At 62.8% G+C, this 50,981-nt stretch carries 30 protein-coding genes; 14 read left to right on the top strand and 16 right to left on the bottom strand.

The window, feature by feature from the left end; translation table 11 throughout:
* Window positions 1-1,335: 1,335 nt before the first annotated feature.
* Complete coding sequence (locus ACFMO7_RS01795) at window positions 1,336-2,172, bottom strand: SGNH/GDSL hydrolase family protein (protein ID WP_376793829.1); 837 nt, start codon at window positions 2,170-2,172, stop codon at window positions 1,336-1,338.
* Between the two features lie 406 nt (window positions 2,173-2,578).
* On the opposite strand from ACFMO7_RS01795, the gene ACFMO7_RS01790 reads away from it, so the two are divergent.
* The 3 genes from ACFMO7_RS01790 (at window position 2,579) to ACFMO7_RS01780 (ending at window position 5,612) form a co-directional block, all read left to right on the top strand.
* Window positions 2,579-3,319, top strand: a complete 741-nt coding sequence (locus ACFMO7_RS01790; RefSeq protein WP_376793828.1) for a type 1 glutamine amidotransferase — start codon at window positions 2,579-2,581, stop codon at window positions 3,317-3,319.
* A 481-nt stretch (window positions 3,320-3,800) separates the two neighbouring features.
* Window positions 3,801-4,730, top strand: coding sequence for a PP2C family protein-serine/threonine phosphatase (locus ACFMO7_RS01785; protein ID WP_376793827.1), 930 nt, complete (start codon window positions 3,801-3,803; stop codon window positions 4,728-4,730).
* A 162-nt stretch (window positions 4,731-4,892) separates the two neighbouring features.
* Complete coding sequence (locus tag ACFMO7_RS01780) at window positions 4,893-5,612, top strand: CAP domain-containing protein (RefSeq protein ID WP_376793826.1); 720 nt, start codon at window positions 4,893-4,895, stop codon at window positions 5,610-5,612.
* Between the two features lie 137 nt (window positions 5,613-5,749).
* Here the strand turns inward: ACFMO7_RS01780 and ACFMO7_RS01775 are convergent, their stop codons facing one another.
* Window positions 5,750-6,322, bottom strand: a complete 573-nt coding sequence (locus ACFMO7_RS01775) for a YceI family protein (RefSeq protein ID WP_376793825.1) — start codon at window positions 6,320-6,322, stop codon at window positions 5,750-5,752.
* Window positions 6,323-6,583: 261 nt separating this feature from the next.
* Between ACFMO7_RS01775 and ACFMO7_RS01770 the strand changes: the two genes are divergently transcribed.
* Complete coding sequence (locus ACFMO7_RS01770) at window positions 6,584-8,929, top strand: hypothetical protein (protein ID WP_376793824.1); 2,346 nt, start codon at window positions 6,584-6,586, stop codon at window positions 8,927-8,929.
* Window positions 8,930-9,144: 215 nt separating this feature from the next.
* Here ACFMO7_RS01770 and ftsH read toward each other — a convergent pair whose 3' ends face one another.
* Entirely contained in the window at window positions 9,145-11,475 is a 2,331-nt protein-coding gene (gene ftsH, locus ACFMO7_RS01765) for an ATP-dependent zinc metalloprotease FtsH (protein ID WP_376793823.1), read from the bottom strand.
* 711 nt (window positions 11,476-12,186) lie between these two features.
* On the opposite strand from ftsH, the gene ACFMO7_RS01760 reads away from it, so the two are divergent.
* Both ACFMO7_RS01760 and ACFMO7_RS01755 read left to right on the top strand, forming a co-directional pair.
* Window positions 12,187-13,167, top strand: a complete 981-nt coding sequence (locus ACFMO7_RS01760; RefSeq protein ID WP_376793822.1) for a zinc-binding alcohol dehydrogenase family protein — start codon at window positions 12,187-12,189, stop codon at window positions 13,165-13,167.
* 381 nt (window positions 13,168-13,548) lie between these two features.
* Complete coding sequence (locus ACFMO7_RS01755) at window positions 13,549-16,086, top strand: AAA family ATPase (RefSeq protein WP_376793821.1); 2,538 nt, start codon at window positions 13,549-13,551, stop codon at window positions 16,084-16,086.
* A gap of 330 nt (window positions 16,087-16,416) precedes the next feature.
* On the opposite strand, the gene ACFMO7_RS01750 is transcribed toward ACFMO7_RS01755, so the two are convergent.
* A complete protein-coding gene (locus ACFMO7_RS01750; RefSeq protein WP_376793820.1) occupies window positions 16,417-18,732 on the bottom strand; it encodes a Tex family protein in 2,316 nt (771 codons plus the stop codon).
* A 268-nt stretch (window positions 18,733-19,000) separates the two neighbouring features.
* Window positions 19,001-20,587 carry a serine/threonine protein kinase gene (locus tag ACFMO7_RS01745; protein ID WP_376793819.1) on the bottom strand — a complete coding sequence of 529 codons (1,587 nt, stop codon included), beginning with the start codon at window positions 20,585-20,587 and terminating at the stop codon, window positions 19,001-19,003.
* Window positions 20,588-21,439: 852 nt separating this feature from the next.
* On the opposite strand from ACFMO7_RS01745, the gene ACFMO7_RS01740 reads away from it, so the two are divergent.
* The 3 genes from ACFMO7_RS01740 to ACFMO7_RS01730 all read left to right on the top strand — a co-directional run bounded on the left by ACFMO7_RS01740 (window position 21,440) and on the right by ACFMO7_RS01730 (window position 25,213).
* Window positions 21,440-22,393 (top strand): RNA polymerase sigma factor RpoD/SigA, encoded by a 954-nt coding sequence (locus ACFMO7_RS01740; RefSeq protein WP_376793818.1) that lies wholly within the window; start codon window positions 21,440-21,442, stop codon window positions 22,391-22,393.
* A gap of 672 nt (window positions 22,394-23,065) precedes the next feature.
* Window positions 23,066-24,346 carry a protein kinase gene (locus tag ACFMO7_RS01735; RefSeq protein WP_376793817.1) on the top strand — a complete coding sequence of 427 codons (1,281 nt, stop codon included), beginning with the start codon at window positions 23,066-23,068 and terminating at the stop codon, window positions 24,344-24,346.
* A 144-nt stretch (window positions 24,347-24,490) separates the two neighbouring features.
* Window positions 24,491-25,213: a cytochrome c biogenesis CcdA family protein gene (locus ACFMO7_RS01730; protein ID WP_376793816.1), complete on the top strand. Its 723-nt coding sequence runs from the start codon at window positions 24,491-24,493 to the stop codon at window positions 25,211-25,213.
* A 361-nt stretch (window positions 25,214-25,574) separates the two neighbouring features.
* On the opposite strand, the gene ACFMO7_RS01725 is transcribed toward ACFMO7_RS01730, so the two are convergent.
* Entirely contained in the window at window positions 25,575-25,877 is a 303-nt protein-coding gene (locus ACFMO7_RS01725) for an anti-sigma factor family protein (RefSeq protein ID WP_376793815.1), read from the bottom strand.
* 793 nt (window positions 25,878-26,670) lie between these two features.
* On the opposite strand from ACFMO7_RS01725, the gene ACFMO7_RS01720 reads away from it, so the two are divergent.
* The gene (locus tag ACFMO7_RS01720; protein WP_376793814.1) at window positions 26,671-27,450 is read left to right on the top strand and encodes a sigma-70 family RNA polymerase sigma factor; all 780 of its coding nucleotides are present in this window, start codon (window positions 26,671-26,673) and stop codon (window positions 27,448-27,450) included.
* Here ACFMO7_RS01720 and ACFMO7_RS01715 read toward each other — a convergent pair.
* The 4 genes from ACFMO7_RS01715 to ACFMO7_RS01700 all read right to left on the bottom strand — a co-directional run bounded on the left by ACFMO7_RS01715 (window position 27,431) and on the right by ACFMO7_RS01700 (window position 32,189).
* Window positions 27,431-27,706 carry a MarR family transcriptional regulator gene (locus ACFMO7_RS01715; RefSeq protein WP_376793813.1) on the bottom strand — a complete coding sequence of 92 codons (276 nt, stop codon included), beginning with the start codon at window positions 27,704-27,706 and terminating at the stop codon, window positions 27,431-27,433. The two genes, ACFMO7_RS01720 and ACFMO7_RS01715, sit on opposite strands and share 20 nt — an antisense overlap.
* A gap of 201 nt (window positions 27,707-27,907) precedes the next feature.
* Complete coding sequence (locus tag ACFMO7_RS01710) at window positions 27,908-30,832, bottom strand: ATP-binding protein (protein ID WP_376793812.1); 2,925 nt, start codon at window positions 30,830-30,832, stop codon at window positions 27,908-27,910.
* A gap of 33 nt (window positions 30,833-30,865) precedes the next feature.
* Window positions 30,866-31,912, bottom strand: a complete 1,047-nt coding sequence (locus ACFMO7_RS01705) for a polyprenyl synthetase family protein (protein ID WP_376793811.1) — start codon at window positions 31,910-31,912, stop codon at window positions 30,866-30,868.
* Window positions 31,913-31,988: 76 nt separating this feature from the next.
* The gene (locus tag ACFMO7_RS01700; RefSeq protein WP_376793810.1) at window positions 31,989-32,189 is read right to left on the bottom strand and encodes a hypothetical protein; all 201 of its coding nucleotides are present in this window, start codon (window positions 32,187-32,189) and stop codon (window positions 31,989-31,991) included.
* Window positions 32,190-32,473: 284 nt separating this feature from the next.
* On the opposite strand from ACFMO7_RS01700, the gene ACFMO7_RS01695 reads away from it, so the two are divergent.
* The 3 genes from ACFMO7_RS01695 to ACFMO7_RS01685 all read left to right on the top strand — a co-directional run bounded on the left by ACFMO7_RS01695 (window position 32,474) and on the right by ACFMO7_RS01685 (window position 37,479).
* Window positions 32,474-33,520: a queuosine salvage family protein gene (locus tag ACFMO7_RS01695; protein WP_376793809.1), complete on the top strand. Its 1,047-nt coding sequence runs from the start codon at window positions 32,474-32,476 to the stop codon at window positions 33,518-33,520.
* A gap of 55 nt (window positions 33,521-33,575) precedes the next feature.
* A complete protein-coding gene (locus tag ACFMO7_RS01690; protein ID WP_376793808.1) occupies window positions 33,576-35,147 on the top strand; it encodes a UDP-N-acetylmuramoyl-L-alanyl-D-glutamate--2,6-diaminopimelate ligase in 1,572 nt (523 codons plus the stop codon).
* Window positions 35,148-35,385: 238 nt separating this feature from the next.
* Window positions 35,386-37,479, top strand: a complete 2,094-nt coding sequence (locus ACFMO7_RS01685) for a hypothetical protein (protein WP_376793807.1) — start codon at window positions 35,386-35,388, stop codon at window positions 37,477-37,479.
* 81 nt (window positions 37,480-37,560) lie between these two features.
* On the opposite strand, the gene ACFMO7_RS01680 is transcribed toward ACFMO7_RS01685, so the two are convergent.
* The 6 genes from ACFMO7_RS01680 to ACFMO7_RS01655 form a co-directional block, all read right to left on the bottom strand.
* Window positions 37,561-41,535, bottom strand: coding sequence for a tetratricopeptide repeat protein (locus ACFMO7_RS01680; protein ID WP_376793806.1), 3,975 nt, complete (start codon window positions 41,533-41,535; stop codon window positions 37,561-37,563).
* Window positions 41,536-41,948: 413 nt separating this feature from the next.
* Window positions 41,949-43,250, bottom strand: coding sequence for a GTPase ObgE (gene obgE / locus ACFMO7_RS01675; protein ID WP_376793805.1), 1,302 nt, complete (start codon window positions 43,248-43,250; stop codon window positions 41,949-41,951).
* A gap of 255 nt (window positions 43,251-43,505) precedes the next feature.
* A complete protein-coding gene (locus ACFMO7_RS01670; protein WP_376793804.1) occupies window positions 43,506-44,108 on the bottom strand; it encodes a Dps family protein in 603 nt (200 codons plus the stop codon).
* Window positions 44,109-44,408: 300 nt separating this feature from the next.
* Window positions 44,409-45,785 carry an NAD(P)/FAD-dependent oxidoreductase gene (locus tag ACFMO7_RS01665; protein WP_376793803.1) on the bottom strand — a complete coding sequence of 459 codons (1,377 nt, stop codon included), beginning with the start codon at window positions 45,783-45,785 and terminating at the stop codon, window positions 44,409-44,411.
* Window positions 45,786-46,041: 256 nt separating this feature from the next.
* Entirely contained in the window at window positions 46,042-47,739 is a 1,698-nt protein-coding gene (locus ACFMO7_RS01660; RefSeq protein ID WP_376793802.1) for a family 20 glycosylhydrolase, read from the bottom strand.
* Between the two features lie 319 nt (window positions 47,740-48,058).
* Window positions 48,059-48,691 carry a DsbA family protein gene (locus ACFMO7_RS01655; protein WP_376793801.1) on the bottom strand — a complete coding sequence of 211 codons (633 nt, stop codon included), beginning with the start codon at window positions 48,689-48,691 and terminating at the stop codon, window positions 48,059-48,061.
* A gap of 328 nt (window positions 48,692-49,019) precedes the next feature.
* On the opposite strand from ACFMO7_RS01655, the gene ACFMO7_RS01650 reads away from it, so the two are divergent.
* Window positions 49,020-50,234, top strand: coding sequence for a 6-phosphofructokinase (locus tag ACFMO7_RS01650; protein WP_376793800.1), 1,215 nt, complete (start codon window positions 49,020-49,022; stop codon window positions 50,232-50,234).
* Window positions 50,235-50,981 lie beyond the last annotated feature (747 nt).

The following is a 50,981-nucleotide window of genomic DNA, read 5'->3' as shown; positions in this document are numbered from 1 at the left end:
CAGTATCCTCAAACGGATCGAGGCCGCTGCAACCGACCCCCTGGAAACCCACCCCGGGATACATCTTTCATATCTTCTAACGATTCAGGCCCCGTTTTTGGCAGCTGAGCGGCTCACTCTTTCCCACGTCCCCCTTCATTTCCCCCTCGTGCCACGGCCCGCGTCGAAACTCGTCGGCTGCAGCGCTGAAGGGGCGAGTTTCGAGAAAGCACCAGCCTCCTTTGGCGTACTCCAGCGGCAAGAGCTGCAGCTTTTCGACCACTCGGGACCACTTGAGCCCCCGGCGACGAACGAGTTTCGAAGCAGGCCCTCACATGGGCCATGTTCGAGGGGGGGAAGTCTCCCCAGCTCGTTTTCTTCTCCCCCTCCTCGCCTTCGACAGCGAGGCCCCCGCGACCCCATCGCCGGAGCATGTGGCAACGGGCCAGCAACGCCCCCGAGCTGCGAGTCCGGCGGCTGGGCCGCACGAGAGACAGACACCCACCAGCCTCCCTCGCTCCTGGCCAGCGTGCGATCGCTGGGGGGAAGCCAGAGCAGCGCAGAGCACCTGGCCCGCTGCCCTGCCGCAGGAGCTTGTGGGATGTCATCCTCCTCAGCGCGTCAGCAAGGGGTTCCACTCGGCGTCCCTGCCTGCAGCGTCGCACCGCATCTTCTCCGGGTCCGCCAGGGCAGCAAGCCAGGAGCCAGGCGGTCCCCCGCCCCGGGGCGATGTTCCCACCTTGGAGGAACAAGCTGCTCATCAGCAGGCCCACGACGGTGGTGGCACCCGTCGAAGTCTCAATCCAGGCAGGAAGGGTCCATGGTCGTCAGCCTGCTGCCCTACGGCCCACAGGGCGGCCCTGTGGGCGCTCGCCCCTCGCTGTGCCCCCTCATCCGAGGGTGTCGGCCTCTGGAAAGATCGTCCTCAAGCGGGTTGCTCGCCCAGGAGCCGGGGATCAGACGCGGGCAGGGCCGCCATCACTCTCCGGGTCCTGTCCTGGCTGGGAGCAGTTCGATCGAACGAACGTTCCCCGGACGGAGAGCAAGGGAGCAGGCCAGGGAGGAATCATCCTCTAATCTCGACGTTGAGAGAAGGCAGACAAGCGGAGGGGCGGACAGACAGGCAGACAGCCGGGGTTGCCTTTCCTCGAGGTTGCGTCAAACGGGCTGCCAACCTGTCCGCCGCCGAAAGGAAGGACGGTGAGGCTCTTCAGTTAGCTCGCCAGACTGCTCATCGCCGGGGCCAGGACCTCAAGGGAGAAGTAGTCGGCGGAGTCAGAAGAGAGCAGCGGAAAGAAGGCGATAAAATCACCTCCCCAGCTCGTCGGCCAGCGAGCTGGGAGCCACCCGGCTCGCCTAGTAGCCGACGGTCTGTTCGAAGGACTGAGCGATGACCTGGTAGCCTTTGTCAGTAGCGTGAATGTCGTGGAAAACGCTACACATCCAGGTATAGCTGCAGATGTTATTGTTGGGAACGGTCGCCCCGCCAAAGGCAGAGAAGACATCGACGAGGACGCCGAACCCCTGGACATCGCTCGCCAGATGCTCATTAAGCTGCTGGGTATAGGGGACCGTATTGGGGCACTTGTTCTGGTATGGATCGTAGTAATTCATCACGAGCAGGTCACCCGTTACCTGGCCGTTGACAGTAAGAGCAGCACGCAGCTGAGGAAGGATCACCTGGCGCAGATTATAGTCCAGGGTCTGGAGGGCGCTGGTGCTGGCAGTGGTATCGATGGCGCAGGTCTGAGAATTCAGATAGGGCAGGACATCATTGGCCCCAATATCCAGAGTCACCGGGCTGACCTGGCCCGCGTGGGCCCGCAAGAAGTTGAGGGCGGCGTTCAGCTGTGACCCGAGGTAGGGGTACTTACGCAAGAAGGGGAAGGGACACTTACCATTAAGGAAGGTCACGCTGGTCTCGCCTGGACAGGCCAGGTTGACCATCGAGGTCGTGCCGTGAGCCTTCAGGTCCTGGAAAAAGTAGTTACTATACCCATGCGCGAAGTCCAGGTCCGGCTGGAAGCCGAAGGCCAGGGAATTGCCCAGGACCAGGTAGTACTTCTTTGGACCCACCAGTTTCAGGCCCTGAGCATGAGCTGCACGCACATCAGGGGCAAGTACAAAGAGGAGCAGCACAGTCAGGACGAAGGGTAGCACCAGGCGGCAACAGGCAGGTATGCGTTTACCCATACATGACCCCCTTTGGTATCAGGGCTAACGTTGCAGCAAGCAGTGAGGAAAAGCACACACCCCTGTTACATAGTATACATTCTGAAACAAAATAATACAAGACATTACATAGCAAAACAACTGTTTGGACCCTTGCAGGCAGCGGCGGCGTCAGGTGAGGAGAAGGCGGCGGTCCCTCGTTGGGCGGCGGCACGGCGAGCGCAGTTCCACCTTGACCGTGGGCCGTCTTCTCAGCTATAGTCTTGAGAGAAGCAGCCGGGCGTCTTGTGGCAGACCTGGCCAGGCCGAGCAGGGCCTGGCCGGAGCCAGTCGCACGCACGCTCGCTCTGTTTTTTTCTTTCGTTCAAGCAAGAGAGCCAACTAGCTAGCTAGAGGCACAGAGGCAGGTAATGCGGGCATGGAGCAGATGAAGCAGCAACCTCGATCGCGGCGCGTTCTAGCCATTCAACAGATTTGGGATGATCCTCCCGGCTATCTCGGAGAGATCCTGGCGGAGCATGGCCTGGCCTGCCAGACCCTGCAGGCCGAGCAGGGACCTCTCCCGGACAACCTGGATGACTACGGCGCCCTGCTGGTCCTGGGAGGGCCGCAGCACGTGGGCGAGGAGGAGCGCTATCCTTATCTCCGCCAGGAGCAGGCCCTGATTCGCCAGGCCATCGAGCAAGACATTCCGTTTCTGGGAATCTGCCTGGGTGGACAATTGCTTGCAAATGTATTGGGAGCGGAGGTCAGGCGACACGATTTTGTCGAGTTGGGCTTCTACCAGGTGCAATTGACCGAGGCCGGGCAGAGAGATCCCCTCTTCCAGGGGCTGCCGGGTTACCAGCAGGTCATTCACTGGCATGAGGATGTCTTCGAGCTACCTGAGGGCGCCGTGCTGCTGGCCACCAGCCCGGGTACGCCTCATCAAGCTTTCCGCTACGGGCGTCGCGCCTATGGGCTGCAGTATCACATCGAGCTGACGCCCGCCATGCTGGACATGTGGCTCTACACGCCTGGCTACCGCGAGGAAATCGTTTCGCTGCTTGGGCCAGATGCCATCGAGCGCCTGGAGCAGGAACGCGCGCGCTTCTACCCGCTCTACCAGCAGCACACGCGCCTGGTCTTTGAAAACTTCCTGCGCCTGGCCGGGCTACTGTCGGGGTGATCGAGGCAAGGCTGAGCCTGGTTCCAGCTGGTTCTACCCTTGTTTCTGCCAGCCTATGAGGGGGGCGGGAGTGTTCCTGGCAGGCCCTGCCGATCTGGTCTGGTCTTGACAGTGCTTCTGTCTCGTATTTGCGTAAGCAGTTGACCAGACAGGGATAGCATACTATAATTAGCGTAAGTGCGATCAAGGGACAATTGCCCTCGTTGTCCCTGGCCTGGCAGGGTGCGACGCTCCCCTCGCCCACTGCAAGGGATGGGTCGCTGCCGATCGGCAGAGGCAGGTCCCGCGCAGGACCGGCCCAGCTCAGCCTGTCGTACGGCACTTCAGCCAGGTCCAGCAGAGCTGGTGGCAAATGGCGCCTCCAGGGCGCGGCCAGGCGTCAGTCAGGCCACCACACCTGCACCAGATTCGTCTTACCCTGGTCTGTACCGCCATGTCGAGACCAAGCCGTGGAGTGGAGCTGAAGGAGTCATTGATTACTATGCCGCACGCGAGAGGCCGCCGGCGTCAAGCCAGCGTTGCCTCTGAGCCGACTCGCTTTGTTTTCTCCGCCTGTAGCATTCCCTGTGAGAGGCATCCCGAACACAACGAGGACAGCTTTATCGCCGATGCTTCGACTGGATTGGCCGCCGTTTTCGATGGCGTCGGGGGCAGTGCCGCCGGCGAAATCGCCGCCCGCATCGCGGCCCGCTGCACGCATCAGGGCTGGAAGACGGTCATGCGCCGCCTCCAACAGCGCTACCCCGGCGGCCTGCTGCTGGATCAACAGGGAGACCATCATCAGGAGCTTGGCCGTTACCTGCGTGAGGTGCTGGAGGAGGCCGATGAGCAGATCCGCACGGAAGGGGCCCAGCTTGCTGGCACCGACGATCTGGCCACGACGGTCGCCCTCGGCGTGTTTTGCCCCCTCTCTAATGCCCCCGGAGCCTTGCTTTTCTACGCCCACGTTGGCGATAGCCGCATCTACCTGCTCCGCTCGGGGGAGCCGCTGCGCCGCCTGACCGCCGACGATGGCTTGCTGGGCAAGCTGGTGGAAAATAAGGTGCTTAAGGATAGCGATGCGCTCCGTATCGATCAGGCAATGCGCTTCGAGGATCTCTCGGATCTGGAGCTGAACTACTTCCGCTGGCGCGGCGGCATCACCCAGGCCCTCGGTGGCCCCCTCTCCCCTACTATCCATGTGAACCAGACGATGATCTCTCCGGGTGACCGCGTCCTCTTCTGCACCGACGGCATCCACGATAATCTGACCGATGAGGAGATCGGCACCCTCTTAAAAGCCGGCCCCCGCTCCTCGGTGGCCCGCCTCCTGGCCGAACGCTCGCTTCAGCGCTCGCGCGAGGAGCGCCATCTGACGATCCGCGCCAAGCCCGATGATATCACCGCCGTTGTTGTGACCTGCCGCTTCTAGAGCTTCTCTCGCAGGGACAGCCCTCTCTTCTCCGGCTGAGCAGAAGCCTCCTTCCCCCAAAAGTACCAGATATATCTGTCAATGTGTCTATGAATGGTGACGCTATGCTACACTGTTCCCTGCTCAAAGGCTTTCCAGTAGAGTAGAGAGCTGTTGCTCAGCATGAGAAGAGATCGGCTGACTCACAAGATTGTCTGCCTCTTCGCGCTGCTCTTATTGCTTCCCGCCTGCACCAGCGCTGGGAACGGCAGCAGCCGCTCTCAGCCGGGACGAGACGCGGCGCAAGCCCCTCCCGGCAGCGGGGCTTTAACTCATCTGGAGCGACTGGCGACGCCTACACCGACAGTGCTGATCCCCAGCCAGCAGACCACTCCCACCCCTACCCCCCAGGCCAGTTCCGCAGGTCGCGCTCGGGCCACAACCCCGGTGAGCGCCTCAGCCCCCTACGGCCCTCCACCTCCTTTGACCAGTCTGGAGCAGTACTTAACGCAAAAGCTCTTTGCTCAGATCAATAGCGATCGGGCAGCTCAGGGCCTCTATCCCTATACCTGGAACGCAACGCTGGCGGCTGGCGCTCGCCTGCATAGCTGGAATATGTACCATTGCGGCTTCAGTCACACCTGTCCCGACGGCCTGCCGCAGTGTACGCGCATCGCCAACGAGGGGTTCAGCTTTACCGACTGCGGCGAGAATATCGGCCTGGCCGGCCCATCGAACCCAGCCTGGACCAACGTTTATCAGGTTCAGGAGAGTATGGCAAATGAGCCGGCCACGGGCTGGCACCACATCCATCTTTTTAGCACGACGCTGCACCAGGTGGGCATTGGGGTCTACGTCGACCCTTCCGGCTGGGTCTGGTTTACAGAGGACTTTATTAGCTAGCCGACGCGCTTTCTCCTACCTCTGTCCGGGACCTGCCGCGCTGAGGCTATCAGACGATCAGTCCTCCCAGCCTGGCTGGGTGGCCGCTTCGGTAGCTGTCGGGCCTGTTGGCTTTCTCTCCCGTGTATCTCTTATCCCTATCCCTGGGTGCCTGCAGTCTGGGCCTGGCTTTCCTGACCGGCTGCGCTCGCTTCCTCGACAAGCTCGGCTTCAATGCGGACGTCGACACGCTCGCTGACAAGCCAGCCACCAGCTTCCAGGGCCACGTTCCAGTTCAGCCCCCAGTCTGTGCGATTGAGCGAGGTGGTCGCGGTGAAGCCCAGACGCCTCTGGCCCTGCCAGTCGCGCGAACGGCCTTCCAGGCTGACGTCAAGGACCACAGGTCTGGTGACACCGCGAATGGTGAGGTCTCCATAGAGCTTGCCCGTGGTCTCGCTGAGCGGCTCTACGCGCGTGCTGGTGAAGGTGATCGTGGGGTAGTGCTCAACGTCAAGGAAGTCGGCAGATTTGAGATGGGCATCACGTTGTGGCTGGTTGCTATCAAGACTGGCAGCATCGATCTGGACCGAGATTCGCGTCGCTTCGGGATGGGCTTCGTCGAGTTCGATGGTCCCCGACCATTGCTTGAAGCGCCCCCGCACGGTGGTGATCATCATGTGCCTGGCACTGAATTCAATGCTGGTGTGCGCCAGGTCGAAGCGCCACGGCATGGCTGGCCTTCCTTTCTCCAGCAAGAAGCCCGAATAACACAAATATAGTTACTAACATTAGGATAGTAACAACAAAAAGTATAGAATGAAGGTGGGCGTTTGTCAAGGGGAGGAGCCGCCAGAGAGGGGGCTTGTCGCCGGAGGCGCGGCGGGCTATCATTGGGGAGCAGAAGAGAAGAGGTGGAGCGGGCTGATTGCTTCAGCCGCTCAGTATGAGTTCGGCCGGTATAAGTCAGTGAGAAGGAAAGGGCAGGGTACCAGATGGTTCCCCGCGATGACTTTACGCCGCATGGCTATCTCGACAATCCTTTCCACAGTTGGAAGCTGAATCCGAGCGGCGTGCTTCGCAGCCGCCCACCGCTTGGCATGGGCTGGCACGTTCCGAACCTGGGTAGCTATGTACGCAACCAGTTTCAATACAGCGCTCATCTCAATATCGGGCTGGGCTGCGAAGATGGCCTGCTGCTGATTCTGCCGGAGGATTTTCAGCGCCAGGGTTGTGCCCTCAACAGTCCCCTCCATACAAAGAATCGCTTCGCCTACAATTGTGTTGTTCCCTCACACAATCTGCTCTTCCATGCCCTCTACTTCCTGGTCGAAGAAAACGTACTTGGCTGTCTGCTCTCGCTCACGGCCACGGGCGAGCAGAAAGGGCGAGTGACTTGTTATTTCCAGCACGAGCACACGCACAATCCGTACACCAGCCGTCTGTGGGAGCATGGTCTCTACGGGCGCCGCCTCCCCGGTGGGAGCCTGGGCCAGCCAGGGCAGCTAGCAATGCTGGGCGTGGCCAGCGAAGGAGACGTCTTCATTCACGGCTGGCTGGCCATCGATGGGGGTCCTGCGCCGCAGCCGGAAGAGCCAATCTACACCTGCACCCAGGCCGAGCTGGTCGCCCACCTGCGCGGGGTCGCCGTGGCTCCTCCGACCGTCACGCAGGCCGATCCCGCGACCGGCTGGCAGGTGCGCACCTTGACCCTGCCCTGCACTGTGGAGCTGGGCGGTGAGGGCGAAGAGCGCCGTCTCTTGCTCCTGCTGGCGCGGGGCGTCTCTCTTGACGAGAGCTACCATCGCTGGCGCGAAGCTCAGGCGAATTTCCAGAGGGCTTTGGAGGAGCGCGAGCAGGAGGATGAGGCTTTTTGGAGGCGCGCCCCGCAGCTCTCGGGCGACTGGCCAGCGACCTGGCGCCGTGGCTTTGTCTACGATCAGGAGACGCTGCGCATGGTGATTCGCCGCCCCTGTGGCCTCCTGAAGGGTCCGTGGGACGGCATGCAGATCCAGGCGCCGCGCCTGGTGCTGGCGGAGGCGGCCCTGGATACCCTGGCGCTCAGCTATGCCGCGCCCGAGCTGGCAGAGGAGGTACTCCTGACCCACTTTACGCAGGCTCCTCACCCTAATCTTCCCTGCATGCGTGAGGATGGCAGCTACAATATGGTGGCCGACGATGGGCAGATCTGCGGCACAGCTCCCGAGTGGGGCTATCCACTCTACTGCTGTGATCTGCTTTTCCGGCGCAGCGGCAATCGGTCCTGGCTGCGCCGCCTCTATCCCGCCGCCGCCGCATACCTGCGCTGGTGGCTTGAGCATCGCCGCGACAGCGAGGGCTGGCTGGTCTACGCCTGCTCGTGGGAGAGCGGCCAGGACGTTTCGAGCCGCTTCGGGCCACAGCAGACCGGGGGGACGCTGATCCAGCATCTGCGCCCGGTGGACCTCCAGGCCAGTATGGCTCAGGGAGCAGCAATTATGGCTCGCTGGGCTACGATTCTGGCCCAGGCGGAAGCAGAGGACGCGGAGACCGCCCGGCTCGCCGCGACCAGCCCGGACCATACCAGCCACCTGGACTGGCAGGCCGAGGCCGCCTGGTGGCAGCGTGTCGCCGATGAGTTCACGGTCAAAACGCGGCGTATGTGGCAGTATGGTTGGTTTCGAGACTACGATTCACAGCGCCAGCAATGGTCGAGCGAGCGAGATGCCATGCATCTGGCGCCGGTCTTTTGTGGGGTAGCCGGCTGGGGCCAGAGCGAGCAGCTCCAGGAAGCGCTGCGCCAGCCTCCTACCCACAGTGGAGGCTGGGCCCCGCTGTGCTGGCCGCCAGTGGCCTTAACGGTCATCGGAGCCGCCGATCTTGCCGGCCTGCCGGAGGTGGCCGCCGAACTGGCCTGCCAGTTTATCGCCGATGGCTATCGTCACCTCGACCGTCGCCTCCTCTCGGCCGAAGAAGGGCTACCGGGGGTGACCCGCGAGTATCGCCAGGCGCGCTGGCACGGCGCCACCCCGGAGTATGTCAACGCCGGGATCGAAGGCTACGGCTGGGGTGCCTTGGGCCTGCACCTGTTCCTGCGCTACTTGCTCGGGCTGCGCGAAGAGGAAGCGGGCAGGCTAACTGTCCAGCCCATGCTACCCCAAGCCCTGCGCCGAAACGGCAGCCGTTATCACGTAGGACCAATCCAGTGGGGTCCTTTCAGCCTGCAGGCCACCTGCTCCGTACGTGCCGGTGACCAGTACCACTTTCAGCTGACGGCCAGCCAGGACGGCGCTTCAGCCAAGAGCTGGGAGTGGGAAGGGCGCTGGGGAGAGGCGCGCCTTATCCAGCTCAGTTCTTCTTGACTCTCCCCATTTCCGGCCTGGCGGGGAAGAGCGAGGTCGCCTGCGGGCTGGGCCGCTTTCCCTGTCGCCAGACAAGGCGAGGAATCGACCGCGAGCAGCGCTGCTCAGCCCAGCCAGGCGCTCTCGGCTTTTCGCCCCTTCCGCCAGGCGAATTCGGTGCGGGCCGGTCGGCCTGCCTGCGAAGACAGAGAGGGAGAAGGGCGAATGTCCCTTCCCTAGACCTCTCCCTCTTGCAAGAGGGCCTCGAATTCGGCGCGATTGAGATGCTCCCGCTCCAGCAGGGCCGTCGCCAAGCGGTGCAGCTGATCACAATGCGTGCTCAGGATCGAGCGAGCCAGCTCTCGGCCTTCGCTCAGAATCCGCTGCACCTCGGCGTCGATGAGGGCCGCCAGAGAAGTACTGACCATCCCAAAGCCGCGACCGAAGCCCGTCCCAGCCCGCAGGGCAGCCGTCGGAGACTGAGCCGGCAGCAGGTGAGTGCCGGTCGGGACAGGTCCCAGCGGCGGAGCTTTCAGGGCCAGGGCAGCTCCCGCCGCTCTCGAGGAGGCGGTTGAGAGCGCCGGACTGACCTCCTCAGGGCCATAATCGGCGAAGATCACCCCTACCTGCTCGCTCATCCCCCAGCGGGTCACCATGCGGCGCGCCAGATCGGTCACAACCTGCAGATCGTTCTCAGCGCCGGTCGTCACGCGCTGGGGACCGAAGATTAACTCCTCAGCCACCCTGCCACCAAGGCCGACAGCGATGCGCGCCATCAGGCGCTCGCGGCTATAGTTATAGCGATCTTCTTCGGCCACAAACTGCGTTACTCCCAGGCTCTGGCCCCGCGGCAGAATGGTCACGCAGTTGACACGGTCCGCCTCAGGCAAATGGTAGGCAACCAGGGCATGGCCGCCCTCGTGATAGGCGATTATCCGCCGCTCATGCTCGCTCAGCACCAGGGGGCGAAGAATACCAAGCTGGACCCGCGCCAGGGCCTCCTCAAAGCAGGCCTGGGTCACTGTCTCCAGATCACGCCGAGCGGCGATCAGGGCCGCCTCGTTCACCAAATTGGCCAGATCGGCCCCGCTCATACCCGTCGTCAGCCGGGCCAGTCGCTCCAGATCGACATCCTCATGCAGCGGAGTCTGACGAGTATGGACCGCCAGAATGGCCTGCCGGCCCGCCCGATCGGGCAGAGAGACAGCAATCGTACGATCAAAGCGCCCAGGGCGCAGCAAGGCCCGATCCAGGATATCGACGCGATTGGTCGCCGCCAAGACAATCACCGCTTCGCGCTCGTTGAAGCCGTCCAGCTCCACCAGCAGCTGATTGAGGGTCTGATCGCGCTCCTCGTTGCTGAAGACGCGCGCTCCGCGCTTGCGACCGACCGCATCGATCTCATCGATAAAGATCACGCACGGGGCCGCTTTGCGGGCCTCAGCGAAGAGGTCGCGCACACGACTGGCCCCAACGCCGACGAACATCTCAACGAATTCCGAGGCGCTGATGCTGAAGAAGGGGACACCAGCCTCGCCGGCAACCGCCTTTGCCAGCAGAGTCTTGCCCGTGCCCGGCGGCCCCACCAGCAAGGCACCTCGCGGAATACGCGCCCCCAGGCGCTTGAAGCGCTCCGGCGAGCGCAGGAACTCGACGATCTCCTCCAGCTCGGAACGCACCTCATCGATGCCAGCCACGTCGGCGAAGGTCACAGGCGGAGCCGTCTTTACCCGCGCCTGCCCCATCCGTCCCGCGAGGCCGCCGCTCCCTCCACCGCCGACTTCGGCCGGCGAGCCGCCGCTTTTGGCGGGGGCCTCCGTCCTGCGCTCCGAGGCGCCCGGCTGCTTCTCGAAGCGACGGGCCCGGCTTCTTCCCATGCGAGCAATCCGCTCGTCAAGAGCGCGCAGCGGGCGCGGGTTGCGCAGGGAAAAGGCCGTCAGGGTCAGGATGAGGCCAATCACCACGACAGGGAGCAGGTGCCAGAGCAGCTGCAGCCACAGAGGATTCGAGGCCGGGGGTAACGTTGTCACAAAAACATGTTTTTCACTCAAAAGAGGCATAAGCTGCGGATCTCCCTCGGCGGGCAGGCGCGTATAGATCTGGCGGGCCGGATCGAAGGTCTGCGCCTGCGACTGTGAGCTGGCCCAGCCCGAATAGCTGGCATTGGCGCTGATGGAGCGACTCCAGGCTCTGATCTCGGTGGCCAGCGTCTGCGAGGAAGGTGGCTGCCCGGCGGGCGTTGAAGAAGAGGCCAGCAGGCCGTACATCGAGCGATCCTGCAGCACCACCGCCAGAACTCTGCCCGCCCTGACCTGGTTGACAAAGGCGCTGTAGCTGAGCGCTGTCACGCCGCTCGGTGCCGTGCTTGTCGGCGGCGGCTGCAGCTGACTGACCAGCCCAAAGAGTAGCCCGATCAAGGTCAACACGAGGATGCCTGTCACCAGCCCGCTACGCCGCGCCTGTATCCATGACAGCCATTTGAGCCGATTGCTTTTCCTACTCCTCACACCATTGCGTCGCCATGCCCGTTGCCACCAGCGTGCATGGCGACCACCCTTTTCTTCCATTCCTTCACCTCACCTGAGAAAGGCCCGCAAGCAATCCAAAAAAGGAATTTCTTGCATAAGATGCTCGCAGCCTCCCGTGTCCTTCATAGTTCATTGCATGTCTGCCAATGTTTCAATTGTAATGTTATGCCCTTTTCTTCCTGCCATAAGCACGATGCAGGGAAGAGGCCAAAGCGTCCAGGAGATGAAGACCGTATGAGTGCTCTCGCCCTATGTCGGACACGTGAAGATTGTACTGCTTCCTGTTGCCTTCCCCAGAGAGGAGGTGGAACTTTAGTACTTTCTTCTTAGCGAATATTATAGCAAATTGTTTCTCTCCTTGCTATTATGAACCAAATTATCCCTCCCTGTGGCCCTGGGTTCGCTTGGGTCCTATCGTGCACCAGCCAGCCTGGCTCGGCCGTTAGCGTCGCCTGCCTGGCCAGGGTCCTTCACCAGGAGCCAGGAGGCCGGGGATACCCCGCTCTCTCTGTTTTTAGTTATAAACGGGCCGACAAGCTCTCTCTGGTGGCTGACCAGTCTCTGCCTGGCCCATTGAGGGGAGTGGCCCCTCGCCTGGCTGCAGTCCGACGGCCTTGCTCTGTTTGCCTCTGGCGCAGCGTCTCTTTAGCATAGGATACAATGAGAGGCGCTATGCTCTCAGACGCGACCCGTCTCGCTCGGGATGACGGGAGCGTAGCATGCCAGCAAAGACAAGGAGATCACTGGACCATGAAAGCGATCCGCATTTATGAAACTGGCGGACCGGAGGTCATGCGCCTGGAAGAGATTGAGAGACCGCAGCCGCGACGAGGTGAGGTGCTGATCAGGGTCGCGGCAGCCGGAGTCAATTATGCCGATCTGGCTCAGCGTCAGGGCACCTATCTGACGCGCACCCGGACGCCGATGACGCTCGGCTTTGAGGTGGCGGGGACGGTCGAGGAGCTGGGCGAGGGTGTCAGCGCGCCTGCTCCGGGCACGCGCGTGGCCGCCTTCGCCACCGGCGGCTATGCCGAATATGCCACCGCCAGGGCTGAGACCGTGTTCCCGATCCCGGACACCCTCGACTTTGTGCGGGCCGCTGCTCTGCCCGTCCAGGGCGTGACGGCCTACCAGCTTTTGCACGACTCAGCCCGCCTGCAGAGCGGTGAGAGCGTGCTGGTGCACGCCGCCGCCGGAGGGGTTGGCACCTTCGCCGTCCAGCTCGCTCGCCTGCTGGGGGCCGGTCAAGTCATCGGTACGGCCAGCAGCGAGACCAAGCTGGAGTATATCCGGCGCCTGGGAGCCGATCAGGCGATCAACTACAATCTGCCAGACTGGGCAGAGCAGGTCAGGCAGGCCACCAATGGGCGCGGCGTCGATATCCTGCTTGAGATGGTCGGTGGCACAATCGCGGAGCAGAGCCTGCGCTGTCTGGCCCCCTTTGGTCGCATGGTGGTCTATGGGGCCGCCAGCGGAGAGATCACCCAGTTCAGCGGGATCCAGCTGATGTACAAGAACCAGGCTATCATCGGTTACTGGCTCAGCGCCTGGCTCAGCCGTCCCCAGCAGGTTGCTTTCGCTATGCAGGAGCTGAGCCGCTACCTGGCCGCTGGCCAGCTAGCGGTTTTCGTTGGCCAGACCTTCCCGCTCGAAGAGGCTGCCGATGCCCACCGTGCTATTGCAGAGCGCCGCACAACTGGGAAAGTCGTATTGACAGTAGGACCTCTGTAACCTCTCAGCGAATCCTTCATACGGAGGAACGCTTTTCGCCCAATAAAAGACCGGCCCTGGCCTCGGAGGTCTTCTTCCCCGTCCTCCACCAGGGCCGCTCGGGCCACTCTTTGCAACACTGGGGCCTGCCAGGCGTTTCTACTAATGGCAGCCTGAGCGGCTCACGTCGATGGGCAGCCCCGGCCCAGTCGGGAGGAAGCCGGCCGGCAGCCCCCATCTGGAGCGGGCCAGCCCCAGCCCATTCACCAGGGGAGTCTGGCAGACACAGGCAGGACCGGCCGGCCTCCCTTTTGGCCAGGCCGCGAGGGTAGTCGGAGAGGGAGGCTCGACCAGGCTCGCCATCCATCTCATCACGCGGAAGCAGGAACAGAGGTCTAGAGGATGGACGCCTTCCAGTTCGGTCAATGGTTCAGCAAGCGGCGGCGTCTCTGCGGCTGGCACAGCCAGCGGGCCTTGATTGAGACGATCCGGCAGGACCCGGCTTTGCGCACTCTTGGTATCTCCGAGGACTTTCTGGCGCGACTGGAGGCCGGTCATCTCCACTATCCCTTCCGCGGTAAGACCAGGCAGCGTGTTCTCGCTCTGGCCACCCTCCTCTGTCGCACGCCGCGCGATGTGCAGCTCTATCAGCGGGCAGCCGGCCTGTACGACCTCAGTCCCCAGGAAACCGAGCTGCTCTCTACTCTCAGCGAGCAACTGGGCACGCCTTCCTCGCCTGGGCTGGTTTTGTTGCCTCCGCGCCCCACCCGCTTGCTCGGTCGCAGCCATGAGCTTCACCACCTGCTGCACGCCTTGCGCGAAGAGGGACCTGGCATCTACATTATCAGCGGCATGCCTGGCGTTGGCAAGAGCGCCCTGGCCGCCGAGCTGGCCCATCTGCTGGCCACCGACGCCAATCGTTATCGGCGCTGCTTTCCCGACGGCATTGTGGCCCTCAGCGCGCGCGGCTGCCAGGGTTTGTCGGGCCTCTGCACGCTGCTGCAGCGTCTGCTCGCCCTGCTGAACATGCGACAGCTCCAGTCTGAGGAAGCGAGTGGGGAGCTGGCACCGCAGGCAACGCCTCCGACAAGCCAGGTTCCCTGCTCTGAGGCGGAGATGAGCGCTTTGCTGGATCAGGTGCGGACCAGGCTGGCCGGCAAACGCACCCTGCTGCTGTTGGATGACCTGGATTCGCCCTTTCCTCTGCGCCAGGCCGCCGAGGTCCTGCTGACCTACAGCAGCCAGCAGGGGGACTGCCAGAGCGAGGGCTGTGGCTATCTGACGGGCAGCAGCATGCTGGTGATCAGCCGCATCGTCCCGCCAGCGACCGCTTTGCCTACTCGCCATTACCATCTAGAGCCACTGGCGCCGGCGGACGCCCTGGCCCTCTTTCTGACTCTCCTTGATCGCCGCGCAGGAACCCTAAGCAGCGGCGAGTTGCGGGCAGCAGAGCGCATCTGTGAGGCCGTTGGCGGCCTTCCGCGGGCTATCGAGCTGGCCGCCACCGCGGTCGGTGCGGGCATCTCCTGCGAGCTGCTGGCTGAGCGTCTCACACAGCAGCCGCTCGATGGGTTGCTGGATAGCGAGGGAGAGCTGCGTCGCTTGCTCTCTGAGGCTCTGGCGACCCTTCCGCAGGAGACAAGAGACTTCCTGCTCCAACTGGCCCCCTTGCTGAGCAGGCCTTTTAGTCTGGTCGAGGCGGCTGACTGGCAGCAGCGTTGCGCGAGTGGCCTCCAGTCCGGCCAGATCCTCAGCGCCGAGCCTGCCAGCCCAGCGCAGCGCCCGTTGGCCAGCACCGCTGCCCATCTGGCACGCCTGGTCCGTAGCTCCCTGCTCGATCTTCGTCCCGAGGCAGAAAGGGCGGAGGGCGAAGAGGAAGGTACCAGCCTCTGCGAGCGGCGTTATCGTGTTCATCCCTTGCTACGCGCTTACGTTCAAGAAGAGCAGCAGCGCCGACAGATGGCCTTGCTGGCCTTTGCCTCAGAGCAGCAATACGACATTCCCGCCCTTAAAGGGCGCCAATCCGAGCTTCTCCTGACACTCGCCCAGGCATACCTGAGCGGCCAAGACGAACTCTTTCTCCAGCTCCTGCAGTCCCTGCTTGGTCTGCTGGCCCATCTGCCTCTGAGCGAGAGCGAGCCACTTCTGCTGCGAGGTATCGAGGTGGGCCAGCGCCATGCCGCTCTGTTTCCTCTCGCCAGCTTTTTGCAACGCCTCGGCGCGCTTCACTTCTATCACGGCCATTTCCAGCAGGCCCGTGAGCGCTTCGAGGAGAGCCTCCAAGTGGGGCAGCAAGCGCTTCAACAGAGGGAGACGCTGCCCGACCTCAAGCAAGGCGGCCATCCCCGCAGCCTTCTTGCGCGCTCCTGGTTCTATCTGGCGGTCCTGGCCAGCAGCGAGGGAGATCTGGCACTGGCTCAGCGCTATATCAATATCTTTCTCCGCATTTGTCAGGAATGTGGCGATCTGCGCGGAGCCATCGAAGCGCTCAAACTGCAGGGGCGCTATGCTTATCGCCAGAGCCGCCTGCAAGAAGCCAGGCAGGCCCTGCGCCACGCTGAGCATCTTCTGACCTCTCAGGAGCACCTGCTGACGCTCCCCTATGACCGGGCGCTGCGCCTGGAGATTCAGCTTCTGCTCTGCCACATTCAAGGCGAGCAGGTCCGGGCGCGGACCACGCTCGAGGCCCTCATCGCGCTGGCCAGCGACTATCTTGACCCCTACTTTGTGCCCGCGCTTGTCCTCGACGAGGCAGACTTTGCCCGACGGCAAGGCGCCTGGGAAGAGGCCCACCTTTATGCTTTGCGGGCCATCCGCGAGGCCGACCGCCTCGGGGCCAGCTTTCTGTATCAGAAGGGTCTGGCCCTCCTCGAGGGTCTCACCGGCCAGGAACCACGGCTGGCCGCCAGACCGACGCGCCCGCTCCAGCAGGGTGACTGAAGCCCCCAGCCCAGGCCCGCTACGGGAAAAGCCAAAACGAAGGCGGCTGCTAAGGAGCCTGGCCCTCGCTGGTGCCTGCGAAGGGTTGCGCTCCTCAGCAGCCGACTCCGAGTCCTACTATAGGCTATGCGGGCGCGGCCTGCAGCAGAAAAGCGGCCCGCGAGCGCGGAAAAAGCGCGTAATCTGCCTGCTTCCATGCCTACCCAGATCTGCCTCTCTGGCCCATCGATGAGCAAGAACCGAGGCGCGGAAGAGGCTTTTGGGCGGCCAGGGCGGAGATGGGTCTCGCCGCACGGCACGGACCGACATGGAGGCAGCCCCGTGAGCGGGCTAGTGGGCGCTGGCGCGCAGCCCGCGCATGCTGAGCTGGATCTGTTCGCGCTGCAGGTCAACGGCCAGCACGCGCACCTGTACCACCTGTCCGACGGCCACCACGGCCAACGGATCGCGCACGTAGCGGTCCGCCAGCTCTGAGATGTGGACAAGGCCATCGCGCTTGACGCCGATATCCACGAAGGCCCCAAAATCGACCACGTTGCGCACTGTCCCCTGGAGCACCATGCCCGGCTTGAGGTCTTCCAGCTTCAGGACATCGTGGCGCAGAATGGGAGGGGGCAGCTCGTCGCGCGGATCGAGGCCCGGCTTTTCCAGGTTCTCTAAAATATCAAGCAAAGTGGGCAGTCCCACACCGATCTTGCGGGCGATCTCGGCCCAGGCGGCTTGCTCCCCATCCAACCCTTCCTCCTGGCCATGTCGCCGCCGCCCCCGGCCCAGCGTGCTTTGAAGCCTGACCAGGCGTCGGAATTGGGCCACGCGCTCCGCCGGCCTGAGGGCCCCATCGGTCCCCGCGGGCAGCATGGCCAGCAAGGCGCGGGCTGCCTGATAGCTTTCGGGATGGATGAAGGTGTTATCCAGCATCTCGACGCCGTTGGAGATTTTGAGGAAGCCAGCGGCCTGGGTAAAGGTGGCCGGTCCCAGACCGGGCACCTTCAGCAGCTCCTCACGCGAGCGGAACGGGCCGTGCTCCTCGCGGTACCTGACAATCGCAGCGGCGACACGGCTGTTAATACCAGCCACATGCCTGAGCAAGGCTGCCGAGGCCGAATTGAGGTCGACGCCGGCGAAGTTGACGCAGGAGACCACCACGCGCTCCAGCATCTCGGCCAGGGCTTTCTGGTCAACGTCGTGCTGATAGAGGCCGACGCCCAGGGCGCGCGGATCGATCTTGACCAGCTCCGCCAGGGGGTCCTGGAGGCGACGGGCGATCGAAATCGTGCCGCGCTGGGTAGCATCCAGAGTTGGAAATTCCTGGCGCGCGATCTCGGAAGCGGAATAGACCGAGGCGCCCGCCTCATTGACGATCACGTAGCCGATCTCGCCGCGGCGGCCTGTCTCTTCCTCCAACTGGCGAATCAGGCCCGCTACCAACTGCTCTGTCTCGCGCGAGGCCGTGCCGTTGCCGATGGCGATAACCTTGAGGTCGTACTCGGCGATCAGGCGGCGCAGCGTCTGCCTGGCCTTCTCCTCTTGATGCAGATAGATCGTATCCGAGGTGAGATATTTACCGGTCTCATCGACAACGGCCAGCTTGCAGCCAGTGCGATAGCCGGGGTCAATGCCCAGCACTTTGTGACCACGCAGTGGGGGCTGGAGCAACAGATGGCGCAGATTCGCCGCAAAGATACCGATGGCGTGCTCTTCGGCCTTGCGTGTTAGCTCGACGCGCACCTCGCGCTCCATGGCAGGAGCCAGGAGACGCTTGTAGCCATCCTCGATGGCCTGAGCGAGCTGGGCGGCAAAGGGCGAGGTCTCCTTGATGGGATAGTAGGCCGTGATGGCGGGCCGCGCCTGCTCGTAGTCGAGCGTCACGCTGACGCGCAGAACCTCCTCGCGCTCGGCGCGATTGAGGGCCAGCACGCGATGAGGAACCATGCGTTCCACGTTTTCGTGAAAATCGTAGTAGATGCGGTAGGTCCCTTTGGGATCTTTCTCGGCGAGCGCCTCGGGATCGACAGGGCGGGCGCTGACCGTGGCATGTTGGAAGAAGAGGGCGCGGACGGCGCCGCGGACATTGGCATCCTCGGCCACGATCTCGGCCACAATATCGCGTGCGCCCGCATAGGCTTCCAGAGCTGTCTCGACCCCCTTCTCGGCAGAGAGCAGGGGCTGAGCCTGCTCCTCCAGCACCGTGGCCGGGTCGCCTGGCAGCTCAGGCTGCTGCAGAATCAGCTCCGCCAGGGGGAGCAGCCCTTTCTCGCGAGCCACGCTGGCACGCGTCTTGCGCTTTGGCCGGTAGGGGAGGTAGAGGTCTTCCACCTCTTGCAGGGTGCGGGCCGCCATGATGGCCGCCTCCAGCTCTGGCGTGAGCTTGCCCTGAGCGGCGATCAAACGGCGAACATCGGCCTTGCGCTCGAAGAGAGCCCGCAGAGCTGCGGCTCGATCGGCAATGGCCTGGATCTGGACCTCATCGAGGCTGCCTGTGACTTCCTTGCGATAGCGGGCGATAAAGGGGATAGTGTTGCCTTCATCGAGCAAGGTGAGCGTGCGCGCGATCTGCTCGCTGGAGAGCTGCAGCTCGGTGCTGAGCAGACGCGCCAGCTCGGAAAGAGGAAGGATCTCCTCGTCTGCGCTCTGTGTCTGTGTCATACTTGCATCATTCACATTCACCTGAGTACGTGCCACCTTCTGTCTCTGCTCGTGTTGGTCTGATCAGGTTGGGTTGGGCCAGCTCAGGCGGAAGCAACCCGCGCCTATGATACCATAGCTGGGGCGCCGGGCCAGCCTCACCAGGCCCTTTGTCCGGGTCCGGCCCGAGCGACCCACCCCAGGCGCCATCAGCTCACTCCCTTCCTCTCCCCATCCATTCTCTCATCCTTTCCATCCGCCGCGCTGCCTCTCCCCTTCCCCTATCCTCTCAGCCACTTCCGCGGGTCCAGCTACTGAGAAAGGCTCGCCTTCCAAGCAGACCCCCCAACCAGCCGAGGAGCATCGCCAGCAAGAGGCCACCTCCCAGGTAGAGCAGAGGACCGGGCACCCTGGAGCCAGCTCCCAGCGAAGGGAACGAGAAGAGCCAGGGAGCCACCTGGTGGACAATGCGCGTCAGCTCGCGACCGATCTGGACTGGTATTCCCTGCTGGCCGGCCTGCTGCAGCGTCGCCTGAAGGCGCTGGGCTACCAGGACCAGCAAGCCGCAGCTAAAGACGAGCCAGAAGATGACCGTGCTGCAAATACCGGCCCAGAAGCCGGCTCGTGCCCCTCGCAGCGAGCTGCCGCCGCGGCGTGTCGCCATAAAGCCGGCCAGCAGATAGCACAGCCAGCCCAGAGCGAGCGCCAACCAGAGCGCTTCCGGCGTCCGCAGCAGAAGAACCAGCAAGGCCGAGCCAACCCCCTGCAGCAGTCCCCACAGGCAGCCCTGGCCAAAAGGACTGGGCAGCGGACGCAGCGCCCGCGGCGCCATCATGGCGGCCTGCGCTCCCTGGCCAGGTAGGGAGGAAGGCGCCGGCTGCCGTCGGGCTCTGCCGGGCGTGGGAGCCGCGGGAGGGTAAGCATAGGGGCCAGCCCCCGGCAGCGGCGCCCCCTTGATGACTACCGCCGGCCCAGCTCCGGGCCGCCCCGCTGATCCCGATCCCGATCCGACCAACGGCCCCCCTACGACACGCACCGTCGGATCAGCATGGCCCGAGAAAAAGCCCCTTCCCTGGAGAGCCTCGGCAAACTCGCGCATCGAGCGATAACGCCCCTCCGGGTTGAGAGCCAGGCCCCTCAGCAGGGCCTGCTCGACCTGCGGCGAGATCTGCGGGTTAAGCACACGCGGCGGCTGCAGCGTCTCGCGCAAACTGCGGCTGATGGCCGAAGGAGGCTTGGTGGCCGTCAGCAGATAATACATCGTGGCCGCCAGCGCATAAATGTCTGATTGGGGCGTCGTTGTGCCCGTATACTGCTCCAGCGGACTGAAGCCCTCGGTCACAGCCTTGATCATCGTCTGGCTGGCGCTGGCCGGATCATAGAGCTTGGTGACGCCGAAATCTACCAGAACGGCGTAGCCCTCGACCGTCAAAATGATGTTGGCCGGCTTGATATCGCGATGGACCACCGCCGGCGTGCGGCTATGCAGTTCCTGCAGCACCTGCATAATGGGCAGGAACCAGGTAAGCACCTCCTGCTCGCGGCAGGGGGAGCCACGGGCCTGCATCAGTTGGAGCAGGTTCTGACCCTCGATGAGCTGCATCACCAGATAGAAGCGGCCCCCCTCCTCGAAGGCATCATAGACCTGCGGAAGATGCTTGCTTCTAATAGTAAAAAGGATGCCCGCCTCCATCAGCGCCTGGCGTCGCGCCGCCGGGGTCACGTCGTAGGTCTCTTTAATAGCGCAAGGACGGTCGCCCTCGCTGGTATCGATACCGCGATAGACCGAGCCGAAGCCGCCGCGGTTAATGAGGCCATCGATAATATAGTGGCCTCCGACGACCGTTCCAGATTTCAAAGGCAGGGGAAAAGTCATCTCGCGGTCCTTCTCCTGGGCAACACGCGGTAGCAGATCATCGAGAGAAGCGGCGCAGGTCGCTGGCCTGTTTGTTTGCCTGTCTGTTTGTCTATCTGTCTGCCTGCCTGCTATCCCGTTGCGCGTTGCCTCGCCCAGCAAGGACGGTCCCCGGAACGAGCCGGAGCGTCCTGCTGGCAACTTCAGATTCCCCATTCTATTGTACACCAGCAAGCGCAGAGTGGAGACCAGAAGTCGAGGCGAGCAGGAGCATCGGGCAAAGGCAGCCTTTCATCCTCTATCCTCCCTGCTTGTCTGCCTGCTGATCTGCTGGTCTGGGACCAGCTTCCCGGGAAGCTCTGGCCCTCCTCAGCCATGGGCAGTCAGGACAGCGCCCTCGCCTTTCCCTTCTCATTCGCTCTTCGAGAGACGGCATTTCCTCCGCGCCGCGCTCGTGCTATACTGGAGAGAATAACGCACCAAGGAGCGATGTTATAAATAGACAGAGATTGCAAGCAAGGGTCCGGCTTGCAATCGTGTGTCAGTATGGTACAATGAGGCCATGCTCAACCGCTCTGGCGGGAGAGAGGGCCTGCTCCGGGGCTGGGCCGGAAGGGAAAAGCGGGTCGGCGCCAGGGTCCAGGCCGAGAGACGTGCAGCGAGGGAGCCAGGGAGACGAGAGGGAGCAGGCGAACAGTTCGCCAGATGCGGTGAGTATCCGTACAATAAGAACAGAGTATAGAGAGTTGCAGCCCGTTTACTTCCTTTCCTGGAGGAAGGGACTGTCTGTCACTCTTGCGGCGATCCAGCAGGCCGACCACAAGAGAGGATTATACCGCTCCCTGCCCCGGGTAGGGAGAGAAGAGCAGGTACTTGGAACGAAAAGTGATGTTCGACGCCGATAAGCCGACCGAGCCAGAACGCGAACTCGTACCAGAGCCGGAGCCGGAACCGGAACCGGAGCCAGAGCAGGATGAGGAGGCCGATCTGACCTCGCTGGCGCAGAGCGATAGCCTGCGCCTCTACCTCCGAGAGATCTCGCGCATCCCCCTGCTCACCCCAGCGCGCGAAGCCGAGCTGGCCGAACGCGCTGAACAGGGAGACAGCGATGCACGCAACCAGCTCATCATGGCCAACCTTCGCCTGGTGGTCAGCATCGCTAAGAAGTACGTAGGCCAAGGGCTCTCCCTGGAGGACCTGATTGGCGAGGGCAACATCGGCCTTATTCGCGCTGTCACAAAGTTCGACTACAAGAAGGGCTTCCGTTTCTCGACGTACGCCACCTGGTGGATTAAGCAGGCGATCACACGGGCGATCCTGGAGGGCACGCGCGTGGTCCGCCTTCCGGTCTACATCATGGAGGAGGTCATGCGCGTCAAGCGCATCATGCGCCAGCTCTACCAGGAGATGGGAAGGGAGCCTTCGCCCGAGAGTATCGGTGAGCGGCTCGGCATGAGTCCTGAGCGCGTCAACGAGCTCCTGATCTGGGCAGAAAAGGTCTTCTCGCTGGATGCGCCTCTCTCCGATGAGGAGGAGAACACGCTGGGCGATATCATCGAGGATGCTCGCGAGCGGGGACCGATGGAGGTCACCAATCAGCAGCTGCTGCGTGAGGAGATCCGCAAGGTCCTTAACCAGCTCACGACTCGCGAGCGCCAGGTGATCGAGCTGCGCTTCGGCCTCATCGACGACCACGACCACACGCTCGAAGAGGTGGGCCGTAAGCTGAAAGTCACACGCGAGCGCGTCCGCCAAATCGAGGAGCGAGCGATCCGCAAGCTGCGCCACCCGCAGGCCAGTCGCTACCTGAAGGACTACCTTGACTGAGTGCGGTGGCGCTGGCGAGAGCGCGGCAGGCTCCAGGCCAGGAGATAGCTCACAGCGAGGCCGGCCAACCGGCAAACAGGTCGGCTCACGACTCGGCTGCCAGCCACCGGCCCGCCCCATCCTTCTTCTCCCTGCTAAGCTAACAGGCGCTGCCCAGGGCGGGACAGGCGGGAGTACCCGCGCCCAGCATCGTGTCCAGGCATGATGCCCCTGTCCTGCCCCTGTCCTCTCTCCCGCGCCCACGTCCTCGCAGTCCCACCGCCGAACCACCCCATGAGACAAGAAGAACGATGCTTAAATAGAAACAATTCTGCTGTTACACAACCAAACAGTGAAGACATGACTTTTGGGGCAGCTTCGCGCCTCCCTGTAGATGCTCCCCCGTTGAAGAACGTAAATAATTACGTCGCTACCACCGCCATGTTATCATGGAGAAAGCAGGGAAGTGCGCCCGGCTGCTCTATCAGGCGACGAGCGCACCTCCCTGGGATGGTAAGACGGCCTCTTCCTCCCCGGCCTGGCCACGGCCCTGCCCGCTGGCTGCAGCAGGCTGACGAGCGGCGGGAGGAGGAAGGCCGGTCATTGCAGGAACGCAGAAATGGAGGGGGCACTGGCCTTCCAGTCCTTGCCTGAGAGGGCATCGCACGGAAGGGAGCCGGTGCGTTCACGCACATGAATGAACTGGCAGGACAGAGTCTGGGTGGCTACCTGTTGGAAGAAGAAATAGGGCGTGGTTCGATGGGGATGGTGTACCGCGGCAAGCAATTCGCCCTTGGCCGCGATGTCGCCATTAAGATTCTGCCTCATGCCCTGGCTAAAGACACGTCATACGTGGCGCGCTTTATTCGCGAGGCCCGCATCATCGCCGGACTGAACCATCCCAATATCGTTCAGATCTACGACGCTGGTGAGCAAAAGGGCGTTCTCTATTTTGTGATGGAGTACGTCCAGGGCCCTACCCTGGGGAGCCTGCTGCGCCTGGATGGCCAGATTCCCCAGCACCTGGCCGCTGAGTACGCAGCCCAGATCGCCGACGCGCTCGATTGCGCCTACAGCGAGCGCAACGTGATTCACCGCGACATCAAGCCAGAGAACTTGATGCTCGATCGCTGGGGAAAGATTAAGGTCATGGATTTTGGTCTGGCGCGCGCGCCGGGGCTACAGCGCATCACGGTGGCTCGGACCCTGGTCGGCAGCATCTACTACGCCTCACCAGAGCAGATCTGGGGTCAGCCGCTGGATAACCGCAGCGATATTTACGCGCTTGGCGTGGTCCTCTACGAGATGGTGACGGGACAGCGTCCGTTCAACGGGCGAACGTTGCCGGAGGTGACACAGGCCATCACCAGCGGCCAGCTTCGCCCACCCTCGTGGTTGAACCCCCAGCTAGCCCCGGGCCTGGAGCAGATTATCCTGAAAGCCCTGGCCCGCGATCGGACGCTGCGCTATGAGCAGGCGCGCCACATGGCTCAAGAGCTGCGTGCGCTCAATCTGCGCGCGGAGGAGCCTCCCGCTCCCACGAATGGGGGACCGCTCTCGCCGCTGCCCCCCACTAATCCACGGGCCTTCGCGGTGCAGCCACCGCGCCGACCGCGCCTGGCAGAGCAGCGCCCCTCGTTCAACGAGTGGCGGGCCCAGCGCTCCGCGGCTCAGCTGCCAACAGCCCAGTTCCCGTCTGAGCCTTCCCCTGGACGCCACGGCCCAGCGGGACCGGCTGGCCCAGGCTACGCCCCGCTGCTGGAGGGATCCCAGGGACCAGGCACCCTCATGAAGGCAGGTCCCGCTTCCGAAACAGGAGGAGGAGCGAGTGAAACTACTCTGGCGCCCGAGGATCAGCTAGACAAGGGTGGCCTCTGGCAGCAGCTCCAGCGCTTGCTCGGGCGCTCAGGCAGAGGCGAGCAGGAGCCAGGTCCTGCCCTGCCGCCCGGCGACGGCTATGCCCACGGCGGCTAGTTCCGCCCGCCTCGCTTCGCCAGCTCGGCGGAGGTCGCCTTGCAGGGATAGCCAATCTTCGCTATACTACGAGCGACCGCTTGAGGATCGCCCGCGGATCTTATCCAGGCTTAGTGCTTCGTTGCTTGAGGAGAAGACGCTTTTATGGGTTCGCAAGTGAGCATCGGTGTTGCTTTTCTGGCGGGACTGGCCTCTTTTCTCTCGCCCTGCGTCCTGCCACTGGTGCCTATCTACCTGGCGCAACTGGTGGGTGAGAGCGTTTACCAGTCCAGCCGCGAAGGCGCCAGCCTGACGGCACGCCTGACCACCTTCTTCCATGCCGCGCTCTTCGTCCTGGGCTTTACCTGCGCCTTCGTCGCCCTCGGCGCGACGGCCAGCACCCTCGGCTCCTTCCTGCGCGCCAATCAGCTCCTGCTGCGCGAGATCGGCGGCGTTCTACTCGTTATCATCGGTCTTCATCTCACGGGTTTGTTTCAGCTTCCGCTGCTCTCGCGTCAGAAACGTTTTGAGTTTCACCCGGCGCGCCCTGGTCCGCTGGCCTCGTTCGTCATCGGGCTGGTCTTTGCCATCGGCTGGACCCCCTGCGTCGGCCTGATTCTGGGTAGCATTCTCGGCCTGGCCGCCAACGCGGCGACGCTGCGGGAAGGCGTCTTGCTACTGCTGAGCTACTCTCTGGGGCTGGGGCTGCCCTTCCTGCTGCTCGGACTGGGCCTGAACCAGGTCAGTGCGGCCCTCAAGCTCCTCAAGCCGCACCTGGGCAAGATCGAGGTGGCCACGGGCCTCATTATGGCGCTGGCCGGGCTGGCGATCTTTTTCAACTTGCTGCCTGCCCTCAACCACTACTTTAACTGGGGTCTGAGCCTCTGAGCCTGGCCAGAGCGGCCACCCACCGATCGATCTGGTCGGCTACTGGGGCAAGGTTTCAAGCCGGTGAGGAGACAGCTAGCTGCCTTTTCCCCAACAGCCAGGGCAGGGAGGGAGCGCCAATGTCTCCGCGCCGGCTTGCTTTCCTGAAACAGGGACCAGGCTCTCACAGAGCGCGCTGGTCAGGCGGAAGAAGAGTTAACAAGAAAAAGAAGACTGGACCAGCGCAGGCGGGCAGACAGACGAGACAGAGAAACAGAGAGACCAGAAGGCAGGGGAACAGCACTCTGCTGCTGTCTGCGGGGATCATAGCCTGGCTCGCCCGTAACTGGGACCAGCGAGCCGGGCCAACCAGCCAGTCTGCTCACTCGACAAACTCTTCCAGAGCGATATCCGCTCTCAGCTCCATCTCAAGCTCGGGATCAAGTTCCAGTGGCTCACCGGGGGGCGTCTGAGCAATGCGCATCACAGCTTCGCGCAGATGAGCAGGGGCACGTTCAATCCTACAGCGTTCATGAATCAGCCTTCTGAGACGCTCATCAAAGCGAAAGCGGCTCTCACACTGCGAGCAGCGAGCCAGATGCTGCTGGACCGTGATAATCTCCTCGGCGCTGAGTTCCCGGTCGATATACAGATGGAGACGAGCTATCGCTTCAACGCAATTCATGGTTGTTCACTCGCTCTCTCTCCTGAAGTATCAAGGCTGGTTTTCTTATCTGTTCATTTTAACAGAGGGCAGGGTGATTTTCATTCCCCGGAGAAAGCTTCCTTGTCCTGCCCTGGTCGGCTTCCTGCAAGTTCGGGCCAGAGCGAGTCGGCTGGCGCACGGGCCAGCCCAGGCGGCGCTCCAGCCAATGGCCAGCCCCTTTCCCTTAACTTAAACGGTTGACCACGCTCTCCTTTTCTGGTATGTTGTCCACAGGAAGTGGAGAAAAATACAGGCTCGAGTCCGGGCCAGGGGCTGGTTTCCGTGAGGGGCTTCCTGAGAGCCAGAACTGGATGCGGGAACTTAGACGGCTCAGAGCCTTGTCCTCTCATCCGCAGTCTGTAGTAGGGGACCTTGGCAACGAGGATCGGCGGCAGGCAGGCAGGCAGGCAGGCTTCCCCGCCTCCTTGCTTGATGCGAAAGGACTGGCTTGAAGAGCGCTCTATCGGCTATACTAAAAACAGCCTATTGTCTAGTGAGGTATCGAATGCTGCGCTCCCGTGCAGAGGGGTGCCTCCGACAGGCAGGTTCTGCTGAAAGCGAAAGCCCTGACAGAGCTGGCACCGCAATCAAGGTAACCACCGCTTACGCACCGCAGAAGTGCACGGAGCCGCCTCCTAGGATAGAGCATCAGCGACGGCCTGCCATGCTGTTGCAGGCCGACTCTGCTCCTTTCCCTGTTGCAAACTCCATCGCAGCAGCGAGACAAGGCAACAGTGGTCGTCCGGTTGAGAGAGGATAGAGGGAGATTTGCATGTCCGAACAGCCTATCACTTCTGTCAATACTCCAGTGAATACCGGAAGCGATGCAGCTGGGAAGAGGCCAGCGCTCCCCCGAGAGGATTTCACGGCAGGCGTCTTGGCTCAGCTTGACAGCCTCTATCGTACGGCGCTACGGATGACCAATAATCCCCAGGAGGCCGAAGACCTGGTCCAGGAGACCATGCTCAAAGCCTTCCGCTTCGCCCATACCTACCATCCCGGCACCAACCTGCGGGCCTGGCTGTTCCGCATTTTGAACACGACAGCCATCAATCACTACCGGCGCCAGTCAACCCATCCGGCGACCGCCTCGCTGCCCGAGGGAGAAGAGTTCTACCTGTACAACCGCATCAAGGACCTGGCCGGCAACGAGGTCACCGCTGGCGCAGAGGATGAAGTCCTGCAGCGCTACCTCGACGAGGACGTCTACAACGCGCTGATGGAGCTACCTCCCAATTTCCGCATGCCAGTCATCCTGGCCGATATCGAGGGCCTTTCTTACAAGGAGATCGCCGAGGCTCTGCAGATCCCTATCGGCACGGTCATGAGCCGCATCTCGCGCGCGCGCCGCCAGTTGCAGAAATCGCTCTGGCGCTACGCGCAGGAGCGCGGCTATCTGAAAGGAACGCCCACCACAGCGGTCGCTGAGGCCGCCGGGAACCAGGCCAGGACCGCCAGCGCCGAGCCTGCCCAAGCGGCCCCCCCTGAGTCGGCTCCAGCCCCAGCGCCAGAGTCAGCCCCGCCGGAGCAGGCTACGGACGCTCATCCGTAGCTTCCGCCTGCAGTAAGGCCCGAGCCGCCCGCGTGATGGTGATATCTGCGCAGCGTCGGTCGAGCATATTGGCGGCCCGGGTGATCAACCCCTTGCGCTCCAGACGGGCCAGAACCTTGGTGGCCGCCGCCGAACTGACTCCCAGCAGGGCGGCTACCTCGCTAACCGACCAGTGATCGCGCTGAGCCAGACAGGTCAGCACCTCCAGCTGACGCGGCGTGATCGCATAAGAAGCTGCTCGGCGTAGTGTATTCATGAGGATCGTGCTCCCTCTACGAGTAACAGCAAGACTTCATCTTAAGGCAACAGGCGAGTGGGGGCTGCCCACAGGCTCCTTCTTCATAAGAGACGCTGGAGCGCAGCTATTCAGGTACAGCTTTCAATGAGGATCCAGCTACAGCTCCCGAGCCGCCCCGAGCCACCTTCGGCCAGTCCTTTTCAGCAGACTCCCTTCCGCTCAGCGGGCCAGCTCACGACGCACGCTGCGCGGCGCCTCCCGTCTGGGGGTTGGCGTCGTGACATGCTGGAGGGTGAAAGAAAAGGTGCTGCCCTCTCCCGGCACCCCGCTGCTCTCTACCCAAATCCTCCCCCCCATGGCCCGGACAAGCTGCTCGCTGATGTAGAGTCCAAGACCAGCCCCTCGCACCGGACTGTTCATATCGCGGTCAAGACGGACAAAGCGCTCAAAGAGATGCTTCTGGGCCTCACGCGGCACCCCCAGACCATAGTCGCGCACCGAGACAGTGACCCAGCGCTCCTCGACCAGACAAAGGATCTCGACATCTGTACCAGGAGGGGAATACTTGAGGGCGTTGCTGAGGAGATTGAGCAGGATCTGGCGCAGGCGCAGCTCATCGGCCAGCACATAGACGCCCACCGGCACATAGATGCGCAGGGCATGCCGCTCGCGCTTGCTCAGCGCATCGAGAATCTCAACGACATGCTCAACCGACCTGCGCAGCTCGACGGCCTCCAGCTTCAGGCGCTCCGCATCCATATGCACCCGACTGGCATCCATAATGTTGCTTACCAGGAGGACCAGCTCGTCGCAGCTCCGATGCGCGCGAGCAATAAAGTCGTCTCGCATCTCAGGAGACAGGTGCGTGTGATACTCTTTTAACAACTCGATATAGCCGAGCACCGCCGTCAGCGGGGTCCGTAGCTCGTGAGAGGCGGTCATAATGAACTGATCTTTGAGGCGATCGAGTTCTTTCTGCTGTTCATAGGCAGCGCGCAGCTCCAAAGTGATTTTGGCATTCTCCAGCATGGTAGCGCACTGAGAAGAGAACATCTCGAGCATATGCTTCTCTTCACAGGAGAAGACATGAGCGCGCGCGTAGGTCAGCACCAGAACCCCAAGGCGGCGATGAGCGCGTCTCAGCGGGAGCCAGGCGAAGGGGAAAGCGGGAGTTTCAGGTAAGCAGGGAGGAATATGAGGAGAGAGAGCGTGGTCGCGGGTCAGTCCTGGCCCCAGATCGCCGCCCTCGTAGAACCAGGGGCGCCAGTCCTCTTCCTGCAGCGAGCTAAGCTGCTGGGCGGGCGAGAGCGGCGGCCCACCCGGCAGATAAGCCACGCGCCGCAGACAGTCCTCCTGCTCATCGTAGAGCCAGACCTCTGCCCCTGCCGAGCCAGCGCGCGCAGCCACCTCCGCGTAGTTGACTGCCACATCCTCAATCGTCTCGATGGCGCTCACCGGCAGAGCATTGACGCTATAGAGCGCATTGAGCATCGCCGCATGGCGACTGGCTCGCGCCGAGAGGCGGGCAGTCTCCAGCAGCGGTGTAAAGCGGGCCAGCATCAGCTCGATGGCCTCGAAGTCGGGGCCAGCATAAGGCTGATGATCCCCACGTTCCCCCAGGACCAGGACGCCGATCAGACGCCCCTGAGCGCGCACAGGAACCAGCAAGGGGTCCAGTTCCTGATGAGCGACCGCGACCTGGAGATAGCGCGCCAGACCAACGGGACTGCGCGCAAAAGAGTGTCGCAGCTCGCTGAGCCGCAGAGGGAAGCGCGCCTGAGTCAGGCGCTCAACCAGAGGAGGACTCAGGGTTAGCCAGCGCTCACCGGCCAGCACCTCCTCCGGCTCCATCGGCAAGAGCCAGCGCAGCAAACGCAGGCGGGCCTCCTCGCCCGGCTCCGCGTAGGAGAGCGACGGGCAGAGGCGATAGTAGCCACTCTCATCGTCGAGCACGAAAAGACAGACCTCGCGCGTCTCAAAAACATTCACCGCCGCCGCGCTCAGCAACTGGGCGACCTCATCGAGGGTGGCCCCCTCGCTCTCCAAAGGGTGCGGGGTCTCCAACAGGCGCCGATAATGACATAGCTCGCTGAAGAAGAGGCGCTCCGTCAGCAGATGGGCCAGCCACCAGGTCACGGGAGCCAGCACGGCCATGAGCGCTACCGTCAGCAGGGTTCGGGCCGGCAGATCTGGCATAGGCAGGATCAGGCAGAGAACCGCCACCGAGTAGGCCAGCATTCCCAGACAGACCAGGCCCACGACCCAGGCCACGACGCGCCGGATATAGCGGTCCAATACCAGGATCTGGTAGCGCAAGATCGAGTAACCCAGCAGCGGCGGCAGAAGGGCCAGCGGGAGCGTGCTAAAGCGAGGATCGACGCGCAGCGGGATATGCAACCACCACGGCAAGACATTCAGGAGCAGAAAAGGCGCAAAGGCCAGAATGACGGCCCCCATAAAGAGGCGACGCTGCTGCTGCTCGCGCAGCGTCGCTGTGCGCCGGTAGAGATTGGCGATCGAGGTCAGTATCCCTGTCAGAGTCAAAAGGTAGTAAGTATAGTCGACAAAATTGAGCCAGGCCAGGCGCGGGCTGGTGCCCCAATCGTAGAAGGCCAGATGACAGGTGACGAGCAGGCTCAAGAGGACCACCAGCCCGAGATAGGCCGGAGCCAGCAAAGAGAGCAGGAGCAGACGCAACAGGTGTCCAAATGAACTGCAAGCCAGAGCCGAGGTGTTTAGAGAGACCGGGGGAGCCAGGGTATTCTGAGGGAAGAGGAGGAGCAGAGTCGTAAAGAGGAGCAGCGAGAGAGCGCTGCTCACGCCGCCAATGACCGAGAGCAGCATGTCGCCGGCGGCGGCCCCGGTCTGCACCAGGAAGGTGACCATCATGCAGGCACAGAAGCAGAGCAGGAGCAGGGCCACCCCACGGCGATAGGCGTAGAGCCAGACCAGGGCCCCGACCGCCCAGAAGAGGAGGGCCGCCAGGGCCGAGCCACCGAACTGCAGCAACGCATAGGGGAGATAGACAGTACGCGAGAAAAAGACCCAGGCGTCACCCCCCAGGAGGGAGACATAGGCCAGGGCCAGGAGCAGGATCGCCACCAGACGCCCGACTCTCGGAAACGAGCGTGTTGTCCTCGTCATAGACTCCCTCTTGAATAGCTGAGATCCTTTCAATCATAACCCGAGCAGCCGATGTAGAGCGGGCGGAAGAGGCCAGCATGCCTCAATAGCCTGCAGACAGAGGCGAGCACGCTCACGGTAGAGCAGGCAGATGCTCCAGGCGGCGGTGATAGCCTCGGCAAGGCAGGCGGAGAGAGCGCTACTCACAGGGGCGCCCTGCTGCAAGGCCAGCAGCTCGTCGGGTGAGCAGCCACCCGAGGAGGCAGCGAGTACCAGCGGGAGCGTCTTTTTGCCGCGGCGGAGATCGGACTTTGGCCGGGCGAGAGCTGGGGGGCGAGCCAGCGCGGCGTGCAGATCGTGACAATCATTATCGAGCTGGCCCGCAACTCCCAACAGCTCTCCCAGGCGCGCGAACAGCTCGCAGAGGGAGGGAGAAGCTCCGGCCACCAGGGCGCCGAGACGACAGGCCAGGCGCATGAGCGAGCCGGCCTTGGCCGCGGCCAGGGCCAGACACTCCTCGCGCCGGTAGGCGCTGAGCGGCAGGGCCTCGGCCAGCAGGTCGCTCTGCTGGCCGGCCAGACAGCTCAAACTGGCCGCTTGCAGCTCCGCCAGGAGGATGAGCGGGCCGGCAGCGGGCGGCCTGGCCTCCGCCTCTACCATCAGAATAGCCTGCTGAGCCAGAGCCTGCAGGGCGGCAGCCACGTTAATGGCTCGGGCCGCCCCCACGGCCTGCAGCAGCAGCGTCTGGTCATCATCGGCCAGATCGTCGAAGATATCGATGGCACAGACCAAACATTCGACGGCCAAAGCCGCCCCAGCGGCGTAGTCCGCCGACCCGGCAGGGTCCAGCGCGCGCGCGATCGAAAAGGTGAGCAAGGGCCACCTTCCCGCCCACGGCTCCCTCTCCCCCGCCGATCGGGCCAAGACCGCCTCCCGCCAGGCGAGGAGCTTGCCTTCCTGGCGCAGAGCCAGGGCGACATCCTCGCGCAACGGCGCCGGCACCGCCGCCAGCAGCCGCTCCAGCCACCCGCACAGGAAGGCCAGCCCCTCAGTAAAAGCCTCTTCTCCGGTCTCAGCTTCAGCCCGCCTGTCCTCGCTCATGCTACCTGACTCACCTCGCTCCTGCTCCGCCTCGCTCCCCTCCCTCCACAGCTCTCCTTCCCTGCTCGCTCACTCATCAGGGATGCCACCACCACATCGGCGGCCCCAGCGAGGTGCCAAGAGCCAGATGCGGAACCAGCTTCTTAAGCACATTCAACACCAGCGGCTCTACCTGCTCGGAGGCAGCAACACCCTCCAAATCGCTGAAACACGCCCGACGAAATTCTTCATCGGTGTAGAGGCGATGGACGAGCTTACATAGCTGCTGTTCTTCCACAGTACACTCCTTCCCTCTCTTCAGTTTAGAGAGATTTCCCTTGAGAGCACGCCTTTGCATGCTCTGCGTGAGAGCATACCACATATTTAAAAGAAATGCAAGAGCATATAATATATATATTTAGATGCATCTATACAATGAGCGAGGAGGGGGAGCAGGGAGGCGGCGACGGCATAAGGTCCCAGCGCGATTGACGAATGGGGTCCTTACCGCTAGAATCGGGGAGGGATCGGACGCCAGAATCTGACGCTTGAGCGAAGGCCCAAGACAGGCCCAAGAAGAAGATGGACAACTGGAACCAAAGTGCGGAACACGAGGAGCTGCCTCCGCCGCCAGGGGTGGATCCGCTGGGGGTGCTCAGCAGTACCCGCCCAGTGGTTGAGGAAGGTGAGCAGGTCTGGATCAATAGTGAGCGCATTCAGGCCCTGAGCGAGCGCTGGACCGAGCTGAGCAGCCCAAGAGCGGCCAGCAGCTCGGGATCGCCAGCCGGCTACGACCGCTACCACTTCTTTGATGGCAGCGAGCGCAGCGTCAACTGGATTCTCCTGCTTGACGCGCTCAATTTCTGCTTCTGGCCGGAGAAAGGAGAGCCGCGCTGGGGCATCACTTACCAGGGGGAGCACCTCAGCGGCTATTGGGCGGAGGCTGCCGCCCTGACGCGGGCGGTGGAAGAGGGTCGCCCCATCTGGGATGCCGCTTACCTATGCGCTATGAGCCGTGAGGAGCTGGCCCAGATCTTCCGCAGCGAGCAGGAGCAGCAGATCCCGCTTTTCGAGGAGCGCCTGACTCACGTGCACGAAGTCGGGCGCGTGCTTTTGGAGCGCTTCGACGGGCAGTTCTCCCAGGCCGTCGCTCAGGCTGCCGGCAGCGCGGTGCGTCTGGTGCAGCTGCTTGTCGAGGCTTTCCCCTCCTTCCGCGATGTGGCCCGCTACCGGCAGCGCGAGGTGCGCTTCTTCAAGCGCGCCCAGATCTGCGTCGCCGACCTTCACGCCCTCTTCGGCGGCCAGGGCTGGGGCGCTTTTCACGACCTTGACCAGTTGACGATCTTCGCCGACTACAAGCTGCCCCAGGTCCTGCGCCATTTCGGCGTCCTCGAGTACCATCCCGCCCTGGCTGACCGCATCGATCGGCAAGAGCCGCTTCCCGCTGGTAGCGAGGAGGAAGTCGAAATTCGCGCGGCTACGGTCTGGGCCTGTGAGCTGCTGCGCCAGGCGCTGGCCGCTCGCGGTCTCCCTCTGATGGCGATCGAGATCGATCAGCAGCTCTGGCTACTCAGCCAGCGCCTACCAGACATGCGACCTTATCACCGCACCCGTACCATCTATTACTAGAAGAGCCTTCAATCAGGTAAGAGCACACACGGAGTCTGTTTATCTCTGGAGTAAGATGATTCTGAATACGCTGTTGGCCGCTTTGCCTTCCCCGCCGCGGGCTTTCTATCCCGGCGGAACGCTCAGTGAGGTGGCTGCTGTGGGACAGCTCGAGGTCTCCCAGCTCGCCTACGATTCGCGGCGCGTCGAGCCAGGCACGCTCTTTATCGCAGTACCTGGCACGCATACCGATGGCCGCCGCTTCCTGGCGGAGGCCGCCGCCCGCGGCGCGGTGGCCGCCCTGGGTGAATCGCTGGAGGGATTCGCTTCTTCCCCTCTCCCTCTGCCCTATATCGAGGTCGCAGAGGTGCGCAGCGCCCTGGCCGACCTGGCCGCCGCTTTCTACGATTATCCGGCCCGCCAGCTCTGGACAATCGGCGTCACCGGGACCGACGGGAAGACTACGACCTGCAATCTCATCTGTACCATTCTGGAGAGCGCCGGCCTGCCCACCGGGCTGATGACGACGGCTAATTTTAAAATCAGGGGAGAGGAGTGGGAGAATACGACGCGCCAGAGTACGCTGGAAGCCCTGGAGATTCAGGCTCTGCTCCGACGTATGCTCGATGCCGGGGTGAGCTACGCGGTGATCGAGGCTACCTCTCACGGCCTGGAGTTGGCTCGTGTGCGCGGCTGCGAGTTCGATGTGGGCGTGGTGACGAATATTACGTCTGAGCATCTGGATTTCCACGGAACTCTGGAAAACTATCGCCGGGCCAAGGCCCGGCTCTTCGAGATGCTGGACCCCGATCGCCACAAGGCTCTGCCGACCCGCGCAGCAGCCGTCCTGAACCGCGACGACAGTAGCTTCGCTTTTCTGTCGCCGTTCTGCCGCGCACCGGTGCTGGACTACGCTATCGAGAGGCCCGCCTCCATCCAGGCTACCCAATTGGAGCTGGGCGCCGATGGTACGCGCTTCTCCGTCCTCTTTCCCGATGAGGTCCAGCCTGTGCCGATGATGACACGCCTGGCGGGCCGCTTTAATGTGAGCAATTGCCTGGCAGCGATCGCTGTGGCCTACCATCTGGGATTGAGTCCCTCTCAGATCGCTCAGGGCCTGGCCCGCGCCCGCAGCGTGAGCGGTCGGATGGAGCATGTGCTCGCCGGCCAGCCCTTCACCGTGATCGTGGACTACGCCCATACACCCGATAGCTTGCAGAAGGTGCTGGCAACCCTGCGCCCTCTCACTCCGGGCCGCTTGCTGCTGGTCTTCGGCTCCGCCGGCGAGCGCGACCTGCAAAAACGCCCGGCTATGGGAACGGTGGCCGCCCAAATGACGGATTTCTTCGTTATTACTGATGAAGATCCACGGGAAGAAGATCGTCTGAAAATCTTGCACGAGATTGCAGAAGGAGCGAAAGCCGCCGGCAAGCGCGAGGGCCAGGACTTTCTATGCATCGCCGACCGCCGTACGGCTATCGCGACGGCCCTGGCCGCCGCTCGCCCCGGCGATACGGTCCTGCTGGCCGGCAAGGGACACGAGCAGAGCATTATCGTCGGGCGCGAGAAGTTGCCCTGGAACGAGCGGCAGGTGGCCCTCGAGGAGCTGCAGCGGCTCGGCTACGCCGGCAACCAGGCAACTCTCTAATTGTCTGATCGCACCTTTTGTATGTGGAGTGCGTTTGTGCTTGCTACTAATGCTATAGCCCGCCTGATACTGTTACTTTATGCTTTTGGCTTTCCGCTTCTCTTAAACAGCCAGATCGCGCCACTGACTGCCGAAAAAGTGTGCGGGTGGAGAGAGAGAGATCAGCAGGCGCTTGCTCGAGCCAGGGCTAGCCAGCATGGTGTCCGGGCCTCTTTTCGCCCCGGGGGAGTAAAAGCGTATGGGACTACCAGCCATTCCTAATGCCTATCTGGTGCCGGTCATTCTGATTCTGACGTTTGTGGTCTCGGCACTGCTTAGCCTGATTTTCTGCGGTATCGCCAGGCTGCTCTTCCCGAAGTTCCGCAGCGGCGAGCATAAACCTGGCCACCATCGTTCCGATCTGCGCTCCGATTTGCCCGCCAGCGGACGTGAGATTAAGACGATCGAGCTGCCGCTGGTCGGGGGGCCATCCTTTACGTTGGCCATGATGATTACTGGTCTGGCCGCCGGCTATCTGCTCTTCCACACGCGCGAGCAGTGGACGCTGCTGCTGATCGGCCTGGGAGCTACTTTCGGTTTTATGCTCATCGGCCTGGTGGATGACTGGCACAAGGTCTACAGTAATGAGGGGCTGTCGGAGCGCGCCAAGTTCAGCAGCCTCTTCGTTCTCTCGGTAGCTGCGGGAGCCTGCTATTTTTTCCTGACCCCGAAAGGCCCTGAGTCTTACAGTCCCTATATTGGGCTACCCATCATTGGGCATCTAATCTGCCCGAACGCCAGTCCCGAGATGAGCGCCTGCCCCCTGCACCCGGGCGAACTGGCCTACTATGCCTGGCTGGTTTTCCTGGTCCTGATGACGGGCATGACAGGTAGCGTGACCTCGCTGGCCGTGGATTTCAGCGATGGGCTGGATGGGTTGGCCGGTGGCCTGGTCTTCAGCGCCGCTCTGGCTTTCGGCATCGTGACAACCGGCATTATCGACCGCCCCGAAGGCCAGGTGGTCGAGGTGCTCTCTCTGCTCTGTGCCGGCAGTACTCTTGGCTATCTTCCCTGGAACTGGCCATCGGCCTGGGCGGCGCGCGGTCGGCGCAGCAGCGCTAAACGTCTGGCACAGATCTATATGGGCGATAGCGGGGCTTTGGCCCTGGGCGGCTTGCTGGCCATGATCGCGATCTTCGACCGCCAGGAGACGCTGCTCTTCCTGGTGGGAGCCGCTTTCGTGCTCGAGGGCCTCTCAGCCCTCTCCGCGCGCCTGATTACACGCTTTTATCGCCGCCAGCTCCAGATGCTGCGTTTCGCGAGCACACGCGAGTTTATTCCTCATACGGAGTTCCCTCGACCGTTCCTGGCCACGCCTCTGCACCACCATTTCGATTTGCTGGGCTGGGACCGGCGCCGTCTGGTCTATGGGGCCTGGGCTTTGGGTGCCTGTTTCGCGGTGCTCGGAGTGATGGTCGGTCTGGCTCCTGAGACATGGCAGCGCTATCTGGGCCGTATTCTGGTCTTGCTCCTGGCCTGGATCGTCTGGTCGAGTGGCTCGTGGACGCGGCGCTACTTCGTGGGGAAGCATCCCCCCGAGCGCTCGCGTCGCCGACGCCTGGCCCTCTACTACGGCTTCCCCTACCGCATCATGGGCATTCCACTCTATCACCTGGTGGAGGTGATCGAGGCCAGTGAGGACGTGATCGAGACGCCGGCTGAGGAGTTGGCCCTCTGGCAGCGGATGACTATCTTCGATGCCCGCGCCATGCTCGGTCTCTATTGCTACCGCGCCGGCTACTACCCGGCGGCTCTGGCCCAATGGACCAGGATTCCCGCCAACAACCGCGCTTTGCGTCCGGCTATCGCTCGCCTGCTAGAGGAGCTGGACAGCCGTCTGGCCCTGGAGAAGCAGGAGACCCAGCCAATTAAGCGCGAGGATCTGTTGAGGCATCAGGAGCCACCGTTGATTACGGGGAATCTTGGTCCGGCGGACGTGCCCAATCCGCATGAGCCAGTCAGCGGTACAGAGACGGAGGCCGTCCAGGAGTCCTGGCCTTCGCCACGCACGAAGGCCCTTGAGGAGACAGCCGAGCGCCAGTCCGCTTCGGGAGAGGAGCGGCTGTCGCCAGAGTCGCTCTCGCGCGAGAGTCGTCTGGAAGCTTCTCATAATGGCCACAGCGCGCTGGGCGCGCGTCGCCTGGCAGCCACGACAGGGGAAGAAGCAACCGTCCCTCCACCGCTGGGCCAGGCTGGGCAGGTGCCGGCCCGCTCTTCCTCTCCTTTGAGCTGGCTGCAGCGTTTGCTCCACCGTGGCGCACGTTCTGGCCGCCCGTCGCAGCAGCATCTTTAGCCAGGTCCAGGCGGGCCGGAGCCAGCGAGGAGCGACTGCCGGGCGAGCCGCCAGCCAGTTCGGCTCCGACGCTCAGGCTATTCAGGAGACTTCCGAGGCTTGATCGCTCGGCTCCTCGGCCAACGCGAGCGGCGTTGTGGGCAGCAGCGACTCCCCGCGCCCGGCCCCCTGGGAGAGGAGACCCTCAAGCCGCTGTTGGAGGGCGCGTCGGGCCGGATGTTCGATGCGCTGATCCAGGAACAGGGCCTGGGCCCAATGTTTCTGAGCCAGAGCGCGCTGCCCCTGGACCCAGGCCAGCTCTCCCAGCCCTTCGTGAACGGCGCTGAGTTCCAGGGGAGCGCCCAGCTCAGTCGCCAGGGCCAGCGCTCGCTCGTAGTGCAGGCGGGCCTCGTCGAACGCTCTTAAGAGGCGGGCCGTATCGCCCAGGCCACGCAGCGCCTGCGACGTGAGTGGGCGCGCCTCCTGCTCGTTGGCCAGCGAGAGGGCCTGCTCGAAATATTCGCCGGCTTCGTGGAGCGCCCCTTCGGCCAGAGCCAGGGAGCCAAGAGCAATCAGCACCTGGGCCTGATTAACGCGGTTGCCCAGGCTGGCAAAGATGGTCCGGGCCTTCTCGTAGAAGCTGCGCGCGGCTCCCCAATCTCCAAGCAGGCGACGCACTTCCCCTCTCAGACGGAGAGCCAGGCCCTCGCCAGGGAGCATGCTTTGCTCCTGGAAGATCTCCAGCGCCAGCCCGCTGGCCTGCTCGGCCTCATCGAGACGGGCCTGCTCTAAGGAGAGCAGAGCCTGTTGAGCTAAGGTCCAGGCGCTCCCCGTCCGCAGTCCCAGAGAAGAGAAGAGGCGCTGGGCCTCCTGGCAGGCGGCCTGAGACTCGCCATAGTTGGCCAGCACCTGCCAGATCCGGCTGCTCAGCAGCAAGGCCCAGGCCTCACCTTCCTGGTCGCTGGTGGCTTGCAGCTCTGTCAGCGCCGTGCAACAGGAGGCAAGGGCCTCTCGATAGCGGCCCGCACGGTAGAGAACCTGGCTCTGGACCAGGGAGGCCCAGGCCCATCCCTTGCGATCGCCCCTTTGCTCAAAGCTTGCCAGGGCCTGAGCGACATAGTCGTGAGCCTGACTCAGGTTGCCCTCGTCACAGGCCAGCAAGGCTAATTCATAGAAGGACCAGGCGGCCCCTTCTTGATCATTCTGCTCTTGATACAGCTGTAGGCTGCGTTTCAGGCAGGCCACGGCCTCGGCATAGTTCCCAAGCTGACGTAGAATGGCTCCCAGGCAGCACTGAATCTGGCCTTCTCCTGCTTTATCTTCCAGGCGCACGGCATAGGAGCCAGCACGGCGCAGGATAGCCAGCAGTTGGGAGGCATAGCCGCGTCCAGACAAGGCCCACGAGGCCCGCACGGCAGTGCGGACCGCCTCCTCCAGCTCTTCAGCCCCCACCAGGTGCTCAAAGGCCGCAAACCATTCCTCGGGACTGAGACGGGGCAGCCCCAGATAATAAGCGGCAACCACCCGATGCACGCGGCGACGCTCTTCGGCCGGCAGATAGGAGAGGGCAAAGTTGCGTACCTGGGGATGAATTGTATAGACGTGGCCGTCGAAACCCATAAATGAAGCGCGTACCAGCTCGTCGCGGGCCGCCCGCCAGTTGGTGACCAGCTCCTGAGAGGCGGTGCTGCCGCTTCCCTGGGCCTCTGCGCTGGCTCGCTCTCGGTCTTGCAGCGCGGGGCCGGCTGCGGTCCCGTCCAGCGGCGAGCTATTGAGGAGGGAGCGCTCGGAAGCACGAGGAGCCACCAGCATCACGATCTGGTGCGTGCTGAAGGGGAGACGGAAAGCCGAGAGATAAGAGAGGAGCAAACGGGCCGGAGGCGAGAGGCGCAGATAGGCTACCTCCAGAGCGGCCCAGATGCCGGCCAGCGGCGTCTCGCGCAGCTCGTCGCGGATCTCTTCCAGCGAGCGCGTCGCCGCCTCGGGGGTGAACACCCTACCGCCGATGGAGCGAGCCGCGCCAAAGATTAACTCGGCCCCCAGCGGATAGCCATCCAGCAGCGTACAGATTTCGCGCAGAATCTCCTGCTGGACCGGTTCATCAAGATGAATACGCTTGTCCAGGCCGCTCTGAGCTGCCAGCTCGCTGAAGAGGCGGAGCAGGTCCTGATCGGTCATCTTGCCGACGGGATACTCGTACCAGCGCCAGGCGGCACCCTCCTGCAGGCCGAGCGTGGCAGGGTGGGAACGCGAGGTCAAGAGAACCACGACCCGCTCAGGAAGCTCCCCGAGGAAGCGCAGCCAGAGCCTGGACTCACCTGGATCGCTGACTTCCTCAAAGCCATCGATGAGCAGTAAGCAGGGAAGTTCGCGATCGGTGCGGGTATGGAGAGCATGAAGCAGATAGCGGGCCCGCTGACGCAGGTCGGGGATCCGTGCCAGGCGATTGGCCAGACCGGGGAAGGCCTGGGCCATCTCGACTACAGCCTCCGCGAAGGTCTTCCCCCCCTGTAGCGAGATCCCTATCACCCCGCCATTGCCCGGAAACTTATCGCGATTGCGCCGCGCCACCTCGAAGGCCAGGGCGCTCTTGCCAATCCCGACCGGACCAGTTAGCACGATCTGGCGCAGATTCGAGCGCGGCTGCTGCCTTTGTAGCCCTGGAAGCTCCTCTTCACTGCGCAGAGCTGCCGTAATAAGCTGGGTCAGCTCGCTCACCTCGCGTTCGCGCCCCACGAAGCAGGTTGGAACGGGGAAGCTGGTCAGGGCCAGCTCGTGTTCTTCAGTCTCTTCCTCCTGAGCCAGCAGAGGGGCGGGTTCCTCGCCGCCCGGGCTGGCATGCCGATAGAGCACGGGGATGAACCAGCCGCTGTGGTGCGGCGAGAGCAGGGCATGACGGGCCCGCGAGAGTGCTTCCTCCAGGGTCCGCCCGCCGGCCAGCGCCTCGTAGAAATGGTAGATAAAGACGGGACTGAGGTTGTCTTGCAGCGAGAAGGGCATGGCTACAACCGCAGGGATCTGAGCCGTCACCAAGGCCGTGGCCAGCGAGCTGTCAAGAGCTAGTTGGCGCTGACGGGAACGCTCGCGCTCCAGGCGGGCCGTCTCACAGGCCGCCAGGACTACCAGGCGCACATCGCTGGTAACGAGCAATTCGCGCAGGGAGTGCGTATCGATATAGCAACGCCTGCCACGCTCATCACAGAAACAGAGGTAGGTCTGGGCCCTGATGCGGGTCAGGGAGGCGCCACAGGCCAGACAGCGCCGCTCATCAGGCTCGTTGAAAGTACCACACTCCTCACGCGGACAAACGCGCCCGTAGTCGCCGTGGCCATCGAAATGGACGACGTAGCAGGGGATCTGCACCTCGCTGTCGTCCAGAATACCGGCACCTCCATAGGCGTTCAAATAACGTACCAGCTCGCCGAAGGTGGGCGGCTCCAGACGGTCGAGAATGAGCTGACCGCTCTCGATGAGGCGCGCCAGGCCACGGCACAAGGCATCGTAGCTGCGCTCGGTCTCCAGGGGATCACAGTCTTCAGGCGCGGCCCCGATATAGAGGACGCGCAGAGGGGGATGGATGGGCAGATCACAGCCCCTCTGCTCATCGGGTCGCAGCAGAATGCGGGTCAGCGTAAAGACGCCCGTAGCGACCAGGAAATAGTCACCGTTGTGCAGCAGCTCCCAGGGATAAGGAATAAACTCGTCGCAGCCTGGGGTAAAGCTGAGCGTGAGGGCCACCGTGCCTCGGCGGCGCAGAGCACGCTGAATCACAGTATGCAGCAGGCCGCCTACAGAGTCGCCCTGCTCGAGCAGCCCATTGAGGCGCAGGCCGGCCCGTGCGATAGCACCAGGCTGCTTTCCACAGAGAGCCGCAAAAAGCCGCTCGCCAATCGCACGTTGACCCTGTCCATCGATCTCCTGACGATCCAGTCGCTTGAGCAGCGTGGTAAGGGAACGCGGAGTAAATGGGGGAACGAAGTCGCCGCTGACACTCTTCCCGGACCAGCTATCCCGGACCTCCACGGCGAAGCCGCCCTCGGCCCGGAGGCGAAAGAGTATATTTAGTGTCTCACCCATCTGTGCGGTCACTCTTCTCTTCCATTATCCATAATGGCAGCGCGCTCTGCCACACAGGCTTTTGAGTGGAAGGACTTCAGCCATTGTAAAAGTTCTCTGCTTCAATCCTAAAGTATAGCACAGAAAGCCGCGCATTAGGAGCGAAATCGGTTTCACCAGAGGGACCCCGCCAAAGGTGCAGCCAGAGCCAGGCCAAGGCGAAGGCGACCGGAGCCATACCTGCCTCCTGCCCCCCCTCCGCTCTTGGCCAGCCCCCCATTGGGGATAAGCCAGGGACGGCCTGGCCTCTCCGTCGACCCGGCCTCTCTCGTCAACAATGAGGGGAGCGGACGAGCGGCCAGTGAGGCCAGCCCCGCCTTTCCCCCCGCCATAGGAGGGCGCAATCCCTGGTGGACTGGGAGGCAATGGCCCACCTACTCGCCCCAGAGCAGCTCGATCTTGCCGAAACGCACCACGTCGCCCACCTGGACGCCCGCTTCCTCGAGCGCGCGCGTCACCCCCATCTTCTCCAAGGTCACCTGCAGGCGATCCATGCTTTCTTTGCTATCGAGCTTCGTCATGCTGACCACGCGCTCAACCCGCTTCCCGCGCACGACAAAGATACCGTCCTCTTTACTAACGGTAAAGGCATCTTCCGGAACCGGGCGCAGGACGGGAGCGGGCGCGGCCAGGTCAGCGGCCAGGGACTGCCGCTCTTGCTCCTCGCGCTTGATCTCTTCCAGGCGCCGGGCTACGACCTGCATCAGCTCGCTTGTGCCCTGATGAGCTGCCGCCGAGATCGCAAAGGCGGGATAGCCAGCCTCCTCGAGCCGCCGCTTGAGGGCCGGCCAGCGCTCCCTCGCCTGGGGCAGGTCCATCTTGTTGAGCACTACGATCTGCGGGCGACGCGCGAGCCGGCGATCGTAGCTCTCCAGCTCACGGTTAATGGCCAGGAAGTTCTCCCAGGGATCGTTTTCAGCCGCGCCATCAAGCAGATGGATCAGCAGGCGCGTGCGCTGAATGTGGCGCAAGAACTCAAGGCCCAGGCCCGCCCCCTGGGCGGCCCCCTCGATCAGCCCGGGAATGTCGGCCAGCACAAAGCTCAGCAGGTCAGCGCTGCCAGCCTGGCCCAACTGCACAACCCCCAGGTTCGGCGTCAGGGTGGTAAAGGGATAATCGGCAATCTTGGGGCGAGCTGCCGTCACGACCGAGAGCAGGGTCGACTTGCCCGCATTGGGGTAGCCGACCAGTCCAACATCGGCGATCAGGCGCAGCTCCAGCAGAAGCCAGCGTTCCTCTCCCGGCTCCCCGTTCTGGGCCTCACGCGGCGCCTGATTGGTTGGAGTAGCAAAATGGACGTTGCCCAGACCCCCACGTCCGCCACGCGCCACCATGACCCGCTGCCCATCCTCCACCAGGTCGGCCAGCAGCGCCCCGGTCTCAGCATCCCTGACGACGGTGCCACAGGGAACGATCAGCTCGATATCTTGACCGCTGGCTCCGTGCATGCGCTGCCGCCTGCCAGGCTGCCCGTTGCCAGCCTTGAAATGCTGATGATAACGATATTCAATTAAGGTATTGACCGCCTCACTGGCTCTGAGATAGACGCTTCCTCCCCGCCCACCATCCCCTCCGTCCGGCCCGCCACGCGGCACATACTTCTCGCGGCGAAAATGGATCGCTCCGCTCCCTCCATCCCCAGCTTTGACAAAGATCTTGACCTGATCGTAAAACATACCACAATCCTGCACAAGTACAGGCAACGCCTTTGCATGCCTGAGCATTGGGTTATAACGCAGTGTTATACTATAGCACAAAGCTCCTCGACGGGGAAGAGGGGGCTGTTCTCCTCCATGCTGCTCTCGCAGGCTGGTCATCCCCAAAAAAAGCCAGCGCCAGCCCCGAAGTCCTTCTTCGAGCCTGACGCTGGCGATCTCTATTCTCAGGCGAAGCGCCCTGCGATAGCGGCTCCGCTTCCGCGGCTTTAAGAGCTAGGCCATGCCGTCCTCACCGACAAGCGGCGTATCAACCAGATGCTGGGAGATAAACCAAACATGCATCTCATGCATGCGCAGGATATCGGACATCAACATATCGTTAGTGCCATAGTCTTTCGACTGCTCTGTCAGCTCGATACCCTGGCGCAGATCCTTGATGACCGTCCGATGGGCCTCCAGCAAGCGGGCCAGCATCGAGGGAAGGCTCTCGGCTCCGGCGGGCGGGCGCTCAATCCTGGTGCGCTCGACCACATCAAAGGGCATGCCCAGAGCTACGCCGCCCAGCATCTGGATGCGCTCCCCGATAAGATCGACGGTCTGCAGAATCTCTTCGGCGTGCTTATCGAAGAGCAGATGGAGCTGATAGAAGGTGGGGCCGGCCACCTGCCAGTGATGTTTCTTGTAGAGGTGGTAGAGCGTGATCGAGTCGGCCAGTACCTGGTTGAGCATCTCAATGCTCTGCTTGCGTGCCTCCTCGGAGAGCTCGATGGGAAGCTGACGCACCTGTTGGGGCGTCTGAATCTCGTACATGCGCTGCTTCAGGCGCGGCTGACCCTCGAAAGCGGTCTTACTGGTGCCATGCGTGCGCGTCGTCATATGCCCAACCTTTCCTTTCCTAATCCTCAAGCTCAGATATTCGTCGTTCCAGTCAGTAATTGGTCTCCAGAGAGGATACGCGCCAGCGGCCCTGCGAGTTTCAGCTCCCCCCGCGAGCCGGTGGGTGCCTCTGCAAACAAGACGCCTGCCGCAGGGGGAGCAGGTAGGCGAGGGGAGAAGGGGCAGGCACGTCAGGCACGTCAGCCGTCTGACCGGCCGGGAGACCAAGCCTCCTTTCTCCCTCATCCCCGACAATGGCGAAGGCTGAATCGCTGCGCTCTGAGCGGCTCGCCCTCTCTCTCAGTCGAGAGCCGCCAGAGGGACCGCCTCACGGCTACCAGCTCGCTCAGGATAGAGGATCAGGCGGGCGCCGCGCTGGAAGGTCAGGTAGGCCCAGGCCCATTGGAAGAGCACCAGGACACGGTTGCGGAAGCCGATTAAGTAGAAGATGTGAACGGTTAACCACAATACCCAGGCCAGGAAGCCTGTCAGGCGCAATTTGCCGATCTGCAGCAGGCCCCAGGCCCGTCCTACGGTGGCAAGATTGCCTTTATTGACATAATGGAACGGAGGTGGCTCTTGTCCGGCCAGGCGCTGCAGGATGGCGCGCGCTACGTAGCGTCCCTCTTGCATGGCAACTGGCGCCAGGCCAGGCAAAAGCTGCCCATTCTCTTCGACATGGGCCGTATCGCCGATGACGAAAATCTCGGGATGGCCGGGTAGGCTGAGATCGGGATTGACCTTGACCCGTCCGGCACGATCCATCTCGGCCTTGAGCCAGCGACCCGCCGGCGAGGCCGCGACACCGGCGGTCCAGATGATCGTTTTGGCCGGCAGATATTCTCCCGCAATCACGACGCCGTTCTCATCAACGGCCTCCACGGGCGCGGAGGTGCGCACTTCGACTCCCAAGCGGTTGAGCGCCCGACGGGCCTTTTCGGCCAGCTCGGGAGGGAAGGAGAGCAGGATGCGTGGGGCCGCTTCAACCAGGATGATGCGCGCCGAGTGAGGATTGATGTGGCGAAAGTCGGAGGCAAGAGCCTTATGGGCCAGCTCGGCAATTGCTCCCGCCATCTCAACACCCGTAGGGCCAGCTCCGACCAGGACAAAGGTCAGTAAGGCGCGCTGCCGATCAGGATCGCTCTCCATCTCGGCGGCCTCAAAGGCCAGCAGGATCTGTCGCCGCAGGCGCGTGGCGTCCTCGAGCGTTTTCAGACCAGGGGCATACTGGGCCCACTCAGGGTGACCAAAGTAGTTCTGACCCGCCCCAGTGGCAATGATCAGGTAGTCGTAGGTCAGGCTGCGCTCCCCACGCTCATCCAGGAGCACACGCTTGTTTTCCACATCAATCCCAGTTACCTCGGCCAGTAGCACGCGCGTGTTTTTGTTGCGCCGGAGCACATGACGAATGGGAGCGCTGATGTCGGCAGGGGAGAGAGCCGCCGTGGCCACCTGATATAGCAAGGGCTGAAAGAGATGGTGATTGGTGCGATCTACGACGGTGACCCTCACGGGGGCCTTCCCCAAAGCCCGCGCCGCCTGCAGTCCGCCAAAGCCTCCCCCGACGATGACTACGTGGGGAAGAGAAGCTTGCTCTCTATGGTCATCACGCCGGGCGCCTCCTGCCCGGGCAGCAGTCGGCCCCAACGGGAGAGGACGATTAGTTCTCCTCAGCATGGTCGCTTTCCCCTTACTCCCTCGAGAGTAACAAAACGACGATGGCCGGCTGGACGCCCCATCGTCGTTCTCTCTGACCATCTCAACGGTTCGCATAGCGCCAGAGCAAGCTGCCCTCGCTCTTGCGGGAAGGGCACTGCCCTGGCCTCATCAGCAGAGTGCCTCGTTGCCTCTTCTTCTAAAGAAGAAAACACGGCGTCGACCTGCCCACATTCCAATGGCGGCAGCGTTAGCAGAATCGAGTAAGCGGCCGCCTTCAGAGTCGGCACCTCCCGCGAGCGACCAGGGCCAGGGCCGGCACGGTGGGCACGGTGAGGGCCTGGGGCCCCTGGCTCTGCCCATGGGGAGTAATCTCAAAGGACTGGGGCAGCTCCGGCAAATGGGCCCCCGGCACAGCGCTGAGCTGGAGAGCCAGTTGCTCGAACTGGCCATAGGAGAGCGGCGTCACGCCGCTCCAGAGCTTCTGACTCAGCACGCGCACCGCCGGCTCAAGGCGGTCATCGATCTGGGCATCGCTAACCACGTTGAGCTTGTCATTCCAGAGGGCGAACATGGCCCCAAGCAGATGGGGATCGTTCGGAGCCAGGTTGAGCTGAGGATGAGCCAGGTCAAAGATGAACGGCTGCCAGCGCGTGTAGAGGGTCCTGGTGTCCAGGTAGTCATGATAGTAGCCGGCGCGCGGCACAATGTAGAGGAGGTTGTCGTTCATATTGATGATCTTAAAACCCTCTCGCGCCATCTGCACCGGGTTGGCCCAGCGGTTGTTCCAGATGTCGAGCACAATGGTGCGGGCGACAGGGATGCGGCTCTTCATCAGCGAGAGGCTGCCCCACATGCGGACCGTCTTGCCCTTGCCACTGAGGAAGGCCGCCAGGCGATTGACGAAGGCGCGATAGCGATCGGCGTCGTTGAGGGCGTATTCGTCTGCCCCTATATGGACCTGGCTGCTGGAAAACCAGGGGAGGAATTCGTTCCAGAGGTCTTCAACAAAAGGCACAGTGGCCGGATCGGCGAGATCGAGAAATTCCTTGGAACCCTTCGGGCTGGCCAGATCCGGGCGATATTGGGTCAGGGCCAGATCGTGAGCTGGGGTATCGATCTCGGGAATAATGGTGACGGCGTGCGTCTGGGCCAGAGCCTCCAGGGAGGCGATGTCTGCCCGACTATAGGCCCCATCGCGCGCGGCCAGCCCGCGAAAGCGGGCGCTCTCCAGACGGAAGGCGGCGTACTGGCGCCGCCAGTCAGAACGTTCCCCAGCTCCGGGCGCGTTGTCATTCAGGTGGAGCTGGAATTCGTTCATCTTAAACCAGGAGAGAAGGCGCACGTAGTCCTCCAGCCGACCAGGCCCAAAGTAGCGCCGGCCTACGTCCAGCATGAAGCCACGCACCGCGTAGCGCGGATAGTCACGCGCCATACCCCGCGCCAGGTGGCTCCTGAAGGGGTCCTGCACAAGCATCTGGAGAACCGTGCGCGTGCCATAGAAAACCCCCGCCTCCGTATGAGCGCTGATCGTCAGACTGTCGGCAATCAGCAGGAGGTAGCCCTCGTTGCCGATCCCTGGATCATCATTCTTCAATGTAAGTAGGAGATCACCACTGCCGGGCGTTTCCTGTATAACAACGGGCAGACGCAGGTTAGCCACGGCCTGCAGGTCCTGCTGAAAGACCAGGGCTGTCGCCCGCAGGCGAGGGGCTGAAGCAGGGTCGAGCACAATACGGGCGCCGGGGCCAAGCATGAAGGTACCCAGGCCCCCATGCCATTCGCGCAGCGACGGAATGACCAGAGGCGCCGCGTTGACAGAGGTCGGCAGGGAGATCAGGAAAATGATCAGGCGGGCCCCCACCAGAAAGAGGCCCAGCAGGGCCAGCAGGACCATGCCCGCCAGGCGCCAGGTCAGGCGCAAGCGGAGCGGCGACCATCCTCTCCTGAAGAAAGCCAACGGTGGCGAAATCACAAGCAAGCTCTCCGTGCAGTTAGCAAGATCGTTCGTGTTTCATTGTAGTGCCTGGCGTCCGCTTTTACTAGTAAGATAAGATGATTAGCAGAATAGTACCATATTATACCTTTTCCTGGCGAGCGAAGAGGGCCAAAGGCGGGGGAAGGGGCCAGGAGAAGCCTCAGTGGCAGGGGAGCCGACAGTCGCCAATAAGGAGAAGACCGCGAGGGCGGCGCAGGTCAGGGAGGAGCCTGCCAGCCGGAGCGGGAACCGCCCGCCAGGCGGAGCGTTCCTCCTGAACCTGTCGTAGCGCCCTCGCTCAGTTGCAAGAAGCGAGCTACTCAGCGATCGGCTCTAGCCTGACGCCGGTGCGTTCGCGCTTCAGCTCATAGAGATTCGGCTGGCGCAGGGCCCAATAGAAATGGTCCCAATACTCGCCGGCCTCGGCCCCACGGGGCACCTCAATAATCACTGGGCCATAGAAGCCCACCTGTGAGCCTTCCAGAGCGATCGTTGGAACCCCGAAGGCTCGGTAGCGCTCAACGGCCTCCTGGTGGTCAGCCAGGACCTCGCGGACCGTCGACTCATCAGCCAGCGCCTCATCTACCAGGCCAGCATTCAAGCCAGCCTGCTGCAGGGCAGCCCGCACGCCAGCCGCCTCGGCGATGCTCTCACGGCGCCCATGTTGGGCCGCCCCCAGAGCCAGATAATAGCGCTCCACTCCCTCATTACCCTCGCGACGCCGCACCAGCGCTAGCGTACGCAGGCCAGCCCAGCCGTGATCTTCGTAGTTCGGCTGTGCCCCCTCCTTGCGATTCACCACTTCCAGGCTGAAGAAACGCCAGGTCACCGCTACCGGACGAACCTGGCGCACCTCGCGCATCCAAAGGGCCGTACGCCAGGCCAGGGGACAAAGCGGATCAAAATGGAAGTTCACCTTAATGGGCGTGGCAGATTCTTGCTGAGTCATAGGATGGTAGATACTCCTCTAGTCGATGGGTGACTACTTCCCATGCCTGAAGGCAGGGATCATCGCTGCTGTGTATGCAAAAACGGTGGTGTCGCGAGAAGGCACCGGTGACCGAAATGGCCGTTATCACCATACAATCTGGAGTCCAGCCCTGTCAAGGCGAGCTGGCTGGACAGCCAGGCCAGAAGCCGACCGAGGCGGGCGCTCCCTCCCCATTCATCTTTGATCACAATGGTCAGTCACCTATTTACCAGAACCGTAGTTTATGAGATACTGCAACTGGCAAACATCCCTAGCATCCCTAGGAACTCAGGAGGGACAGGAAATCATGCCAGGACAGATCAAAAGCCCCGTCCGCACGCTCGGCGTCCTGACCGGCGGGGGCGATGTACCGGGGCTGAACGCCGCCATCAAAGCATTGGTCTACCGGGCCGAGACGCTGGGCATCAGCGTCATGGGCCTGCGCTATGGCTGGAGGGGGATCACCTTCCTCAATCGCCAGCGCCCGCGCGAGGAGCAGATCTTCCAGGCCGACGACCCGCGGACCTGGGACGATCACTACCTGATGCCGCTCAATCGCCTGAATACGCGCACGATCGATCGCCAGGGCGGGACCATCCTGCTCTCGACGCGCACCAACCCCGCGCGCGTGCGCGTGAGCGAGCTGCCCGAGCACCTCAAGCAGCGCGGCGAGGGGCGTAACGCCCAGGAGTATCTGGATCTGACCGATGAGGTTCTGGCAAACATCGAGTTTCTGGGCCTGGATGGCCTGATTGTCATCGGCGGCGATGACACGCTGAGCTACGGGGCTGTGCTTGGGGCAAAGGGAGTTCCGGTCTGGGGAATCCCGAAGACGATGGACAACGACGTTCCTGGCACTGATTACTGCATCGGCTTCCAGACAGCGATCAATCGGGCGAGCGAGTTTATCGGGCGCCTGCGCTCAACTCTTGGCTCCCACAGCGAGACGGCCCTCTTCCGCCTCTTCGGGCGCGACGCGGGCTTCACTGCCCTCGAAACGGCCATCGTGACCTGGGCCGACCGCCTGCTGATCCCCGAGGTGCCGGCCAATATCGATCACCTGGCCGAGCTGGTCGCCAGCGACCGACGCACCAACCCGAATCACTATTCGATCGTGGTGCTCTCGGAAGGGGCGAATCTCGGCATGCCAGTGCCGGAGGTAGGCCCGGCGGATGCCTACGGCCATCGCAAGAAGGCCAATGTGGCCGAGTTTTTGGCCGGCCAGCTAAGCGAGCGTCTGCCCGGCGTCCGCTTCTTGCCGATCGATCTGACCTACATTCTGCGCAGCGGGGAGCCGGATGTCTACGACCGCCACATGGCTATCTATTTCGCCAACATGGCCATGAGCCTGGTGGAACAGGGCATCCATGGCGCTATGGTCGGCTATCGTGAGGGCAAGATGATCTATACCGATTTGCCAGGCAAGGATAAGCCGCCACGGCGCGTCGATCCCGACGATTACCACCCGACGCGCTACCGCCCGCGCTTTGAGCGCATCACAGGTCCGTACTTGCCGCTGTGAAGCCAGTGCTTGCCCCGGCAAAGGCCGGGCGAGGCAGGCCGAGCCACCCACAAGGGGCCGACAGGCACGCCTTCGTTTGAGGAATGCCCAAGGGGATCGGTGAGGTGCAGGCAGGCGCACAGCGTCGGCGTTGCCGCTCACGACAGCAAAGAGGCGGCTTCGCCGATCCCTCTCTCCTGATGGCTCCGGTTCCAGCACGTTTGAGCGCCCATCTTCCCCCCCGGCTGGCTGCTCGGGCAGCCGCCTCCTTGCCCCGCCACCACCCCGCGCGCGTCAGGCCCACCGCTGACCCTTCTGCCGCAGTACCCAGATCGCCGCTCTCCCTCCTGTCCCCCGGCGAGCAGCAAGGCCGCGGTCCGGCCTGCCAGGCCTTCCGGCCGGGTCTACCCTCTGTGATCATCGCGGACGTCCTGCAGATGGAGGGAAGTGCTCAGCCAACGAGGCTCGCCCGGCCCAGGTCGAGCTGCCGGAGTGTATTGATTGTGGCTGTAGCTTCTGCTATATAATTACAGGGGTTAGCTATCAACTATATCTCTCACCAGCAGGGCAGGCACGAGTGGGGAGGGAGCGGCGTTTTGTGGGCCTGGGGAGGGTCTTTCAGAGCCGGCCTAGAGGCAGCTTTAGCTATTTTTCAAACTTGACGAAAGACAGGATAATATGATAAATAAGAATAATGTTCTACTGCTAGCATCGTCAGTCCGCCCGCACCAGGGCCTTGCTACTTCCTGCTGTCACGGCCATCGCCAG

Source organism: Thermogemmatispora sp. (assembly GCF_042408735.1).
Taxonomy (GTDB): domain Bacteria; phylum Chloroflexota; class Ktedonobacteria; order Ktedonobacterales; family Ktedonobacteraceae; genus Thermogemmatispora.
Note: the sequence above shows the minus strand (reverse complement) of the source record. Positions and strands in the feature narration are given on the sequence as shown.

Bases quoted from the DNA above. Each gene is read 5' to 3' on its own strand.
- ACFMO7_RS01655 (WP_376793801.1), bottom strand. From the start codon at position 48,691: ATGACTCAGCAAGAATCTGCCACGCCCATTAAGGTGAACTTCCATTTT.
- ACFMO7_RS01720 (WP_376793814.1), top strand. From the start codon at position 26,671: ATGTCCGAACAGCCTATCACTTCTGTCAATACTCCAGTGAATACCGGA.
- ACFMO7_RS01745 (WP_376793819.1), bottom strand. From the start codon at position 20,587: ATGACTTTTCCCCTGCCTTTGAAATCTGGAACGGTCGTCGGAGGCCAC.
- ACFMO7_RS01760 (WP_376793822.1), top strand. From the start codon at position 12,187: ATGAAAGCGATCCGCATTTATGAAACTGGCGGACCGGAGGTCATGCGC.
- ACFMO7_RS01685 (WP_376793807.1), top strand. From the start codon at position 35,386: ATGGGACTACCAGCCATTCCTAATGCCTATCTGGTGCCGGTCATTCTG.
- ACFMO7_RS01770 (WP_376793824.1), top strand. From the start codon at position 6,584: ATGGTTCCCCGCGATGACTTTACGCCGCATGGCTATCTCGACAATCCT.
- ACFMO7_RS01725 (WP_376793815.1), bottom strand. From the start codon at position 25,877: ATGAATTGCGTTGAAGCGATAGCTCGTCTCCATCTGTATATCGACCGG.
- ACFMO7_RS01790 (WP_376793828.1), top strand. From the start codon at position 2,579: ATGAAGCAGCAACCTCGATCGCGGCGCGTTCTAGCCATTCAACAGATT.
- ACFMO7_RS01705 (WP_376793811.1), bottom strand. From the start codon at position 31,912: ATGAGCGAGGACAGGCGGGCTGAAGCTGAGACCGGAGAAGAGGCTTTT.
- ACFMO7_RS01715 (WP_376793813.1), bottom strand. From the start codon at position 27,706: ATGAATACACTACGCCGAGCAGCTTCTTATGCGATCACGCCGCGTCAG.
- ACFMO7_RS01670 (WP_376793804.1), bottom strand. From the start codon at position 44,108: ATGACGACGCGCACGCATGGCACCAGTAAGACCGCTTTCGAGGGTCAG.
- ACFMO7_RS01665 (WP_376793803.1), bottom strand. From the start codon at position 45,785: ATGCTGAGGAGAACTAATCGTCCTCTCCCGTTGGGGCCGACTGCTGCC.
- ACFMO7_RS01755 (WP_376793821.1), top strand. From the start codon at position 13,549: ATGGACGCCTTCCAGTTCGGTCAATGGTTCAGCAAGCGGCGGCGTCTC.
- obgE (WP_376793805.1), bottom strand. From the start codon at position 43,250: ATGTTTTACGATCAGGTCAAGATCTTTGTCAAAGCTGGGGATGGAGGG.
- ACFMO7_RS01780 (WP_376793826.1), top strand. From the start codon at position 4,893: ATGAGAAGAGATCGGCTGACTCACAAGATTGTCTGCCTCTTCGCGCTG.
- ACFMO7_RS01730 (WP_376793816.1), top strand. From the start codon at position 24,491: ATGGGTTCGCAAGTGAGCATCGGTGTTGCTTTTCTGGCGGGACTGGCC.
- ACFMO7_RS01695 (WP_376793809.1), top strand. From the start codon at position 32,474: ATGGACAACTGGAACCAAAGTGCGGAACACGAGGAGCTGCCTCCGCCG.
- ACFMO7_RS01650 (WP_376793800.1), top strand. From the start codon at position 49,020: ATGCCAGGACAGATCAAAAGCCCCGTCCGCACGCTCGGCGTCCTGACC.
- ACFMO7_RS01775 (WP_376793825.1), bottom strand. From the start codon at position 6,322: ATGCCGTGGCGCTTCGACCTGGCGCACACCAGCATTGAATTCAGTGCC.
- ACFMO7_RS01785 (WP_376793827.1), top strand. From the start codon at position 3,801: ATGCCGCACGCGAGAGGCCGCCGGCGTCAAGCCAGCGTTGCCTCTGAG.
- ACFMO7_RS01680 (WP_376793806.1), bottom strand. From the start codon at position 41,535: ATGGGTGAGACACTAAATATACTCTTTCGCCTCCGGGCCGAGGGCGGC.
- ACFMO7_RS01690 (WP_376793808.1), top strand. From the start codon at position 33,576: ATGATTCTGAATACGCTGTTGGCCGCTTTGCCTTCCCCGCCGCGGGCT.
- ACFMO7_RS01750 (WP_376793820.1), bottom strand. From the start codon at position 18,732: ATGACACAGACACAGAGCGCAGACGAGGAGATCCTTCCTCTTTCCGAG.
- ACFMO7_RS01710 (WP_376793812.1), bottom strand. From the start codon at position 30,832: ATGACGAGGACAACACGCTCGTTTCCGAGAGTCGGGCGTCTGGTGGCG.
- ACFMO7_RS01795 (WP_376793829.1), bottom strand. From the start codon at position 2,172: ATGGGTAAACGCATACCTGCCTGTTGCCGCCTGGTGCTACCCTTCGTC.
- ftsH (WP_376793823.1), bottom strand. From the start codon at position 11,475: ATGGAAGAAAAGGGTGGTCGCCATGCACGCTGGTGGCAACGGGCATGG.
- ACFMO7_RS01735 (WP_376793817.1), top strand. From the start codon at position 23,066: ATGAATGAACTGGCAGGACAGAGTCTGGGTGGCTACCTGTTGGAAGAA.